This window comes from Pseudomonas sp. GW704-F2, from assembly GCF_059423025.1.
The window spans coordinates 115,343-165,077 of the sequence record NZ_JBWKXO010000012.1; the positions used below are offsets into that span (position 1 = coordinate 115,343).

General features: G+C 60.8%; 47 protein-coding genes and 1 pseudogene (1 of these 48 only partly in view). 20 read left to right on the forward strand and 28 right to left on the reverse strand.

The window, feature by feature from the left end:
• The 4 genes from AC07W0_RS12915 to AC07W0_RS12930 form a co-directional block, all read left to right on the forward strand.
• Positions 1-164 carry the end of a DsbA family oxidoreductase gene (locus tag AC07W0_RS12915; RefSeq protein WP_057004339.1) on the forward strand. The gene continues 490 nt to the left of window position 1, outside the view, so only the last 164 of its 654 coding nucleotides appear in the window; its start codon lies beyond the left edge, outside the window; it ends in the stop codon at positions 162-164.
• 123 nt (positions 165-287) lie between these two features.
• Positions 288-1,208 carry an arginase family protein gene (locus tag AC07W0_RS12920; protein WP_017844595.1) on the forward strand — a complete coding sequence of 307 codons (921 nt, stop codon included), beginning with the start codon at positions 288-290 and terminating at the stop codon, positions 1,206-1,208.
• Positions 1,205-1,585: a DMT family transporter gene (locus AC07W0_RS12925; protein ID WP_017844596.1), complete on the forward strand. Its 381-nt coding sequence runs from the start codon at positions 1,205-1,207 to the stop codon at positions 1,583-1,585. The genes AC07W0_RS12920 and AC07W0_RS12925 overlap by 4 nt, the downstream gene beginning before the upstream one ends.
• Positions 1,582-1,986 carry an EamA family transporter gene (locus AC07W0_RS12930; RefSeq protein WP_102617517.1) on the forward strand — a complete coding sequence of 135 codons (405 nt, stop codon included), beginning with the start codon at positions 1,582-1,584 and terminating at the stop codon, positions 1,984-1,986. The genes AC07W0_RS12925 and AC07W0_RS12930 overlap by 4 nt, the downstream gene beginning before the upstream one ends.
• Positions 1,987-2,118: 132 nt before the next feature.
• Here AC07W0_RS12930 and AC07W0_RS12935 read toward each other — a convergent pair whose 3' ends face one another.
• The gene (locus AC07W0_RS12935) at positions 2,119-2,889 is read right to left on the reverse strand and encodes a MipA/OmpV family protein (RefSeq protein WP_046485797.1); all 771 of its coding nucleotides are present in this window, start codon (positions 2,887-2,889) and stop codon (positions 2,119-2,121) included.
• Positions 2,890-3,118: 229 nt separating this feature from the next.
• On the opposite strand from AC07W0_RS12935, the gene AC07W0_RS12940 reads away from it, so the two are divergent.
• The 6 genes from AC07W0_RS12940 to AC07W0_RS12965 all read left to right on the forward strand — a co-directional run bounded on the left by AC07W0_RS12940 (position 3,119) and on the right by AC07W0_RS12965 (position 10,486).
• Positions 3,119-3,832 (forward strand): MtnX-like HAD-IB family phosphatase, encoded by a 714-nt coding sequence (locus tag AC07W0_RS12940; RefSeq protein WP_017844599.1) that lies wholly within the window; start codon positions 3,119-3,121, stop codon positions 3,830-3,832.
• Positions 3,825-5,219 carry an aspartate aminotransferase family protein gene (locus AC07W0_RS12945; protein ID WP_017844600.1) on the forward strand — a complete coding sequence of 465 codons (1,395 nt, stop codon included), beginning with the start codon at positions 3,825-3,827 and terminating at the stop codon, positions 5,217-5,219. The genes AC07W0_RS12940 and AC07W0_RS12945 overlap by 8 nt, the downstream gene beginning before the upstream one ends.
• Positions 5,216-6,127, forward strand: coding sequence for an alpha/beta hydrolase (locus tag AC07W0_RS12950; RefSeq protein WP_102617516.1), 912 nt, complete (start codon positions 5,216-5,218; stop codon positions 6,125-6,127). Before AC07W0_RS12945 ends, AC07W0_RS12950 begins: the two co-directional genes overlap by 4 nt.
• Positions 6,128-6,205: 78 nt before the next feature.
• Positions 6,206-7,330, forward strand: a complete 1,125-nt coding sequence (locus AC07W0_RS12955; RefSeq protein ID WP_017844602.1) for a GNAT family N-acetyltransferase — start codon at positions 6,206-6,208, stop codon at positions 7,328-7,330.
• Positions 7,330-9,099 (forward strand): sensor histidine kinase, encoded by a 1,770-nt coding sequence (locus AC07W0_RS12960; protein WP_102617515.1) that lies wholly within the window; start codon positions 7,330-7,332, stop codon positions 9,097-9,099. Before AC07W0_RS12955 ends, AC07W0_RS12960 begins: the two co-directional genes overlap by 1 nt.
• The gene (locus tag AC07W0_RS12965; protein ID WP_102617514.1) at positions 9,089-10,486 is read left to right on the forward strand and encodes a sigma-54-dependent transcriptional regulator; all 1,398 of its coding nucleotides are present in this window, start codon (positions 9,089-9,091) and stop codon (positions 10,484-10,486) included. Before AC07W0_RS12960 ends, AC07W0_RS12965 begins: the two co-directional genes overlap by 11 nt.
• Before the next feature lie 131 nt (positions 10,487-10,617).
• On the opposite strand, the gene AC07W0_RS12970 is transcribed toward AC07W0_RS12965, so the two are convergent.
• The 11 genes from AC07W0_RS12970 to AC07W0_RS13020 form a co-directional block, all read right to left on the reverse strand.
• Positions 10,618-10,947 carry a GlpM family protein gene (locus AC07W0_RS12970; protein ID WP_162231505.1) on the reverse strand — a complete coding sequence of 110 codons (330 nt, stop codon included), beginning with the start codon at positions 10,945-10,947 and terminating at the stop codon, positions 10,618-10,620.
• 19 nt (positions 10,948-10,966) lie between these two features.
• Complete coding sequence (gene aauR / locus AC07W0_RS12975) at positions 10,967-12,307, reverse strand: two-component response regulator AauR (RefSeq protein WP_017844606.1); 1,341 nt, start codon at positions 12,305-12,307, stop codon at positions 10,967-10,969.
• A complete protein-coding gene (gene aauS, locus AC07W0_RS12980) occupies positions 12,304-14,205 on the reverse strand; it encodes a two-component sensor histidine kinase AauS (protein WP_017844607.1) in 1,902 nt (633 codons plus the stop codon). Before aauS ends, aauR begins: the two co-directional genes overlap by 4 nt.
• Positions 14,206-14,364: 159 nt before the next feature.
• A complete protein-coding gene (locus AC07W0_RS12985) occupies positions 14,365-15,099 on the reverse strand; it encodes an amino acid ABC transporter ATP-binding protein (RefSeq protein WP_017844608.1) in 735 nt (244 codons plus the stop codon).
• Positions 15,096-15,767, reverse strand: coding sequence for an ABC transporter permease subunit (locus tag AC07W0_RS12990; RefSeq protein WP_017844609.1), 672 nt, complete (start codon positions 15,765-15,767; stop codon positions 15,096-15,098). Before AC07W0_RS12990 ends, AC07W0_RS12985 begins: the two co-directional genes overlap by 4 nt.
• Positions 15,767-16,513, reverse strand: a complete 747-nt coding sequence (locus AC07W0_RS12995; protein ID WP_017844610.1) for an amino acid ABC transporter permease — start codon at positions 16,511-16,513, stop codon at positions 15,767-15,769. The genes AC07W0_RS12990 and AC07W0_RS12995 overlap by 1 nt, the downstream gene beginning before the upstream one ends.
• A 194-nt stretch (positions 16,514-16,707) precedes the next feature.
• On the reverse strand, positions 16,708-17,634 hold the full coding sequence (locus AC07W0_RS13000; RefSeq protein WP_017844611.1) for a glutamate/aspartate ABC transporter substrate-binding protein: 927 nt from the start codon (positions 17,632-17,634) through the stop codon (positions 16,708-16,710).
• Between the two features lie 315 nt (positions 17,635-17,949).
• Positions 17,950-19,488, reverse strand: a complete 1,539-nt coding sequence (gene glpD, locus AC07W0_RS13005) for a glycerol-3-phosphate dehydrogenase (protein WP_046384546.1) — start codon at positions 19,486-19,488, stop codon at positions 17,950-17,952.
• A gap of 276 nt (positions 19,489-19,764) precedes the next feature.
• Entirely contained in the window at positions 19,765-20,520 is a 756-nt protein-coding gene (locus AC07W0_RS13010; protein WP_017844613.1) for a DeoR/GlpR family transcriptional regulator, read from the reverse strand.
• Positions 20,521-20,615: 95 nt separating this feature from the next.
• Positions 20,616-22,121, reverse strand: coding sequence for a glycerol kinase GlpK (glpK, locus tag AC07W0_RS13015; RefSeq protein WP_017844614.1), 1,506 nt, complete (start codon positions 22,119-22,121; stop codon positions 20,616-20,618).
• A gap of 79 nt (positions 22,122-22,200) precedes the next feature.
• Positions 22,201-23,055 carry an MIP/aquaporin family protein gene (locus AC07W0_RS13020; RefSeq protein ID WP_102617513.1) on the reverse strand — a complete coding sequence of 285 codons (855 nt, stop codon included), beginning with the start codon at positions 23,053-23,055 and terminating at the stop codon, positions 22,201-22,203.
• Between the two features lie 327 nt (positions 23,056-23,382).
• Between AC07W0_RS13020 and ybaK the strand changes: the two genes are divergently transcribed.
• Entirely contained in the window at positions 23,383-23,853 is a 471-nt protein-coding gene (gene ybaK / locus AC07W0_RS13025) for a Cys-tRNA(Pro) deacylase (RefSeq protein ID WP_017844616.1), read from the forward strand.
• A gap of 24 nt (positions 23,854-23,877) precedes the next feature.
• On the opposite strand, the gene AC07W0_RS13030 is transcribed toward ybaK, so the two are convergent.
• The gene (locus AC07W0_RS13030) at positions 23,878-24,987 is read right to left on the reverse strand and encodes an ABC transporter ATP-binding protein (RefSeq protein WP_017844617.1); all 1,110 of its coding nucleotides are present in this window, start codon (positions 24,985-24,987) and stop codon (positions 23,878-23,880) included.
• Positions 24,984-25,904, reverse strand: coding sequence for an ornithine carbamoyltransferase (argF, locus tag AC07W0_RS13035; RefSeq protein WP_026139754.1), 921 nt, complete (start codon positions 25,902-25,904; stop codon positions 24,984-24,986). The genes AC07W0_RS13030 and argF overlap by 4 nt, the downstream gene beginning before the upstream one ends.
• 433 nt (positions 25,905-26,337) lie before the next feature.
• On the opposite strand from argF, the gene AC07W0_RS13040 reads away from it, so the two are divergent.
• Together AC07W0_RS13040 and grxD are read left to right on the forward strand one after the other, a co-directional pair.
• Entirely contained in the window at positions 26,338-28,446 is a 2,109-nt protein-coding gene (locus AC07W0_RS13040; RefSeq protein WP_102617512.1) for a molybdopterin oxidoreductase family protein, read from the forward strand.
• 86 nt (positions 28,447-28,532) lie between these two features.
• The gene (gene grxD, locus AC07W0_RS13045) at positions 28,533-28,871 is read left to right on the forward strand and encodes a Grx4 family monothiol glutaredoxin (RefSeq protein WP_046384543.1); all 339 of its coding nucleotides are present in this window, start codon (positions 28,533-28,535) and stop codon (positions 28,869-28,871) included.
• A gap of 171 nt (positions 28,872-29,042) precedes the next feature.
• Here the strand turns inward: grxD and bfr are convergent, their stop codons facing one another.
• Complete coding sequence (gene bfr / locus AC07W0_RS13050; RefSeq protein WP_017844621.1) at positions 29,043-29,513, reverse strand: bacterioferritin; 471 nt, start codon at positions 29,511-29,513, stop codon at positions 29,043-29,045.
• 201 nt (positions 29,514-29,714) lie between these two features.
• Positions 29,715-29,933 (reverse strand): bacterioferritin-associated ferredoxin, encoded by a 219-nt coding sequence (locus tag AC07W0_RS13055; protein WP_026139755.1) that lies wholly within the window; start codon positions 29,931-29,933, stop codon positions 29,715-29,717.
• A gap of 245 nt (positions 29,934-30,178) precedes the next feature.
• Between AC07W0_RS13055 and AC07W0_RS13060 the strand changes: the two genes are divergently transcribed.
• The gene (locus AC07W0_RS13060) at positions 30,179-30,781 is read left to right on the forward strand and encodes a peroxiredoxin (RefSeq protein WP_017844622.1); all 603 of its coding nucleotides are present in this window, start codon (positions 30,179-30,181) and stop codon (positions 30,779-30,781) included.
• A gap of 62 nt (positions 30,782-30,843) precedes the next feature.
• Here AC07W0_RS13060 and rnt read toward each other — a convergent pair whose 3' ends face one another.
• Together rnt and pyrC are read right to left on the reverse strand one after the other, a co-directional pair.
• Positions 30,844-31,515 (reverse strand): ribonuclease T, encoded by a 672-nt coding sequence (rnt, locus tag AC07W0_RS13065; RefSeq protein WP_017844623.1) that lies wholly within the window; start codon positions 31,513-31,515, stop codon positions 30,844-30,846.
• Positions 31,512-32,558 (reverse strand): dihydroorotase, encoded by a 1,047-nt coding sequence (pyrC, locus tag AC07W0_RS13070; protein WP_017844624.1) that lies wholly within the window; start codon positions 32,556-32,558, stop codon positions 31,512-31,514. Before pyrC ends, rnt begins: the two co-directional genes overlap by 4 nt.
• A 156-nt stretch (positions 32,559-32,714) precedes the next feature.
• Between pyrC and AC07W0_RS13075 the strand changes: the two genes are divergently transcribed.
• The 3 genes from AC07W0_RS13075 (at position 32,715) to AC07W0_RS13085 (ending at position 36,216) form a co-directional block, all read left to right on the forward strand.
• Entirely contained in the window at positions 32,715-33,623 is a 909-nt protein-coding gene (locus AC07W0_RS13075) for a flagellar protein MotY (RefSeq protein WP_017844625.1), read from the forward strand.
• A 129-nt stretch (positions 33,624-33,752) separates the two neighbouring features.
• Positions 33,753-34,970, forward strand: a complete 1,218-nt coding sequence (locus AC07W0_RS13080) for an argininosuccinate synthase (protein ID WP_017844626.1) — start codon at positions 33,753-33,755, stop codon at positions 34,968-34,970.
• 613 nt (positions 34,971-35,583) lie between these two features.
• Positions 35,584-36,216, forward strand: coding sequence for a response regulator transcription factor (locus tag AC07W0_RS13085; RefSeq protein ID WP_017844627.1), 633 nt, complete (start codon positions 35,584-35,586; stop codon positions 36,214-36,216).
• Between the two features lie 87 nt (positions 36,217-36,303).
• Here AC07W0_RS13085 and AC07W0_RS13090 read toward each other — a convergent pair whose 3' ends face one another.
• From AC07W0_RS13090 to metG, 8 genes and pseudogenes are all read right to left on the reverse strand, one after another.
• Positions 36,304-36,483 carry a PA3496 family putative envelope integrity protein gene (locus AC07W0_RS13090; RefSeq protein ID WP_017844628.1) on the reverse strand — a complete coding sequence of 60 codons (180 nt, stop codon included), beginning with the start codon at positions 36,481-36,483 and terminating at the stop codon, positions 36,304-36,306.
• A 107-nt stretch (positions 36,484-36,590) separates the two neighbouring features.
• Positions 36,591-37,229, reverse strand: a complete 639-nt coding sequence (nth, locus tag AC07W0_RS13095; RefSeq protein WP_046384541.1) for an endonuclease III — start codon at positions 37,227-37,229, stop codon at positions 36,591-36,593.
• A gap of 25 nt (positions 37,230-37,254) precedes the next feature.
• A complete protein-coding gene (locus tag AC07W0_RS13100; RefSeq protein WP_102617511.1) occupies positions 37,255-37,749 on the reverse strand; it encodes an Rnf-Nqr domain containing protein in 495 nt (164 codons plus the stop codon).
• The gene (locus AC07W0_RS13105; RefSeq protein ID WP_102617510.1) at positions 37,746-38,324 is read right to left on the reverse strand and encodes an RnfABCDGE type electron transport complex subunit G; all 579 of its coding nucleotides are present in this window, start codon (positions 38,322-38,324) and stop codon (positions 37,746-37,748) included. Before AC07W0_RS13105 ends, AC07W0_RS13100 begins: the two co-directional genes overlap by 4 nt.
• Positions 38,321-39,280 (reverse strand): RnfABCDGE type electron transport complex subunit D, encoded by a 960-nt coding sequence (locus AC07W0_RS13110; protein WP_017844632.1) that lies wholly within the window; start codon positions 39,278-39,280, stop codon positions 38,321-38,323. Before AC07W0_RS13110 ends, AC07W0_RS13105 begins: the two co-directional genes overlap by 4 nt.
• A gap of 556 nt (positions 39,281-39,836) precedes the next feature.
• Positions 39,837-40,208 (reverse strand): annotated as a pseudogene (gene rsxB / locus AC07W0_RS13115) (electron transport complex subunit RsxB); the annotation flags it as partial.
• 17 nt (positions 40,209-40,225) lie between these two features.
• Positions 40,226-40,798 (reverse strand): Rnf-Nqr domain containing protein, encoded by a 573-nt coding sequence (locus AC07W0_RS13120; RefSeq protein ID WP_102617508.1) that lies wholly within the window; start codon positions 40,796-40,798, stop codon positions 40,226-40,228.
• Positions 40,799-40,901: 103 nt separating this feature from the next.
• On the reverse strand, positions 40,902-42,953 hold the full coding sequence (gene metG, locus AC07W0_RS13125; protein ID WP_017844635.1) for a methionine--tRNA ligase: 2,052 nt from the start codon (positions 42,951-42,953) through the stop codon (positions 40,902-40,904).
• 171 nt (positions 42,954-43,124) lie between these two features.
• Between metG and apbC the strand changes: the two genes are divergently transcribed.
• Positions 43,125-44,219: an iron-sulfur cluster carrier protein ApbC gene (gene apbC, locus AC07W0_RS13130; protein WP_017844637.1), complete on the forward strand. Its 1,095-nt coding sequence runs from the start codon at positions 43,125-43,127 to the stop codon at positions 44,217-44,219.
• A 498-nt stretch (positions 44,220-44,717) separates the two neighbouring features.
• Here apbC and fdxA read toward each other — a convergent pair whose 3' ends face one another.
• Entirely contained in the window at positions 44,718-45,041 is a 324-nt protein-coding gene (gene fdxA / locus AC07W0_RS13135) for a ferredoxin FdxA (RefSeq protein WP_003222178.1), read from the reverse strand.
• Between the two features lie 142 nt (positions 45,042-45,183).
• A complete protein-coding gene (gene mutS / locus AC07W0_RS13140) occupies positions 45,184-47,775 on the reverse strand; it encodes a DNA mismatch repair protein MutS (RefSeq protein ID WP_026139756.1) in 2,592 nt (863 codons plus the stop codon).
• A 197-nt stretch (positions 47,776-47,972) separates the two neighbouring features.
• Here mutS and AC07W0_RS13145 point away from each other — a divergent pair, with 197 nt between their 5' ends.
• Complete coding sequence (locus tag AC07W0_RS13145) at positions 47,973-48,707, forward strand: LexA family transcriptional regulator (RefSeq protein ID WP_102617507.1); 735 nt, start codon at positions 47,973-47,975, stop codon at positions 48,705-48,707.
• Between the two features lie 710 nt (positions 48,708-49,417).
• On the forward strand, positions 49,418-49,735 hold a 318-nt coding region (locus AC07W0_RS13150), incomplete at its 3' end, for a phage holin family protein (protein ID WP_102617506.1).

A 49,735-nucleotide genomic window follows, 5' to 3' on the forward strand; every position in this document is an offset into this window, starting at 1 on the left:
AATACGTCGCCGAGGTGCGCGAGCAGGAACAACTGTGGGTGTCCCGTGGCGTGACGTCGGTGCCGACCATCGTGTTCAACGGGCAGTACGCGGTCAGCGGTGGCCAGTCGGTCGAAACGTTTGTCGGGGCGATTCGCCAGATCATCCGCGAATCCCGATCCTGACGCTGGTCCCATGTGGGAGGGGCTCATTGTCCTCAAGAGAGTCCCTGGCCCGTCCCTTGCATTGACCCCCTAAAGCCCATCCGCAATCCGGTTGGGCGCTGCCATTGGGGGTGAAACATTACCTTGAATATTCTTGACCTCGACCACAGCCTTACGGGCCAGGCGCCGATTGCCCGGCGTTTGGCCAGTGGTCATGCCACCCGTCTCGACTTGCTGGACCTGGGCCCGAAACTGCGCCTGTGGTCCACCGAAAAAACCTGGAAGCGCTTCACCGAACGCCTGGCGGCACGGCCCCGGCCCACGGACGCGCGGCCGGAAATCCTGTTTGTCGGCTCCGGCGATTATCACCACCTGACGCCGGCATTTCTGGCCGACCTGAAAGAACCCATCAGCCTGATCCACTTCGACAACCACCCCGACTGGGTCCGCTTTGCACCCAAGCGCCACTGCGGGTCGTGGGTCAACCGCGCGCTGAAGATGCCGGCGATCAAGCGCATCGTCACCCTCGGCCCGTGCAGCGATGACCTGCATAACCCGCAGCTGCGCGGCGGCAACCTCGGCGCCCTCACGCGCGGGCAATTGCAGCTGTTCCCATGGCAGCACCCGCCGTCGAAAGTCTGGGGGCGGGTCGGCGATGGCGCCGGCCACCAGCAGCAGGAAAACTACCTGTACTGGCGCAACCTGGCGGAGCTGGACTGGGCCGCATTCCTTGAGCAAATGATCAGCAGCCTGCCCACCGAAGCCATCTGGATCACCATCGACAAAGACGTGCTGGCCAGCGAAGACGCGGCCACCAACTGGGACCAGGGCGGCATGCGCCTGAGCCATCTGCTCCAGGCCCTGCGGGCCCTGGCGGCGCGCAAACGGATCATCGGCATCGACGTGTGCGGCGAGTTCGCCAAGCCCGTGTTCAGTAACGCCTTCAAGCGTTGGGAGGCCAAGTCCGACCAGCCGCCGGCCGAGCGCTGGAGTGCCGAGGACCTGCAGCGCAATGCCGCGACCAACGAAGCCCTGATCAACCTGTTTGAGGAGCTGTTTCCGTGACTTTGACCGTGGTGTTGCTGGTGGCCTTTTCCATCGTGCTCGATGTGGTCGGCCAGTTGTTTTTCAAGATGGGCCTGGACCGTTTGCCGGAGTTGGAGGGCGGCTTTCGCCTGAACGCGTTCTGGGGCCAGGTGTTCAATGCGCCGTTGTTGTGGGCGGGGCTTGGGGCCTACGCCATCGAGTTTTTCGTCTGGCTTGAAGCCTTGTCCCGCGCGCCGTTGAGCCTGTTGTTTCCGGCGGCGGCGCTGGCTTATTGCGGGGTGGTGCTGGCGGGCAAGCTGGTGCTGGGGGAAACCGTCAGCCGCCGGCGCTGGATGGGCACGCTGGTGATTACTTTCGGCGTGATGTTAGTCGCGATTGCAGGGGGTCAGGCATGAGTACGCAAAATATCGATCAGGGCTGGTTGCACGAACGCCTCGGCACCGTGGTGCTGTGGGCGTTGCTGATTTGCACCGAGAGCGCCGGGCAGCTGTTTACCAAGGTCGCCGGGGACCAACTGGGGCAGATGGATTTCAACTGGCAGTGGTTGTCCGAAGTGGCGCGCAACCCAGGGATTCTGGCGGCGATCGCCAGTTACATCGGCGCGTTTTTCGTGTGGATGCTGATCCTGCGACGCAGCAGCCTGTCGCTGGCGTTTCCGCTGAGTTCGCTGGTGTTTGTGGTGGTGTTGCTCGGTTCGTGGCTGGGGCTGGGGGAACATATCAGCCTGCTGCACTGGGTGGGCGTTGGGGTGATTATCGTCGGGATCGCGTTGTTGGCCGAAGGCGAGGAAAACTGAAAGTATCGCGATGAAATACTGGCTCCATGTGGGAGGGGGCTTGCCCCCGATAGCGGTAGATCAGTCCCGTATGTATTGGCTGACCCTGCGCTATCGGGGGCAAGCCCCCTCCCACATTTTTATCGATGTGCATCAGTCGAACTTGTAGCTGATCGCCGTCTGCACCTGGCTCTGGTTCACTTCGCCGGCCTGCTTGACGATGCTGCTGTTCGCCGCCGAACCCACCAGGCGGACCCAGCTGGCACTGGTCAACAGCGACCATTTCGTCGCCAGGGGAAACTCGAAGCTCTGGGTGAACGTCACGTTCTGGAAGCCGCCGCTGGCGTTGTAGGGGCGGAAACCCGAGGCGGCGGCTTCGCTATCGCTCACGCCGAAAAACGTGTTGGTCTGGCGTCGGTCGGCAAAATGCGCCATCAGGTCGCTGCTGCCGATGATCCCGCCGACCAGCGGATAGCCCAGCTCGCCGCCGACCTTGCCGAGCACGCCGCCCTGACCCTGGGCGCCGCCCACGGCGCGACCCAGTTGGGCGTAGACGCGCCAGAAGTCGGCCGGCGCGTATTCCACGAACCCACCGACTTCGGCCATGCTCGACACTTCGCGCAACCCCGACAACGCGCCGTTGGACGTGCGGCGCGACAGGTAGTTGATGTACGGGCCGGCGCTGAAACCGTTGGTGTTCAGGGCGCTCCAGGACAGGCCGTCATCGGTGCTCAGGCTGACGTCGCCCCAGTCCAGGTCGAGGTATGGAACGGCCGCGGTTTCATAGCGGGTGCCGGTGGGTTCCTTGGGCTGGTAGCTGATACCCGCGCCTGCTTCACCGGTGATGCCTTCGGCCTGCGCGGCTTGTGAAACGCTCCACAGCCCCAGTAACCCGGCGAATACAGCGGAGGTGATCCTGAACATGGTCACTGTTCCTTGATTGAATATGCGCGCATGAACGCGCAAAGCGCAGCCTTGACGCAAGCACTCATCTTGTTTGTAGCAAGCTACAAAAATTGTAGCTCCTTCGACACAAAACCGTCTGACATCCGCGCAAACCCCCAGCGCCATTGGGTGCTGGCCAGTTGGCACAGTCCCTGCTCTATACCTTCTGCAAGCGCACAGAGCGCGCTCCTCCTCAAGGTAAACGCAGATGATCCACTGGCATATCGTGTGTGACTTCGACGGGACCATTACCCCCACCGATGTCATCGACAACGTCCTCCAACGCTTCGCCGGCCCCGAGTGGGAAACCATCGAGCAGGAATGGTTGGATGGGCATATCGGTTCCCGCGAATGCCTGAGCCGCCAACTCGCGCTGATCAAGGCCACCCCAAGTGAGCTGCTGGCGTATTTCGACAGCGTCGAGATCGACCCGGACTTCCCCGATTTCGTCGATCACGTCATCGGCCTGGGGGCCTCCATTGAAGTGGTCAGCGACGGCATCGAGCAAGGCATCGCGCGGATTCTGTCGCGCAACTACGTGAGCTTGCTGCCGATCCTCGCCAACCGCCTGCGCCAGGTCGACCAGAACAGCTGGCGCATCGACTTCCCGTATGCCAGCGATGCCTGCCGTGCCGCTTCCGGCAACTGCAAGTGCAAATCCACCCCGCGCAACAAGCGCGTGCTGGTGATCGGTGACGGCAAGTCCGACATGTGCGTGGCCTCCACTGCCGACTTCGTTTTCGCCAAGGGCAGCCTTGCCCGGTACTGCGAGGCCAACAACATTCCCCATGCGCGCTTCGACACCTTCGCCGAAGTGAGCGCATTGCTGGCCAAGCTGCCACAGGGTATCGCCGCCAACGCCACGACCTTTGCCCCTACTGACCTCTCTATTGAAAATCAGGAACTCTTCCACCATGTCTGATATCCGCATCGCGAGCGCCGAAGACCAGATTCTTCTGGATAAAGAAGCCAAATACTGCTCTTACGGCGACACCGTTCACTACATCGAGCCACCGCGCATTTTCAGCCGTTGCGAAGGCTCCTACGTGTGGGACACCGAAGATCAGGCCTACCTCGACCTGCAAATGTGGTACTCGGCGGTCAACTTCGGCTATGCCAACCCGCGCTTGAACAATGCGCTGAAACAGCAGATCGACACCCTGCCGCAAATCGCCAGCCAGTACCTGCACAAAGGCAAGATCGAGCTGTCGGAAATGATCGCGGTCGACGCCAAGAAGAAGTTCGGCCTCGACGGTCGCGTCCACTTCAACGTCGGCGGTTCGCAGTCCATCGAAGACTCCCTGAAAGTGGTGCGTAACGCTACCAACGGCAAGAGCCTGATGTTCGCCTTCGAAGGCGGCTACCACGGCCGCACCCTCGGCGCGTCGTCGATCACCTCCAGCTACCGCTACCGTCGTCGCTATGGCCACTTCGGCGAGCGTGCGCAGTTCATCCCGTTCCCGTACCACTTCCGCGGCCCTAAAGGCATGACCAAGGAAGAATACGGCAGCCACTGCGTGCAGCAATTCGCCCGCCTGTTCGAGACCGAATACAACGGCGTGTGGGACCCGAAAGTCGGCCAGAGTGAATACGCCGCGTTCTACGTCGAGCCGATCCAGGGCACCGGCGGCTACGTGATCCCGCCGATGAACTTCTACCGCGAGCTCAAGCAGGTGCTGGACCAGCACGGCATCCTGATGGTGTCCGACGAAATCCAGATGGGCTTCTACCGCACCGGCAAGTTGTGGTCGATCGAACACTTCGACGTACAACCCGACGTGATCGTGTTCGGCAAGGCGCTGACCAACGGCCTCAACCCGCTGGGCGGCATCTGGGCCCGTGAAGAACTGATCAACCCGAAGATCTTCCCGCCAGGTTCGACCCACTCCACCTTCGCTTCCAACCCGTTGGGCACGGCGGTAGGCCTGGAAATGTTCAAGATGACCAACGAAGTCGATTACGGCGCGATGGTCATGGCCAAGGGCAAGTTCTTCCTGGAAGGCTTGCAGGACTTGCAGAAACGCTTCCCGATCATCGGCGACGTCGACGGCCTGGGCCTGGCCCTGCGCTGCGAAATCTGCGGCCCGGATGGTTTCACGCCGGACAAGGCGACCCTGGACTACATGGTCGAAGAAGGCATGAAAGGCGACATGGTGGTGGACGGACGCAAACTCGGCCTGATCCTCGACGTGGGCGGCTACTACAAGAACGTGATCACCCTGGCACCGTCCCTGGAAATCAGCTACCCGGAAATCGAACTGGGCCTGAAGCTGCTCGAGCAACTGCTGGTGCGAGCGACTAAACGGTGAGCAACGTCGGGATCGACCTCGGTGAGGGTGATGCCGGCTTCGTTCTCGGTGAAGGGCCGGTCGGCATCCTGTTGATCCACGGCCTGACAGGCACGCCGACGGAACTGCGCCAGGTCGCCAAGGGCCTGGCCAAGGTGGGTAATTGCACGGTGTACGTGCCCACCCTGGCCGGGCACTGCGGCGACAACAGAGACCTGCAGGCCACCGGCTGGTTGGACTGGTACGAAGGGTTGCGCCGAACCTTCGCCCAGGTCCGCCAGCGCCATGAACAGGTGTTTGTCGGCGGTCTGTCGATGGGCGCGGTGATGTCGATGTACCTGGCCTCGGAGCATCCGGGCCAGGTCGCCGGGCTGCTGATGTATTCGACCACCTTGAAGTACGACGGCTGGGGCATCAACAAGCTGGCGTTCCTTACGCCGTTGCTGATGAAAATTCCGTTCGGCGTGCATATCTGTCGCTTCGAAGAGAAGCCGCCCTACGGCATCAAGAACGAACGCCTACGGGCGATCGTCGAGCGGCAGATGAAGGAAGGGGAGAGCAGCGAGGCGGGCCTGCTGACCATGGAGGGCATTACGGTGCGCGAGTTGCACCGGATGAACGCCGTGGTCAAAAAGCGCATGCCTCAGGTCAAGGTGCCGGCCCTGGTGCTGCATTCGATCGAGGATGACATCACCAGCCGCTGGAACGCCGATTACGTGGAACGTCACCTCGGCGGGCCGGTGACCAAGATCCTGCTGGACAACTGCTACCACATGATCACCGTCGACCTGCAATACCGCCGGGTGATCGAGTTGAGTGCGGAGTTTGTCGAGCTGCACACCGCTTCCGTGGACGCCGGTGCGTTGTGGCGAGGGCGCTTGCCCGCGTCAGGCAGCGAAGCGAGCCTGGAACCTGCCACCTCGTTCTAGTTGTAAGGACCGCGTGTCATTGAGGGGGCTGCTGCGCAGTCCAGCGGGAGTACGCTCCCTCGCTACAAAGGATTCGATGTGATAACCACCCAAGCCTTCCCGACCATCCGGGCCATCCGGCGCAGTGCCTGGAACGACTGTTTTCCCGGCGCGCTGGAGGACTGGGACTACTACGTTGCCGTGGAAAACGCCGCGATCGACGATTTTCAATGGCGCTACCTGGCGGTATTTGAAGACGGCGCGCTGGTGGCCGTGGCGGCCGCGTTCATCACCCATTACCGCCTCGATACCACGGTGTCGGGCGTCGGCAAGCGCTTGACCTCGCGGCTGGAGCGGCTGTGGCCGGGTGTTTTGCAAGTGGGGCTGTACGCCATCGGTTCGCCGGTGGCCGAGCGTTGTGACGCTGGGTTTGCCAGTGGCGTGCCTGAGGTTCGGCGCGCGCTGTTACTCAAGCACCTGCTGCTGGCGGCGCGCCAGGACGCCGATGAGTTTGGCATCGGCCTGGTGGCGGTCAAGGATGCCCCGACGCAGGACCCGCACTGGGCCGACAGTTGCCGCGCGGCTGGCTTTCAAAGCATGCCGAGCTTGCCCACCGGCTTATTGCCGCTGCCTTACGGCTCGGTGGACGCTTACCTGGGCTCGCTGGGCAAATCCACGCGCAAGGACTTGCGGCGCAAACTGCGCGCGCCAGGCCCAAGGGTGGAGTGGCGGCGCAACATCGACGATGTGCTGCCCGAGGTCATGCGCCTGTACGAAGCCACGCTGACCCGTGCCGAGCTGCAGTTCGAACGCTTGCCCGCGAGTTATTTCACCGGCGTGCTCGAACGCCTTGAACAACGCGCGGTCTGTGTTCTTTACTGGGTCGACGAGCACTTGGTGGCGTTCAACCTGATGCTGGTGGACGAGCATCGGCTGGTCGACAAGTTCTTCGGGCACGACGTGGAGTTTACCCGTGACTACAACCTCTACTTCCGTAGTTGGTTGACCAATGTCGACTACTGTATCCAACACAATATTGCGTTGTATGAGTGTGGCCAGGCCGGATATGCCAGTAAGCTGCGGCTGGGGTGCGAGTTCCAGGGCAACAGCCTGTTCTTCCGCCACCGTAACCGGCTGGTCAACGGCCTGCTCAGACTCGTGAAAATGTTTCTTCGACCGGATCGTTCCGACCCTGCCATGGCTGCTGCGATAAGCGAAACCTGATGATCACCAAGACCCGCCAGAAAGCCCGCCCCTTTGCTATTTCGCGCTGGAGCGTCCAGCGCAAGTTGGTGCTGGCGTTCTGGCTGGTCAGTGTGATTCCGACCATGATCGCGGCCGAGCTGGCCGCCACCACGCTGTCGCAGATTTTCGACAGCAACGTGCGGATCTGGCTGCAGGAATCGACCAAGATCGTCAAGGACGAGATCGGCGACATCCTGCATGACAACGCGCGCATGGCGAAATTGTTCCTGCGCTACACCAGCCCGCCCTCCAGCCGGGAGGCGGCCAAGCACGACAGGCTCGCCGCCGATATCGCCGAAGCCACGGACATCGACGTGGTGGCCCTGATTCGCAGCAGTGACCACCGGGTGGTGTTCAGCACCGCGGCCAATGACATCGTCAAGCAGATCAACCTGACCAGCAACGCCGCATTGCAGACCGTGCAAGTGGCGGGGGTGAATACCGGCATCGTGGTCTCGACTTTCGAGACCAGCCAGGACGGCGTTGACTACGTGCTGCTGGTGGCCACCTACCTGGACAGCAGTTTCCTCACCAGCGTAGCCGACGTACATTCCCTCGACCTGCGCCTGTACCTGGCCAACCCCGGCGGTTTCTCGGAAATTTTCTCGACCCAGCGCTTCATGGATCACCCCTCGCACATCCCGAAAGGCGTCGAAGCCGAGATGCGCAGCAGCAAGCAACCCAGCGAACAGTTCACCAACAAATACAGCGGTTTGTACTGGCCGATCTTCAACGATGCCGGCGAGCTGCAAGGCGTGATCTTCAGCGGCCTGCTGCGCCATACCAGCCTGGTCGGGCTGGTGAACCAGAGCAACCTGTTCGTGCTGATTTTCCTGCTCAGCTCGGCACTGTCCCTGGCGGCGGGGCTGCTGGTGTCGCGGCGCTTGACCCAACCGTTGCGCGATCTGTCCCAGGGCGTGAGCGCCGTGATCTCGGGCAATTATGCCCACCGTGTGGTGGTCAGCGGCGGCGATGAGCTGGCGCAATTGAGCAGCACCTTCAACCATATGACCGAACGGCTGGGGGAGTTGCATCACCTCGAAGCCCAACTGCGTCGGCGCGACCGTCTGCATGCCCTGGGCGAAGTCGCCATGGGCCTGGCCCACGAAATCCGTAACCCGCTGGGGATCATCAAGACCGCCACGCAACTGCTGCACCGTCGCACCGACTTGCCGGAAGCCGACAAGCGCCACCTGGAATATGTGATCAGCGAAGTCAGCCGGATCAACGACCTGATCACCGAGTTTCTCGATTTCGCCAAACCCAACGCGCCGCTGCGCGTATTGCAACCGGCGCGCGCGCTGGTGGAGGAGATCCTCGGCTTCTGCAGCCCGGAACTGGCCAGCCACAAAATCGACGCCCACATCGACGACCAGGCGCCCGGCGCGACCATCTATGCCGACGCCAAGCAGCTCAAACAGGCCTGCCTCAACCTGATTCTCAACGCTATCGATGCAATGCCCGAAGGTGGCCGCCTGACCCTGGGCATTCGTTCGATGGGCGACAACACGGTCATCAGCGTCGCCGACACCGGCCAGGGTATCCCGGCGGATATGATCGAGCGCATCTTCACCCCGTTCGTCACCACCAAGGCTTCCGGCACCGGCCTGGGCCTGGCCAAAGTCTATTCGATCATGGAAAGTCACGACGGCAGCATCGAATGCATCAGCGAGAATGATGCCGGCGCTACGTTCAGCCTGTACATTCCGGCAACCGGCGAAGACGACGAGGACACTCATGACGCATAACATATTGGTGGTCGACGACGAGCCCAAGCTCTGTGACCTGTTGTCGTCGGCCCTCAGCCAGAATGGCATCCAGGTGTTCACGGCGGGTAACGGCCTGCACGCGCTCAAAGTGCTGGAGCAGGAAGACATCGACCTGGTGATCAGCGACTGGCGCATGCCGGGCATGGACGGTCCGGCGCTGCTGGCCGAGATCAAGGCGCGCTATTCCCAGGTGCCGGTGATCGTGATGACCGCCTACAGCACGGTGAAAAACGCCGTACAGTCGATGCGCAACGGTGCGTATGACTACATTGCCAAGCCGTTCGATATCGACGAGCTGGACATCACCGTGGCCAAGGCCCTGCAGTTTCGCGACATCATGCGCGACAACGCCCGCATGCGCGCCGAGCTGGACGAGCAGGCGCAGTTCGACAGCCTGGTGGGCGACAGCCCGGCGTTTCGCAAGGTGTTGCAGGCAGTGGATTCGGTGCGCGACAGCAGCGCAACGATCCTGCTGACCGGCGAAAGCGGCACCGGCAAGGAAATGGTCGCCCGCGCCATCCACAAGCACGGCAGCCGGGCCGACAAACCGTTCGTCGCGGTCAATTGCGCGGCGATTCCCGAAGGGCTGCTGGAAAGCGAAATGTTCGGCCATCGCAAGGGCGCCTTCACCGGTGCCGTGGCCGACCGGGTCGGGCGTTTTATGCAGGCCGACAAGGGCACGCTGTTTCTCGACGAAGTGGGCGACATGCCGCTGGCGCTGCAGGCCAAGATTCTGCGCGCCTTGCAGGAGCGGGTGATCGAGCCGGTGGGCGACCCCCGCGAGCGCAAGGTGGACGTGCGCGTGATCGCCGCCACCAACAAGAACCTGTTGGAGGCGGTGGCCAACAAGGAGTTTCGCGAGGACTTGTATTACCGCCTCAACGTGTTCCCGATCCCGCTGCCGCCCTTGCGCGAGCGCGTGGAAGACATCGCGCCCCTGGCCCGGCACTTCGCCCAGACCTTGAGCGTCACCGCTGGTAAACGCATCACCGGTTTCAGCCCCGAGGCCTTGCAGGCCATGACGGCGTATCACTGGCCGGGCAATATCCGCGAGCTGCAGAACTGCGTGGAACGCGCGACGATCGTGGCGTCATCGCCGGTGATTGAAGATATCGACTTGCCGGGTTATCTGTTCGCGTCCAAGCCCAGCGAGGGCGGCGTGACGGCGACCCTCAGCGACGGACCGGGCATTCCCCAGGACCTGGATGCGGCGCTGGCGGAGGTGGAGAAAGCCTACATCCAGGCGGCATTGCACGAGAGCAATGGCGTACAGGCGGCCGCAGCGGCGAAGATCGGGATTTCCGAGCGCAGCTTCTGGTATCGCCTGAAGAAGCTGGGGATTCAGGTCGACAAAATAGTCCGCTGAGTTGCCTGGCACAGCACTGTTCTAAATGTGGGAGGGGGCTTGCCCCCGATAGCAGTGGGTCAGACAGCCTATGTGTCTCTGATCCACCGCCATCGGGGGCAAGCCCCCTCCCACGTTTGGATTGTGGTGTGTCAGGTCTGCAGGCGTACCCAGACGCTGACCAGAACAGTCGCTGCCATCAACCACGCTAGCGCTGCTACGGCTAAAGAGGCTTCCAGGCGCAGGCGATCGACCAGCACGTAGAGCGTCGCCAAATACACAAAGTACGGAATGATCGACCACATCCCGAACAGGATGGTGGTCTTCAAATCGTCCACCGAACGGCCTTTGCCGACGATGTAATGGGCGATCAGCGCAAAGGTCGGGAACAGCGGCACCAACCCGGCGATGTAGTAATTCCGGGTCTTGGCCAACGCGGCCAGTATCAGCACCACCGCCGCGCCCAGGGCGGCCTTCAATATCAGATCCACGCGCGGTTCCTCAGTGGCTCAAACCGTATTTCTTGACCTTGTCGAACAGGGTGGTCTTGGCCATTCCCAGTTCCTGGCTGGCCTGGGTCAGGTTGCCGCCGCTGCGTTGCAGCGCGTCGTTGAGCAGGTTGCGTTCGAAGGCTTCCACCGCTTCGGTGAAGGCCAGGCCCTGGCTGCCGCTGCTGGCGCCGCTTTTCTTGAAGGCGGGCAGGCCCAGGGCGAAGCGCTCGGCGACGTTGCGCAGCTCACGCACGTTGCCCGGCCAGTCGTGGCTCATCAGGTTGGACAGGGTCTGGTTGTCGAGGTCCGGCACGCTGCGGTCGAAGCGCAGGGATGATTGCTGCAGGAAGTGTTCGAACAGTTGCAGGATGTCTTCGCGGCGTTCGCGCAAAGGCGGCAGTTCCAGGGTCACGACGTTGAGGCGGTAGTACAGGTCGCTACGGAACTGGCTGGCGCGGCTCAATTCGTCGAGGTCGGACTTGGTGGCAGCGATCACCCGGCAATCCACCGCCACGCTCTGGTTCGAACCCAGGCGTTCGAGGGTGCGTTCCTGCAACACGCGCAGCAGCTTGATCTGCAGGTTGATCGGCATGCTTTCCACTTCATCGAGAAACAGCGTGCCTTCGTGGGCGTGCTCGATCTTGCCGATCCGACGTTTGCCGGCGCCGGTAAAGGCGTTGGCTTCGTGGCCGAAAATCTCGCTTTCGAACAGGTTCTCCGGCAGGCCGCCGCAGTTCAGCGCGACGAATGGGTGGGCGTGGCGTCGGCTGAAATCATGCAGGCACCGCGCGACCAGTTCCTTGCCGGTGCCGGTCTCGCCTTCAATCAGCACGTTGGCCGAGGTATCCGCGACGTTGGCGATCAATTCGCGCAGGTTCTGCATTGCCGGCGAGCGGCCGATGATGCGTCCTTCCAGGGAGTCGCGCTCGGCCAACTGGCGGCGCAACGCCCAGACTTCCCGCGCCAGCCCGCGCTGTTCCAGGGCGCGGCGCGCGACGTCGACCAGGCGTTCGGGAGAGAAGGGTTTTTCCATGAAGTCATAGGCGCCGTTGCGCATGGCGCCGACCGCCATGGAAATATCGCCGTGCCCGGTAATCAATACCACCGGCAGGCTTTTATCCAGGGCCTTGAGGCGGGTGAGCAGTTCCAGGCCGTCGATACCCGGCAGGCGGATATCGCTGATGACGATGCCGGCAAAGTTCTCGCCGATGCGCTTGAGCGCCTCTTCGGCACTGCCCACGCCGACGCTGGGGATGTCTTCCAGTGCCAGGGCTTGCTGGCAGCCGAGCAGCACGTGGGGGTCGTCTTCGACGATCAGGACGGTGAGGTCAGGGTTTTTTTCTACGTTCATGACGACTCGGCTGTTTGAGCGCCCACCAGCGGCAGGCTCAGGACAAAGGCAGTACCACCACCGACGGGATGCTCCACGGCGAGGTTGCCGCCGGTGGCCGCGGCCAGGCTGGCGGACAACGTAAGGCCAAGGCCCAGGCCTTGCTCGCCGGGTTTGGTGGTGAAGAACGGTTCGAACAGATGCTTGCGCGCCTCGGGGTCGATGCCATGGCCGTTGTCGCGCACCTGCAGGCGGTATTTGCCGTCGGCTTCATGGCCTTCCAGCCACAGCTCCGGCGCCGGTTGTGCTTGCATGGCATCGAGGGCGTTGCCGATCAGGTTGACCAGGATCTGCTCCAGGCGCGTCTGGTCGATCTGCAATTGGGCCGGGGCAAAGTCGCGGTGCAGCGTCAGCGGCAGGCTGTCGAGACGCGCGCCGAGCACTTGGAACGCGGCATCCACGGCCTTGCCCAGGTTGGCTTCGCCCTGGTCGTCGCCGCGCCGCGCGAAGGAGCGCAGGCTGGCGGTGATGCGGCCCATGCGGTCGATCAATTCGTTGATGGTCTTGAGGTTGGCGCTGGCGGTATCCAGCGCGCCGCGTTCGAGGAAGCGCACGGTATTGCCGGACAACGTGCGCAACGCGGCGAGGGGCTGGTTCAATTCGTGGGCGATGCTGGTGGACATCTGGCCGATGGCCGCCAGCTTGCCCGCCTGCACCAGCTCATCCTGGGCGCGGCGCAGGGTTTCCTCGGCCTGGCGGCGTTCGCGAATCTGCCCCTTGAGGCGCTCGTTGCTCGCGCGCAGGTCGGCGGTGCGTTCGGCAATCCGGCGTTCCAGCTGGCTGTTGGCTTCCTGCAAGGCTTCCCGGGCGGCGAGGCGGGTGGCGATGACTTTGCGTCGTTCGTTCCAGGCAATCAGCAGGAGCGCCACCAGGCCAAAGGCGACGGCCACCAGGATGCCCTGGTTGATCGCCGCACGGCGCAGGTCGTTGAGCGGGGTGAGCAGGGTGAAATTCCACGGCGTGTCGCTCAGCGGCCGGGTCTGGGCCAGGTAGCTGACTTCGTGTTCGTCGGCCACCACTTCGCTGTTGGCCGGAAAGGTCAGTTTTTCTGTGCCTTCGTTGAGGCGCTCGCGGGCCAGGGGCTCCAGCTCGTTCAGCGTCGCCCAGTAATATTGCAGGCTGTGCGCCAGGCGGTCCTTGGTCTCATCGCTCAGGGGGCGCACGGCCTTGAGGCGGCGGGCCGGGTCGCTGGAGAGGATGATGATGCCATTCTCGTCGCTGACAAACGCTTCGAGACGCGCGCGTTTCCAGCGTTCCTCCAGCGCTTCGAGGCGGACCTTGACCACGGCGACGCCGATGATCTTGCCGTGCTCTTCCAGGCCGTGGGCCAGGTAGTAGCCGGGTTCGCCATTGGTGCTACCGATGCCATAGAAACGCCCGGGCTGGCCGCGCACGGCGTTCTGGAAATAGGCGCGGAAGGACAGGTCTTCACCCTGGTAGCTGTCGGCATCGCGCCAGTTGCTGGTGGCCAGTACGCGGCCGGTGGTGTCCATCACATAGATGGCCCGACTGCGGCTGCGCCGGTTCAGACCTTCGAGGTAGTCGTTGACGGTCTTGCGGGTGTCCTGGTTCGGCTCGGCCAGCAGCGTGGACACGCTGGATTCGAGTTCCAGGAGGCTGGGCAGGTACGTGTATTTGCTCAGTTCGCTTTCGACGGTGCGGGCATGCAGCTCCAGCTGGCGTTCGCCGGTATCGCTGAGGGTGCGGATGCCATAGTACTCACTGATCCAGAAGCCGATATAACCCAGGCCGATCATCAGGGCGATGATCAACGGCGGCAGGAACAGTTGGCGGATCAGACGAGGCTTCACGGCAAGTGATGGCGGCGCGGCGCGATAGAGGTTGGGGTCGCATTTCATCACAGATGCCTTGGGTCAGCTACCGCTCACCCCTTCCTGTAGGAGCGAGCTTGCTCGCGAAAAAACCAAGGGCACCGCGTTCATCCAGGATGTGCGCGTCATCGTTGCCGTTTTTCGCGAGCAAGCTCGCTCCTACAGGAGGAGCAAGCTGTGGCTTTTTTAGTGCTGCAGGATTTTCTCGAGGAAGTGCTGCGCGCGTTCGGAGCGGGCGCTGATGTCGCCGAAGAACTCTTCTTTCGGGCAGTCTTCGATGATCTTGCCGGCGTCCATGAAGATCACGCGGTCGGCCACTTTGCGGGCGAAGCCCATTTCGTGGGTCACACACATCATGGTCATGCCTTCCTGGGCCAGTTGCACCATCACGTCCAGCACTTCGTTGACCATTTCCGGGTCGAGGGCCGAGGTCGGTTCGTCGAACAGCATGACGATCGGGTCCATGGCGAGGGCGCGGGCAATCGCCACACGTTGCTGCTGGCCACCGGAAAGCTGGCCAGGGTGCTTGTGGGCGTGCGCCGACAGGCCGACGCGATCAAGCAGTTGCAGGCCCTTCTTGGTGGCTTCTTCCTTGCTGCGGCCAAGCACCTTGATCTGCGCGATGGTCAGGTTTTCGGTGATGGTCAGGTGCGGGAACAGCTCGAAGTGCTGGAACACCATGCCGACGCGCGAGCGCAGTTTCGGCAGGTTGGTCTTCGGGTCGGCGATGGACGTGCCGTCGACGATCACGTCGCCTTTCTGGAACGGTTCCAGCGCGTTGACGCACTTGATCAGGGTGGATTTACCCGAGCCGGACGGCCCGCACACCACGATCACTTCGCCTTTTTTAACCTCGGTGCTGCAATCGGTCAGCACCTGGAAGTCGCCATACCACTTGTTGACGTTTTTGATAGAGATCATACGGCAAACCTTTTTTGCAGACGCTTGACCAGCAGCGAGGCGGAAAAGCTGATGATGAAGTAGACGACACCGGCGAAGATCAGGAACTCATTGGAGCGGCCGATGATGTCGCCGTTGGAACGGGCGGAGTTGAGGAAATCCACCAGGCCCACGGTGTAGACCAGCGAGGTGTCCTGGAACAGGATGATGCTCTGTTGCAGCAGCAACGGGGTCATCTTGCGGAACGCCTGGGGCAGGATGATCAGGCGCATGGTCTGACCGTAAGTCATGCCCATGGCCTGCGCGGCCGCCATCTGGCCCTTGGGGATCGATTGCACGCCGGCCCGCACGATTTCACAGAAGTACGCGGCCTCGAACATCATGAAGGCCACGACGCAGGAGGCGAATGCACCGATCGGCGTGTCTTCGCCGGTGATCCAGCGCAGCACGAAGGGCACCGCCAGGTAGAACCAGGTGATGACCAGCAGCAACGGGATCGAGCGGAAATAGTTCACGTAGGCGCCGGCCAGGCGTGACAGCAACTTGCTGGACGACAGGCGCATCAACGCCAGGATCGTGCCGAGGACAATACCGCCGACCACGCCCATGACCATCAACTGCAAGGTCATGACCATGCCGTTCCACAGGCCGGGGATGGCGGGGATGATGCCGCTGAAATCGAATTCCATTATTTACCCCCCACGGAGATCAGGCCGGGCACTGCGACTTTCTTCTCGACCAGGCGCATCAGCAACATCAGGCTCATGTTCAGGGTGAAGTAGATCAGCGTGGCCAGGGTGAAGGCTTCAAACAGGTTGGCTGAGAATTCGGCGGTCTGCTTGGTTTGTGCCAGCAATTCCATCAGGCCGATCAAGGACGCCACGGAGGAGTTCTTGAACACGTTGAGGAATTCCGAGGTGAGCGGCGGAATGATGATCCGGTAAGCCTGCGGCAGCAGCACGTTCCAGTAGATCTGCGGCAGCTTGAAACCCATGGCGCGGGCGGCGGCTTCCTGGCCACGCGGCAGCGCCTGGATGCCGGTGCGTACCTGCTCGCAGACACGGGCGGCGGTGAACAGGCCCAGGCACACCACAACGCTCAGGTAGGCCGAGGTGGTCGGGTTCAGGTCTTGCTTGTACCAGTCCTGCAGGTTTTGCGGCAGCAGGTCGGGTATCAGGAAGTACCAGATGAACAGCTGCACCAGCAGCGGCACGTTGCGAAACAGTTCCACGTAGCAGGTGGCGATGCCCGATACGATACGGTTTGGCACGGTACGCATGACCCCCAGCATGGAGCCCAGCAGCAAGGCGATGATCCATGCCACGACGGCGATGGCAATGGTCCAGCCCAGGCCGGCGATGTACCAGTCGAGATAAGTCTCGCTGCCAACGCCAGTGGACTTGAAGAACACGCCCCAGTCCCAGTTGTAATTCATTAGGGTCTCCCCTCGAGATCGATCGATGTACAAGCACCCGCTTGGGGAAAATCCGTTCCCGCCTGACGGTGAACGCCAGGCACACACGATCGGCTCGAAAACCGCCCGGTCGAGTGTTCCAAAATATAGCCAGCAGGTAGTAACAGACGCCTGAGGGAGGAGTGGCTCCCTCAGGAGATAAGGTTAGCCAGAAATCAGATTTTTACGTCAGGCGCAGGCTTATCGCTCGGATTGGCGATCAGTTCCTTGACCTTGTCGCTCATCGGGAAGTTCAGGTTCAGGCCTTTTGGTGGGATCGGGCTTTCGAACCACTTGCTATAAATCTTGTTGATTTCACCGGATTTGTAGAGCGCGACGATGGCGTCATCCACGGCTTTCTTGAACGCAGGATCTTCTTTGCGAACCATGCAGGCATAGGCTTCGAAGGACTGCGGAGTACCAGTGATAACCCAGTCATTCGGCTTCTTGGCCTTGGCTTCTTCACCGGCCAGCAGGGCGTCGTCCATCATGAAGGCAACGGCGCGGCCGCTTTCCAGCATCTGGAAGGACTCGCCGTGGTCTTTGGCGGAGATGACGTTCATGCCCATCTGCTTGTCGGCGTTCATCGCCTTGATGATGCGCTCGGACGTGGTGCCGGCGGTGGTCACGACGTTTTTGCCTTTGAGGTCGGCGAAGTCGCTATAGGACGGCTTGCCATCCTTGTCTTTCTTGACCAGCAGGCGGGTGCCGATTTCGAAGATATTGGTGGTGAACGCCACTTGCTGGGCGCGCTCGGCGTTGTTGGTGGTGGAACCGCACTCGATGTCCACGGTGCCGTTCTGCACCAGCGGGATACGGGTCTGGGAAGTGACCAGGTTGTACTTGGCCTGCAGTTGGGGCTTGTTCAGGTCTTTTTTCAGGGCTTCGACGATAGCCAGCTGAATGTCGTGGGAGTAGCCCACCGGTTTACCCGAACCATCCGCGATGTAGGAAAACGGAATGGAGCTGTCGCGGTGCCCAAGGGTGATGGTGCCCGAGTCGTTGATTTTTTTCAGCGTGCCGGTGAGTTCGGCGGCGAAAACTGGAGTGCTGATCAGAGCGGCAGCGATAGCTGCGCCCAAAATATGGGGAACGATGCGCATCAATACTTCCTCGACATTTGTTTTTTTTATGAAGCCGGTTAAGCGGCTCTCTTATACAGCGAATGCCCGTGACGGCTCCTGAGGCATCTCAGGCAATCGTCCTGAAGTGTAGAGCATGAGTCGTGCCAGTCCACGAGTAAAAGGTTAACTATATGATTTATATAGGAATTAACTTTTTATGAGCGAGGATTTATAACGGCCAGGTCCGGCAAACCGAATCGCGCAGGGGAATGGTGTTCGGAAAACCGAATGGCTGAACCGATATGAAAAAGCCCCTGGGCCTTGCGGCGCAGGGGCTTTTGTACGAGCAGTCTGTCAGGCCGCCTGGATCTTGCTGCGGTTATGCTCAACCTTGGACAGATAACGCCGCACATTGGCCTGTTCTTCCGGGGTGGTGAACAGGCCAAGCTTGGTACGGCGCCACAGCACGTCCTCGGGTTGGGTCGCCCATTCTTCGGCGCACAGGTAGTCGACTTCGCGGGTATACAGGCCGCCACCGAGGTGGTCGCCGAGGTCGGCCAGCGATTGCACGCCTTCGAGCAGGCGCCAGGTGCGGCTGCCGTAGGTGGTGGACCAGCGCCGCGCGATCTCGCTTGGCACCCAGTCGAACTGGGTACGGATGGCCGCAGCGAGGGCTTCCGGCGTGCTCATGTCTTCGCCGCCCGGCAGGCTGGCGGTGGCGGTCCAGCTTGGGCGCATCTGTGTGAAATAGGGCGCCAGGTGAGCCATCGCCGACTCGGCGAGTTTGCGGTAGGTGGTCAGTTTGCCGCCGAACACCGACAGGATCGGCGCCTCGCCAGCGCCGCCGGAGAGCGACAGGGTGTAGTCGCGGGTGATGGCCGACGGGTTGTCCGACTCATCGTTGCACAGCGGGCGCACGCCGGAGTAGGTGTGGACGATGTCGTCGCGGCTCAGTTGCTTCTTGAAGTGAGCGTTGACCACCTTGAGCATGTAGTCGGTTTCACCTTCGGTGATCGCCACTTTCGCCGGATCGCCGGTGTATTCGCGGTCGGTGGTGCCGATGATAGTCAGGTGGTCCAGGTATGGAATCGTGAACACGATGCGCTGGTCTTCGTTCTGCAGGATGTGCGCGTGGGCGCCTTCGTACAGTTTCGGCACGATCAGGTGGCTGCCCTGGATCAGACGGATGCCGTAGGGCGAATCCAGCTTCAAGTCTTCCTTGATGAATTTGGCGACCCACGGCCCGGCGGCATTCACCAGCGCCTTGGCGCGGATCGAGAACAGGCTGCCGTCGGTGCGTTCCATGTTCATTTCCCACAGGCCCTTGCTGCGGTACGCGCTGACGCAGCGGGTTTGGGTGTGGATGTGTGCGCCTTTTTCACGCGCGGCCATGGCGTTGAGCACCACCAGGCGGGCGTCATCGACCCAGCAGTCGGAATATTCGAAGCCTTTGGTGATTTCGCTTTTCAGCGGGCTGTCGGGACCGAACTTGAGGCTTTTCGAACCGGCGAGCTTTTCGCGCTTGCCCAGGTGGTCATACAGGAACAGGCCGGCGCGGATCATCCACGCCGGACGCAGGTGCGGGCGGTGCGGCAACACAAAGCGCATCTGCTTGACGATGTGCGGGGCCTTGGCCAGCAGGACTTCGCGTTCGGCCAGGGCTTCGCGCACCAGGCGGAATTCGTAGTGTTCGAGGTAACGCAGGCCGCCGTGGATCAGCTTGCTGCTGGCAGAGGACGTGTGGCTGGCCAGGTCGTCCTTTTCGCAAAGGAATACCGACAACCCGCGCCCGGCTGCGTCTGCTGCAATGCCGACGCCATTGATCCCGCCACCGATTACGGCAACGTCATAGACTTCGGCAAGCGGTGGAGCAGGCAAGGTGGAAGGGTTCATCGGCTGGCCTCGCGATCTTTTCGTATTGGAAATCGAACATTAATGTTCATTTCCGAAAATGGTAGCTGATAAACGCGCCCACAGCCACCCGACTTCGATTGAAAAAACTCATCGAAGGGCGAGAAAAGGAAAATTTGTGAACATGTGCCTGGGGAAGGCTCAAGGAAATGGGGGCTGGATCAATCGCTATCGGGGGCAAGCCCCCTCCCACATTTGAATGGGTTCACACATCAAAGTGTGGGAGGGGGCTTGCCCCCGATAGCGTCAGTGCAGACGCTAGACGACTTCCAGCCGAACCTTATGCTGGTTCAACAACTGCACCAGCGCCGGCACCGGCTGCTGGTCAGTCACCAGGCAGTCCACCAGGCTGATCGGGCCCAGGCGAATCATGGCATTGCGCCCGAATTTGCTCGAGTCAGCCGCCAGGATCACCTTGCGCGCATTGGCGATGATCGCCTGGGAAACCCGCACTTCCTGGTAGTCGAAGTCGAGCAGGCTGCCGTCTTCATCGATACCGCTGATGCCGACCAGGGCGAAATCGACCTTGAACTGGTTGATAAAGTCGACGCTGGCCTGGCCCACCACGCCGCCGTCACGTCGCACACTCCCGCCAGTCAGCAGTACGTCGAAGTCGTCCTTGGCGCTGAGCATGGTGGCGACGTTGAGGTTGTTGGTGATGATTTTCAGGTGATTGTGGTTGAGCAACGCACGGGCGATGGATTCGGTGGTGGTGCCGATGTTGATGAAGAGCGAGGCATGGTCGGGGATTTGTGCGGCGATCGCTTCGCCGATGCGCTGTTTCTCGTCGCGCATCTGGTCGGCCCGCATGGCGTATGCGGTGTTTTCGACGCTGGAATCATAGGCTGCGCCGCCGTGGTAGCGGCGCAACAGGTTGGCGTCCGCCAGCTGGTTGATATCGCGGCGGATGGTTTGCGGGGTGACAACGAACAACTGCGCCATTTCCTCGATACTGACGTAGCCGCGTTCGCGGACCAGTTCGAGGATTTGTTGCTGGCGGGGAGGCAGATTCATTGGGCGTCCTTTGGGCTGCCATACAAAAGTGGCCCATGATGACGCAGGAATCTGCTCCCTGCCAGTTACAACCCTAAGTGGTTCCGGTGAAGGGCTTATTCAGCGCCTTCGTGAGGTTCCCAATCACGGGTGCGGCTCACCGCTTTTTGCCAGCCGGCGTAGAGTTTCTCCTTGGCCGCTTCTTCGAGCTGGGGTTCGAATTCGCGCTCGATCACCGCTTTGCCGCGCAATTCCTCCAGACTGCCCCAGAAGCCGCAGGCCAGGCCCGCCAGGTAGGCGGCGCCGAGTGCCGTGGTTTCGCGCATTTGCGGGCGTTCGACCTGGGTGCCGAGGATATCGGCCTGGAACTGCATCAGGAAGTTGTTGGCCACCGCGCCGCCGTCCACGCGCAGGGATTTAAGGCGTTCGCCGGAGTCCTGCTGCATCGCGTCCAATACGTCGCGCGTCTGGTAGGCAATCGACTCCAGAGCTGCACGAATAATGTGATCCACGCGCACGCCACGGGTCAGGCCGAACAACGCGCCACGGGCATACGGGTCCCAATACGGCGCGCCCAGGCCGGTGAACGCGGGCACCAGGTACACGCCGTTGCTGTCCTTGACCTTGCCGGCGAAGTATTCGGTGTCGTGGGCGTCGTTGATGATTTTCAGCTCGTCGCGCAGCCACTGTACGGTGGAGCCACCGTTGAACACGGCGCCTTCCAGGGCGTAGGCCACTTCGCCACGCGGGCCGCAGGCGATGGTGGTGAGCATGCCGTGCTTGGATTTCACCGCTTTGTCGCCGGTGTTCATCAGCAGGAAGCAACCGGTGCCATAGGTGTTCTTGGCTTGGCCCGGTTCCACGCACATCTGGCCGAACAGCGCGGCCTGCTGGTCACCGGCGATGCCGCCGATGGCAATGCCACTCTTGGTGCGGCCGTAGATTTCCGACGATGATTTCACTTCCGGCAGCATTTCCCGCGGCACATCGAGGATGTCCAACATCTTCGCGTCCCACTCCAGGGTGTGGATGTTGAAGAGCATGGTGCGCGAGGCGTTGGTGTAGTCGGTGACGTGGGTCTTGCCGCCGGTGAATTTCCAGATCAGCCAGCTGTCGATGGTGCCGAACAGCAGCTCGCCGTTGCGCGCACGTTCGCGGCTGCCTTCGACGTTATCGAGAATCCACTTGAGCTTGGTGCCGGAGAAGTACGGGTCGGTGACCAGGCCGGTGGTATCGCTGATGTATTGCTCGTGGCCATCACGCTTGAGCTGCTGGCAGATCTCGGTGCTGCGGCGGCACTGCCAAACGATAGCGTTGTAGATCGGGCGGCCGGTGACTTTGTCCCAGACCACGGTGGTTTCGCGCTGGTTGGTGATGCCGATGGCGGCGACCTGGTCATGGTGCAGGCCGGCCTGGGCCAGGGCTTCGACCATTACCGCGCTCTGGGTCGCGAAGATTTCCATCGGGTCATGTTCGACCCAGCCCGCTTGCGGGTAATGCTGGGCGAATTCACGCTGGGCGGTGCAGACCACGTTGGCGTCACGATCGAAGATGATCGCCCGGGAACTGGTGGTGCCCTGATCGAGGGCAATGATGTAGTTCTTATTCTGAATGTCGGTCATGTCGATTGCCTTGGACGAGAAATAAGGAAGTGGGTAAACCGCCTGGGCCACGAAGGGGCAGGGTGGACCAGGCTGGCTATCAGGAAATACGGGTGTTGCCGTTGACGGCGCTGTCTTCGGTTTCGGCGACAGCGGGCGCGGCGCTTGGCAGGTGACGGGCAATCAGCCCGCGATACGCTGCAGCCCCCAGGCATGCACCGACAATCGGTGCGAAAATCGGCACCAGGAAGTAGGGAATATCACGCCCGCCAGTAAAGGCTATTTCACCCCAACCGGCGAAAAAGGTCATCAGCTTGGGCCCGAAATCCCGTGCCGGGTTCATCGCAAAGCCGGTCAGCGGGCCCATCGCGCTGCCAATCACCGCGATCAGCAAGCCGATCAGCAGCGGGGCCAACGGGCCGCGTGGCAGGCCGTTGTTATCGTCGGTCAGGGCCATGATCACGCCCATCAGGATCGCGGTGATGACCATTTCCACCAGGAAGGCCTGGGCCGTGCTCAGCAGTGCATGGGGATAAGTCGAGAATACCGAGGCCAATTCCAGGCTGGCCTGGGTGCCGCGCACCAGATGGTGGGTTTGTTCGTAATCGAAAAACAGGTTGCTGTAGAGCGTGTACACCAGGGCCGCGGAGCAGAAGGCGCCGGCGACTTGGGCGAGGATATAGAAGGGCAGTTTGCGCTTGTCGAAATCGGCAAAGAGACACAGGGCGATGCTGACCGCCGGGTTCAGATGTGCCCCGGAGATGCCCGCGCTCAGGTAGATCGCCATGCTCACGCCGATCCCCCAGATGATACTGATTTCCCATAAGCCAAAGCTGGCACCCGCGACCTTGAGCGCAGCGACACAACCGGTACCGAAGAAGATCAGAAGCGCAGTCCCCAGGAATTCGGCCATGCATTGGCTCGAAAGTGAAGGCTGTTGAAGTGCAGTTGTCATGGAAAACCTCAATTTGTTGTTCTTGTCTGGCGTCTGGCCTCAACGGGCCTTGCGCGATTTTCACCGTGTCGAGGATCCCCATCCCGGGCACGGTTTACTGCTGGAATGCTGCGGATGTATTCCTACAGTATTCGGAAACGAAAAAATATAGACAAGAATGACTGCTGTCAAAGGTCGAAAGTGAACTATCAGTCATTTTCGAACTATAGGTTTGATGAATAATCACGCTCGCCACAGTAAGTATTGCCATGAGTGAGGGGCGTACTAGAGCGTTTTGTGTGGGCTTGGCCTAGAATTGGCCATCCGTTTGCCACGCCTGGAGCGTCCATGACCCCTGCATTGGATTTGTTGAAAAAAGTTCGCGCCGAACATCGCATTCACAGTTATGAACACGATCCCAAAGCTGCATCGTATGGCCTGGAGGCCGCGGAAAAGTTGGGTCTGGACCCGGCGCAGGTGTTCAAGACCTTGCTGGCGAGCAGCGAGAAGGGTGAATTATTGGTGGCGGTGGTGCCGGTCGTCGGAAGTCTGGACTTGAAAGCCCTGGCGCACGCCGCCGGGGTGAAAAAAGTCGAGATGGCCGACCCGGCGGCGGCGCAGCGTTCCACTGGCTATCTGCTGGGTGGGATCAGCCCGCTGGGACAGAAAAAGCGTTTGCGCACCTTTATTGATATTACCGCGCAGCCGTTCCCGACGATTTTTGTCAGCGCCGGGAGACGGGGGCTGGAAGTGGAGTTGTCCGCAGCGGTTCTGGCCGAGCATACCCAGGCCACGTTCGCGCCGATCGGCCGGGCCTGAGCTCGAAGGCTGGAGCGGGGTTCTTCAGTTGGCCGGGCTGTAGCGCCGCACACCCGAATCGGTGTGCGGAATCTGCGCCGCCGTGCTGCCGGAAGCCCGGAACAGCACCAGGTGTTCGACGGCGACGCGGATCCCCACGTCTGCACCGACCTGATGGTCGGCGTGGCTGGGGAAGATCGACTCCAACTGGGCACCCGTCGGCAGTTGCAGGCGGTACAAGGTCGAGGCGCCGAGGAACGTCTTGCCGACGATCCGCGCTTTCAACGCGCTGTCCGGTGCGTAGACGATGTCGTCCGGGCGCAGCAATACATCCACGGCGCCACCTGACGGCCAGCTATACGCGCGGTTGCCGCGCAGGTCGCCGAGCTCGGTGCTGACCGATTCCGGCGTACACAATTGGCCACGGATGAAATAGCCCTGGCCGACAAAGCTTGCGACGTAGGGTGTGAGCGGTTCGTGATAGAGGTTGTAGGGCGTATCCCACTGCTCCAGGCGACCTTCCTTGAACACGCCGACGTGGTCACTCACGGCAAATGCTTCTTCCTGGTCATGGGTCACCAGGATCGCACTGGTGCCACGTGCCTTGAGAATCTCGCGCACCTCATGGCTGAGCTTGCGTCGCAGCTCGCCATCGAGGTTGGAGAAGGGTTCGTCGAGCAGCAACAATTGCGGCTCCGGCGCCAAGGCGCGGGCGAGGGCCACGCGTTGTTGCTGACCACCGGACAGCTCGTGGGGAAAACGCTTGCCCAGGTTCTTCAGGTTGACCAGCTCCAGCAATTCGGCGACCACGCGGTCTTTCTGCGGGTGCTTGCGAATGCCAAAGGCGATGTTGTCGGCCACGCTCAGGTGGGGAAACAGCGCGTAGTCCTGGAACACCATGCCGATGCGACGTTTCTCCGGCGCCAGGGTGAACCCTGCACTGGAGATGACTTCGCCGGCCAGGCTGATTTCGCCTTCGTGTACCGGTTCGAACCCTGCGATCGCACGCAGGGTGGTGGTCTTGCCGCACCCCGAGGAGCCGAGCAGGCAACCGATGTCGCCGGCGTTGAGGTGCAGGTTCAGGTTCTGTACCACCCGCTGATCTTGATAGCCGCATGCCAGATTGCGCAGGTTCAGCAGTAATGGCTTGCTCATGCGTGGTGGTACGCCGGTTCGACCAGAAATTCGAGCAGGGCCTTTTGTGCATGCAGACGGTTTTCTGCCTGGTCCCAGGCGACCGAACGCGGGTCGTCGAGCAGATCGAGGCTGATTTCTTCGCCACGGTGGGCAGGCAGGCAGTGCATGAACAGCACGTCCGGCGCGGCCAGGTCGAGCAGGGCGCGGGTGACCTGGAACGGTGCAAACAGCTTCAGGCGCTTGGCGGTTTCGTCTTCCTGGCCCATGGAGGTCCAGACATCGGTGCTTACCAGGTGCGCGCCGACTACCGCGTCTTTTGGATCACGCAGGATCTGCACGCGACCATCGGCTTTGGCCAGGAATTCGGCGGACGGCTCGAAGCCTTCCGGGCAGGCGATGCGCAGGTGGAAGTCGAACTGGATCGCCGCTTCTATATAACTGTTGCACATGTTGTTGCCGTCGCCGATCCAGGCCACGGTCTTGCCCTGGATCGAGCCACGGTGCTCGAGGAAGGTTTGCATGTCGGCCAGCAACTGGCACGGGTGCAGGTCATCGGACAGGCCGTTGATCACCGGTACCCGGGAGTTCGCGGAAAATTCGGTCAGGGTGCTGTGGGCAAAGGTCCGGATCATCACCGCATCGAGCATGCGCGACATGACAATCGCGCAATCGCTGATTGGCTCGCCACGGCCCAACTGGGTGTCACGCGGCGACAGGAAGATGGCCTGGCCACCCAACTGGATCATGCCGGCCTCGAAGGACAAGCGGGTGCGGGTCGACGATTTCTCGAAAATCATCCCGAGTACGCGGTTTTTCAAAGGCTCGAACAGTACGCCGCGGTTACGCAGGTCTTTAAGCTCAATGCCTCGACGGATCACGCTGACCAGCTCTTCGGGCGTGCAATCCATCAGGGAGAGAAAGTGCCTTGCGCTCATCATTAACTACCTTTTTGCAACAGACCGCAGATACTCAAAGCCTTGTTTATTGTGAAAACGGGCGAGACCTGCGGCGAAAGCCGCACGGGGCGACGAAATAGGGGAAGGCGCGATCTTATAATTAAATGTCGCGTCTTACCAATAGGGCTACGGTGTTTAGGGGGGTTCAGACAGGCGCGAGAGCGCTTTTGAAGACGATTTCCTGACAGCAGCAGGTCATTTGTACACTGGCCCTGCGACCTTTTGCAATCCGCGAGGGCGGGGCCAGGCCAGGCTGCGTCGGTTTCAGGGGCACTTCGGCAGGTTTTGAAACATTTTCTCACGCTTGCCTATGGCCTGGCCTGATGCCCTTCGATTCACGCGACGAACGTTGCTGGTGCCCGCCGCAGTCGCGGCCCATAGTCAGGCCAAAGCCCTAATAAAGAGACTGGCCATGACCAAGACTCTCCACCACCGTGCCTGCCATCTGTGCGAAGCCATCTGTGGCCTGACCCTGGAAACCACCCAAGCCGAAGACGGCAGCCTGGCGATCACGTCGATCAAGGGCGACCCACTGGACACCTTCAGTCGCGGGCATATCTGCCCCAAGGCAGTGGCGCTGCAGGATATCCAGAATGACCCGGACCGCCTGCACCAACCCATGTTGCGGGTGGGTAGCGAATGGCAACCGATTGCGTGGGAAGACGCCTTCGCGCTGGTGGCCGAAAAACTGGCGGGCATCCAGGCTCGCTACGGACAGAATTCAGTGGCGGTGTACCAGGGCAATCCCAGCGTGCATAACTACGGGCTGATGACCCACAGCAATTACTTCCTTGGCCTGCTCAAAACACGCAACCGGTTTTCCGCGACGTCGGTCGACCAGTTGCCTCATCACCTCAGCAGCCACCTGATGTACGGCCATGGCCTGTTGTTGCCGATTCCGGATATTGACCACACCGACTTCATGCTGATCCTCGGCGGCAACCCGCTGGCGTCCAACGGCAGCATCATGACCGTGCCCGACGTGGAGAAGCGCCTCAAGGCCATCCAGGCCCGGGGCGGCAAAGTGGTGGTGGTCGACCCGCGGCGCAGCGAGACGGCGGCGATTGCCGATCAGCACCTGTTTGTACGGCCCGGTGGCGACGCCGCGTTGCTGTTCGGACTGCTCAACACGTTGTTTGCCGAAAACCTGACCCGTGCCAGTCACTTGCCAGTCGACGGCCTGGACGACGTGCGCCGCGCAATCGCCGGGTTTACCGCCGAGGCCATGAGCCGCCAGTGCGCGCTGCCTGCCGAGCAGATCCGCCAGCTGGCGCGGGATTTTGCCGCGGCGGACAGGGCCGTGTGTTACGGGCGCATGGGCGTTTCGACCCAGGCATTCGGCACGCTGTGCCATTGGCTGGTGCAATTGATCAATCTGGTCACCGGTAACCTGGATCGTCCAGGCGGCGCCTTGTGTACCACGCCAGCGGTGGACCTGGTGGCCTCCACCTCCGGCGGGCATTTCAATCGGTGGCAGAGCCGTGTGTCGGGGCGTCCGGAGTACGGTGGTGAGTTGCCGGTGTCGGCGTTGGCGGAAGAAATGCTCACCGAAGGTGAAGGACAGATCCGCGCCCTGGTCACCGTGGCCGGCAATCCGGTGCTATCGACGCCGAATGGTCGCCAGTTGGAGCAGGCCCTGGATGGGCTGGAATTCATGGTCAGCGTCGATCTCTACATCAACGAGACGACGCGTTATGCCGACCTGATCCTGCCGTCCACCTCGGCGCTGGAAAACGATCACTACGACACCACCTTCAATATGTTCGCGGTGCGCAATGTCAGCCGTTTCAATCGTGCGATCCTGCCCAAGCCTGACGGCGCGCTGCACGACTGGGAGATCTTCGTCGGCCTGGCCAAGGCGTTTGCCGCGCACACCGGGGTTGCGCTCAAGCCGACCCTGCCACCGGCGCAGATGATCGACTTCGGCCTGCGCGCCGGCGTGTATGGCGATGCTTCCAGCCACCAATTGTCGGTGGCAATGCTCGCCGAACACCCCCACGGCGTGGACCTGGGGCCCCTGACGCCCAATCTCGCCGCGCGCCTGAAAACCGCGAATGGCCGGGTACAGGCCGCGCCGGCCGTGATTCTGGCGGACCTCGCGCGCTTCGCGGCGCAACCGCTGCCACCGGCGGATGAATTGCTGTTGATCGGCCGCCGCCATGTGCGCAGCAACAATTCCTGGATGCATAACTATCACCGCCTGGTGAAGGGCAAGCCCCGGCACCAACTGCTCATGCATCCGGAGGATCTGGCCCGCCGCCAATTGAGTGACGGGCAGCGGGTGAAGGTCAGTTCGCGCATCGGCATGATCGAGGTCGAGGTCGCGGCCAGCCTGGACATGATGCCTGGCGTGGTCAGCCTGCCGCATGGTTGGGGCCACGGGCGTCCGGGCGTGCAGATGACGATCGCCAGCCGTCAACCGGGTGCCAGCGCGAACGACCTGACCGACGAGCGGCAGTTGGATGAATTATCGGGCAATGCCGCGCTGAACGGCGTGCCGGTCCACGTAGCTGCGGCATAAGGTCTCCGAGCACCACGCTGGGATTTTGCGTTACAATGCGCCACCGTGCCGACCTGTGAGTCGCAAAGTTCCAGCCGAGGTGTTCCATGGATATCATCGAAACGATCAAAGAGCAGATTGCCAACAACACCATTCTGCTTTACATGAAGGGCTCTCCCAATGCCCCGCAGTGCGGCTTCTCCGCGAAAGCGTCCCAAGCCATCATGAAATGTGGCGAGAAATTCGCTTATGTGGATATCCTTCAAAACCCGGAAATTCGCGCGAACCTGCCGAAGTACGCTAACTGGCCGACTTTCCCGCAACTGTGGGTAGCCGGTGAGCTGGTCGGCGGCAGCGACATCATCAGTGAAATGTTCGAGAACGGTGAGTTGCAGACGTTGGTCAAAGACGCAGCGGCAAAAGCGGCAGCCCAGACTGAAGCTTGATTGGCCTGCAACAAAAAGCCCCGCTTCTCATACGAGAGCGGGGCTTTTTTGTGCTTCATCTGTAGGAGCGAGCTTGCTCGCGAAGAACGTCAACGATAACGCGGGCCCCCTGATGGAATGCGGGGCCCTTGAGTTTTTCGCGAGCAAACTCGCGCCTACCGTGAATAAGGGTTATTCACCCATCTGCGATTGCAGGTAGTTCTCCAGGCTGACCTTGTCGATCAGGCCCAGTTGGGTTTCCAGCCAGTCGATATGTTCTTCCTGGTCTTCCAGGATATCTTCCAGCAGTTCGCGGCTGCCGAAGTCCTTGGTCACTTCGCAGTGAGCGATGGCGGCCTTGAGCTCGCTGTGGCTCTTGCGTTCGAAGCCCAGGTCGCTGCTGATCATTTCGTGGGTGTGCTCGCCGATGTTCAGCTTGCCCAGGTCCTGTACGTTCGGCAGGCCTTCCAGGAACAGGATGCGCTTGATCAGGGCATCGGCGTCCTTCATGGCTTTGATCGATTCCTTGTACTCACGCTTGCCCAGCTTTTCCAGGCCCCAATCGTCATACATGCGCGCATGCAGAAAGTACTGATTGATCGCGACCAGTTCATTGCCAAGGATTTTGTTGAGTTGCTGGATGACTGAGATGTCGCCTTTCATGATTGGGGTCCTGCCCTTTATTCGCGGTATATAAGCAGGAGTCTGCGTGGCGAGCCCCTGAGTGTCAAACCTAAGTTATTGAATAATAAATGAAAATTAATCTGAATAAGAATGTTTATGTTCCGCGTCTTGGCCCTAACTAATTGAATTGCGGGCATAAAAAAGCCGGACACTAAGTCCGGCTCTTTAAAATACGTTGATTCAGGCGTGTGTAAATTCTGCTGAATAGGGCAGCGCGACCTGGGCTGTTTGCAGCTGCGTCAGGGTTTCCCGTACCACTTGCTTGGCGAGGCAAGCACATTTGCCACATTGGCTGGCAACGCCGGTCGTTTCACGCACTTCCTTGTAGCTGCAGCAACCTTCGTAGATTGCTTCGCGGATTTGTCCGTCGGTGACGCCAGTGCAGAGGCAGACATACATAAGGGAGAACCATCGCGGGTTTAAGGCTTAAGTGCGATGGATCTTAATGTTAACGAGAATGATTGTCAAAGTAGTTTTGCCGTGCTGGGCCGCGACTTTGCCTGTGCGCTGACGAACGGTTTTTTCAGTGTATGATGGTCGGTCTTCACGAAGCGTGACTGCGTCACAGGCTTGTCGCTTATGCGCGGCAGACTCAAGGCCGGTCCTTTTACTTCAATCGTCACCCCTGCATCAGGAGATATCCAATGAGCGTACTCGTCGGCAAACAAGCCCCGGATTTCGACGTACCTGCCGTTCTCGGCACTGGCGAAATCGTTGACAGCTTCAAGCTGTCTGAAGCCATCAAAGGCAAATACGGCCTGGTGTTCTTCTACCCGCTGGACTTCACTTTCGTCTGCCCTTCGGAGCTGATCGCTCTGGACCACCGCATGGACGATTTCAAGGCGCGTAACGTTGAAGTGGTCGCGGTTTCCATCGACTCCCATTTCACCCACAACGCCTGGCGCAACACTGCCATCAACGATGGCGGCATCGGCAAAGTCAAATACACCATGGCTGCCGACATGAAGCACGACATCGCCAAGGCCTACGACGTTGAGTCCGAAGGCGGCGTGGCGTTCCGTGGCGCGTTCCTGATCGATGACAAGGGCGTTGTGCGCTCGCAGATCATCAACGACCTGCCGCTGGGCCGTAACATGGAAGAGCTGATCCGTCTGGTCGACGCGCTGCAATTCCACGAAGAGCACGGCGAAGTCTGCCCTGCCAACTGGAAAAAAGGCGACAAAGGCATGAACGCTTCGCCAGAAGGCGTTGCAGCCTACCTGACCGAGAACGCCGGCAAGCTGTAAGCCACGTTTGCGGTAAAAAAACCGGCCTGAGAAGGCCGGTTTTTTATGCGCGGGATTCCACTTCAGTCGTTGAAGTCTTCCCAGCCGCCCATCTGTTTCCAACGGTTGACGATGCCGCAGAACAGCTCGGCGGTCTTTTCGGTGTCATAGCGCGCCGAGTGGGCTTCGCGACCGTCAAAGTCGATACCGGCGGCCTGGCAGGCTTTGGCCAATACGGTCTGGCCATAAGCCAGGCCGGCGAGCGTAGCGGTGTCGAAGCTGGAGAACGGGTGGAACGGGTTGCGCTTCATGTCCAGCCGCGCCACGGCGGCATTCAGGAAGCCCAGGTCGAAGCTGCTGTTGTGCCCCACCAGGATCGCGCGTTTGCAGCCATTGGCCTTCAACGCCTTGCGCACGCCACGGAAGATATCGGTCAGCGCAGCTTCTTCACTCACCGCCATGCGCAGTGGGTGATCGAGCTTGATCCCGGTGAATTCCAGGGCCGCGGCTTCGATATTGGCGCCTTCGAACGGCTCGACGCGGAAGAAGTGGGTGTGTTCCGCGAACACAAAACCCTGTTCGTCCATGCCGATGGTGGTCGCGGCGATTTCCAGCAGCGCGTCGGTGGCGCAGTTGAAGCCACCGGTTTCTACGTCGATGACGACCGGCAGATAGCCGCGAAACCGCTCGGCCATCGGGTGACGGGAACCGCCACCGCTGTGCTCGTGTTCGTCATCGTAATGGTCTTCACTCACTTGCTTTCCTCCAGCAGGCGCCAGCGCAGTGTTTCACCGGCGCGCAGCGGGATAACAGTCAGCTCGCCAAACGGCAGGCTGACGGGGGCAGTCCAGTCTTCACGGACCAGGGTGATGCGGTCGGTATTCGCCGGCAGCCCGTAGAAACGCGGGCCGTTGAGGCTGGCGAAGCCTTCGAGTTTGTCCAGGGCGTTGCGTTGGTCGAACGCTTCGGCGTACAGCTCGATCGCCGCATAGGCGGTGTAGCAACCGGCACAACCGCAGGCCGCTTCCTTGGCATGCTGGGCGTGGGGCGCCGAGTCGGTGCCGAGGAAGAACTTCGGGTTGCCGCTGGTCGCAGCGTCCAGCAGGGCCACCTGATGGGTGTTGCGCTTGAGAATCGGCAGGCAATAGAAGTGCGGCCGAATCCCGCCCACCAGCATGTGGTTGCGGTTGTAGAGCAGGTGATGGGCGGTGATGGTCGCGCCAACGTTGGCCGAGGCCTCGGTGACGAACTGCACCGCATCGGCCGTGGTGATGTGTTCGAACACCACCTTGAGGGTCGGAAACAGCTCGACCACCCGGCGCATATGCTCGTCGATGAAGATCTTCTCGCGATCGAACACGTCGACATCGCCGCGGGTGACTTCACCGTGGATCAACAGCGGCATGCCGACTTCGGCCATCGCTTCGATCGCTGGCAGGATCTTGTCGATGCTGGTCACGCCGGAGTCGGAGTTGGTGGTTGCGCCCGCCGGATACAGCTTGGCGGCGTGTACGAAACCGCTGGCCTTGGCCTCGCGGATTTCGTCGGGCTGGGTGCGGTCGGTCAGGTAGAGCACCATCAGCGGTTCGAAGCGGCTGCCGGCCGGCCGTACAGCGAGGATGCGCTGGCGATAGGCGTCGGCCTGCGCGGCATTACGCACCGGAGGTACCAGGTTAGGCATGATGATGGCGCGGCCAAACGTGCGCGCAACATCGGCCACGGTGTGGGGCAACGCAGCACCATCGCGAAGATGAATATGCCAGTCGTCGGGACGCAGCAGGGTCAGGCGGTCGGACATTGGGGATTCCAGGCGGGTCAATCTGGTGGGAATGCTACCGGAAAAGACTCTTGCAGGCACTCGCTATCAAGTTTTGCAGGATGCATCCGATAGCCTTTGGTATGCCTTAACGATGTATGACGCTTTGAAGTGTTGTAGAAACCAGTGGAGCCTCCCGTGCGCCAGCATTATCTAGCCCTGCTCAGTGTGTTCGCCAGCCTGCCTGCGATGGCCCTCACGTTCCAGACACGTCTGGAGAATATTGAGTGGAAGGTGGAGGGCGACAAATTCGAGTGCCGCTTGACCCAGCCGATCACCGATTTCGGCTCGGGTGAGTTCGTGCGCCGGGCCGGCGAGCAGGCGACATTCCGTCTGAAAGCCTTTAACGGCTTGCTCGGCGCAGGATCGGCGACCCTGCTGGCGGCGGCTGCGCCATGGCAACCGGGCCGCGGCGATATCAACCTCGGCGCCGTGCGTGCCGGCAGTGGCGAGGTCTTGTTCAACAGTTCCCAGGCCCAGGCCGGGCGCCTGTTCAATGGCCTGCTCGAGGGGCGCAGCCCGACCGTGCGGCATTACGGGCGTGAAGGCGGCTATTCGGAAATTCGTCTGTTGCCGGTGAAATTCAACAAAGCCTACAACGACTATCAACTGTGTACCGCCAAGCTGCTGCCGATGAATTACGATCAGGTCAAGCAGACCGAAGTCGGCTTCCCCGGTGGCGGTATCGAGCTGGACGCAGCGGCCAAGCGCAAGCTGGCGGTGATCGTCGAATTCATGAAGGCCGATCCGACGGTCAACCATATCGAATTGAACGGTCACTCCGACAACAGCGGCAATCGCCTGACCAATCGCGATGTCTCGCGCCGTCGCGCATTGGCGGTGATGGACTACTTCAAGGCCAACGGGGTGCCGGAATCGCAGATCACCATGCGTTTCCACGGCGAAAGCTACCCCTTGGCGCCCAATACCAATGCCGCCAACCGCGCGCGCAATCGGCGCGTCAATATCCAGCTCGAACGCGTGGCCGCCCCCGAGAAACCGGCGGCGCAAGCCAAGGGCCCGAGCAACCCCGCCGCTACGTCATAAGGTGCGACCATTGGTCGCCCGCTCGACATAATCTGTCGCTTTATCTTCATTTGCTGTCGCGCCCCTGTAATTTCGCGGTTTTGATCGGTAGAATCGTTGCCTTTCCGTAAAACCCCGTGGAGTGATGGCATGGCCGACGTAAACAAGGTCGTTCTCGCGTATTCCGGCGGCCTGGACACTTCGGTGATCCTCAAGTGGCTGCAGGATACTTATAACTGTGAAGTGGTGACCTTCACCGCTGACCTGGGTCAGGGCGAAGAGGTCGAACCTGCACGCGCCAAGGCGCAAGCCATGGGCGTCAAAGAGATCTACATTGACGACCTGCGCGAAGAGTTCGTCCGCGATTTCGTTTTCCCGATGTTTCGCGCCAACACCGTCTACGAAGGCGAGTACCTGCTGGGTACCTCCATCGCACGTCCGCTGATCGCCAAGCGCCTGATCGAAATCGCCAACGAAACCGGCGCTGACGCCATTTCCCATGGCGCCACCGGCAAAGGCAACGACCAGGTGCGTTTCGAACTGGGCGCCTATGCCCTCAAGCCGGGCGTGAAAGTGATTGCCCCTTGGCGTGAATGGGACTTGCTGTCCCGTGAAAAGCTGATGGATTACGCTGAAAAGCATGGCATCCCGATCGAGCGTCACGGCAAGAAGAAGTCCCCGTACTCAATGGACGCCAACCTGCTGCACATCTCCTATGAAGGCGGCGTGCTGGAAGACACCTGGACTGAGCACGAAGAAGACATGTGGCGTTGGACCGTCTCTCCGGAGAACGCTCCTGACAAGCCGCAGTACCTGGAACTGACCTACCGCAACGGCGACATCGTCGCGCTGGACGGCGTCGAGATGACCCCGGCCACCGTACTGGCGACCCTGAACCGTATCGGCGGCGAACACGGTATCGGCCGTCTCGACATCGTCGAGAACCGTTACGTGGGCATGAAGTCCCGTGGCTGCTACGAAACCCCAGGCGGCACCATCATGCTGCGCGCCCACCGCGCGATCGAGTCGATCACCCTGGACCGCGAAGTGGCTCACCTCAAAGACGAGTTGATGCCCAAGTACGCTAGCCTGATCTACACCGGCTACTGGTGGAGCCCTGAGCGTCTGATGCTGCAACAGATGATCGACGCTTCCCAGGCTCACGTGAACGGCGTTGTGCGCCTGAAGCTGTACAAGGGCAACGTGATCGTCACCGGTCGCAAGTCCGATGAGTCGCTGTTCGACGCCAACATCGCCACCTTCGAAGAAGATGGCGGCGCCTACAACCAGGCGGACGCAGCAGGCTTCATCAAGTTGAATGCACTGCGCATGCGTATTGCGGCCAACAAGGGTCGCAAGTTGTTCTGAGTGTTCCCGTCGAAATGAAAAGTGGCCCCTTGTTCAGGGGCCATTTTTTTTTGCCTGTAAAAAAGGCGCGGCGATCCTGATGTTTAAAGTTGTTTAGGTTTGTTTAAAGTCTATCGAGGTTCGTCGTTTCAGAAAGTTTGATGCCTGGCCCGCCGAGGAATGAATTATTTACACCTGAGTAGGAACTATGTCTTACAGAAAATTCACTCACAAAAGTGCGGCGTAGATGTAAGTCGCGGAAAGTTCTGTAGGAAATTTATGGTGTAAATAAATATGTTGAATGGAACTGAAATCATCAGGCTTTTTTTACCTGTCGGCCCATGCGGTCGCGACATGCAAGGGGCATTTCCTGAAACGGGTGTGCGCTGCGTTTACGGTTGCCCCCCTATTCACCGGATATTTCTCTCAAAATATGTGCGAGCCCGGAAAGGTCTGAAAGGCTCCATAAAACTCGAAACATCTGAGTTGGTGTTTTTTTGTAGGTTAATTCCTATCTCGTTGTGGGTTGGGTCTCTGCTTGCTGTTGCTTGGGGTGGAACGCTATGCCAACTAGGAAACGACTAGGCTATTGTGCTTGCTCTGAATAATTCGAACAGCGAAATTGGACTTTCTCATGAATAAAGTGCTGATCGTGGATGATCATCCCGTCATTCGTCTTGCTGTGCGCATGCTAATGGAGCGTCATGGTTATGAGGTCGTTGCCGAGACCGATAACGGTGTCGATGCGTTGCAACTTGCACGGGAACATATGCCGGACATTGTCATACTGGATATTGGAATTCCCAAACTCGATGGCCTGGAAGTTATCTGCCGGCTGTCGTCCACCAAACAGGCCACACCGTTCAAGGTGCTGGTCCTGACTTCCCAGGCGCCGGGCCATTTCTCCATGCGCTGCATGCAGGCGGGGGCGGCCGGGTACGTGTGCAAGCAGCAGGACCTGACGGAATTGCTGAGTGCCATCAAGGCGGTGCTGTCCGGCTACAGCTACTTTCCCAACCAGGCGCTGAATTCGGTGCGTTCCACCATGGGCAACGCCAGCGAGGCCGACATGGTCGAGCGCCTTTCGGGACGCGAGATGATGGTGTTGCAGCAACTGGCGCGCGGCAAAACCAACAAGGAGATCGCTGACGGTATGTTCCTCAGCAACAAAACCGTCAGCACCTATAAGACACGCTTGCTGCTCAAGCTCAATGCCCGCTCACTGGTCGATCTGATCGAGTTGGCTCAACGCAATGGCCTGGTCTAGAGGAGGGCGCCACCCCATGGCTGGATAGCCAGGCGAATCGGCAGAAAAAAGCCTCCGTGAGGGAGGCTTCCGGCCGTTCTCGGCTGATCAGAGGTCGAAATCGTAATCGGCCAGCTGTTTTTGCAAGCGTCGCTCTTCCAGAAGGTTGTCGATGGTGCGGCGTTTGCTTAGATTGGTCTTGGCCACCTCTACAGGTGCTTCCTGCCCATCGTCATCCGACTCGACAAGGTCATCGTCCACTTCCAGTTGTTCTTTGCCAGTGCTCATAACGTTAACTCCGGGCTAAGACTGCCGTTGGCGCTCCTTATAACGATATTCCATGAGCGGGTAAAAAAGATTTTTTCAATCGATAGACCGAAAAAACCTATGATCCCTCAATCGTCCGAGGTCTTGTCCTTGTATTCGCACAGGTCTTCGATGCGACAGCTGCCGCAGCGCGGCTTGCGGGCCTGGCAAACGTAGCGCCCGTGAAGGATCAGCCAGTGGTGCGAATCGAGCAGATACGGCTTGGGGACAAACTTCATCAGTTGTTTTTCCACTTCCACCACATTCTTGCCGCGGGCAATGCCGGTGCGGTTGCTCACCCGGAAAATGTGGGTGTCCACGGCCATGGTCAGTTGCCGGAACGCCGTATTGAGCACAACGTTTGCCGTTTTGCGGCCCACGCCCGGCAAAGCCTCCAGCGCTTCGCGGGTTTGCGGCACTTCACCGCCATGCCGCTCCACCAGTAGGCGGCAGGTCTCGATGACATTTTTCGCCTTGCTGTTGTACAAGCCGATGGTCTTGATGTATTCGGACAAACCTTCCACGCCCAAGGCATGGATCGCTGCCGGCGTGTTCGCCACGGGATACAGTTTGGCCGTGGCCTTGTTGACGCCGACGTCTGTGGATTGGGCCGAGAGAATCACCGCAATCAGCAACTCAAACGGCGTGGAGTAGGCCAGTTCGGTTTTGGGTTCCGGATTGTCTTCGTGGAGCCTGCGGAAAATTTCCAGGCGTTTTGCGGCGTTCATGGGGCAGGCGATTCCTTGCTGGCGGTCAGCGTGATTGTGAAAAATGGGCCCAGGCTTGCAACCCAGCGAGCAATAACCCGAGCAGGATAAACCCGGCCGGCATCAATGTGGTGGCGGCACTGGCGCGTAACAACCCCATGACGAGCATGAGCGCGGCGAACAGGCCGACCAACCGTAGCTGCGCCTTGCACTGGCCCGCCTCAAAGAAACCATGGTGTTCCAGGACAACGCATTGCACGCTGATCAGCGCGAGGTAGATGCCCAACTGCTGATACAGCGGCAGCGCAAATGCCTGCAACAGTAGCTGCACACAACTGACCAGTGTCGCGGCGACCATCAAGCTGGCACCCAGCCGCAGGGACGCGCTCAGGCGCGAGCGCACCGCGCGCATGACCAGGCCGTAGAGCGTCACGGTCAGTGCCGACAACGCCAGGAAACTCAGGGCTTTGGGCAGGGTGTCAGTCACCACGAGCAACGGTGCGAGCATCGCTGCATTGGCCAGGCCAACGGCTCTAGTCATGGGCGTGGCTCCAGCAGGGATGAGCGGTGCTCGTCGAAATAGAGCAAAGCGTCATGGGTGGCGCTGATCACCGCTCGAGAGGTGAGGGTGGCACCGGCTATTTGATCGACGGTCGAGTCTTGCATGTCCGTGCGCGAACGCCCCTTGAATGAAGCCAGCCAAGGGTTGCCGGGCTGGCTGATAAGCCCGCCCAGGCTTGGGGTTTCCGATTGCGCCAGGGTCTTGATGCCCAGCAGCTTGCCGTCGCGGTCAATGGCGATCAGCAGTTCGATCGGGCCGGCATAGCCGCTGGTGCTCAACCGCAGCAGCACCGCGCTGGGTTGGCCCGACAGGCTCACCCGATAGCCACCCAGCAGTTGGCTCTCCTCCAGCGGCTGCACAGCGATCGGCAGCGGTTGCTCCAGCGGCTGATTGTCATAACGGTCGGCGGGTAGCAGGTCGAGCAGCGCCCGGCGCTGCAGGGCCAGGGCCTGGCGCGCGGCGTGATCGGCAGTCAGGTGCTGAAGGGTCAGGATCAGCGTGCCGCCGCCGATAGCGATCAGCAACGCCAGCAGTACGCCTCTGCGCGACTTCATAGGCTGACCGCCGGCTGTTTCGCGGCCACCAGGCGTTCCAGCGCCGGCACGGCCAGGTTCATCAGCAGCACCGCAAAGGCTACACCGTCCGGGTAACCGCCCCACGTGCGAATCAGATACGTCAGCAGGCCAACGCCCGCCCCGAACAGCAGCCGGGCCCTGGGGCTTTTCGGGCCGGAGACCGGCTCGGTGACGATAAAAAATGCGCCGAGAAGCGTGGCGCCCGTCAGCAGATGAAACAGCGGCGAGCCGTGGGAGTCAGAGCCCGAGCCATTCCAGCACAGCAGGCTGATCACAAACAGGCTACCCAACATGCCCAAGGGCGCGTGCCAACTGAATACCCGCTGGCGCAACAGCCACAGCCCGCCGGCCAGAAACGCCAGGTTCACCCACTCGCTGCCCTTGCCGCCGACATGCCCGAATGCCGGGTTGCGCGCGAACAGTTCATCAATGGTCAGGCTTTTGTTCAGTCGCAGGGCGTCCAGTGCCGTGGCCTGGGCCCAGGCATCGGGCGCGTCGCGGTGCAGGCCGAATACCTGTTGTGCGCCGGCCAGCAGGTCCATGCCGTGGGTGGTCGGCCAGTGCGTCATGAGTTGCGGAAAGGCCACCAGCATCGACGCATACCCGACCATCGCCGGGTTGAAGGGGTTGCGCTGGCCGCCGTACAGGTGCTTGCCCAGCAGCAGCCCACTGGCCACGGCCGCCACGCACAGCCACCAGGGGCAATAGGGCGGCAGTGCCAGGGCGAGCAGGGTCGCGCTGACCAGGCTGCTCAGATCGCCGCCACGCGGCCCCCGCAGGCGCTGCACGCCCGCATCGACCAGCAGTGCGCAGCCCGTCGCCAGCAACAGATTGATCAACACGCCCCAACCGAACAGCCAGAACATTGCCAGCCCACCCGGCAGTGTCGCCAGCAACACCCGTTGCAGGGCCTGTTGAGGCTCAAGCGTGGCCATGGGCATCCACCTGGCGCTGTGCTGCGTCGAGATTGGCGTGTGCCTCGGCCAGTTGCTGTGGGTCGGCGTTCCGATCCTGGGCTTTCTTCAATTCGGCGCGCCGCATTGCCAGTTGGATCTTGGCGCGCTTGAGATCGGCGGTGTTGGCGGGGGCTGGCGTTGCAGGCGCGGGGTTCACCTCCAGAGCGGCCAATGCCTGCTCCGCGGCTTCGAACTGTTGTTGCAGCACGATCAGTTGCGACTGCTGTTCAAAGGTGGGCGGATGCCCGAATGCCTTCAAGGATTTATGCAACTGCGCACGGCTCATCGCCACGTTGATCTTGGCTTTCTTGATCGCGGCGTCCTGGGCTGCCTGCGCCGCGTCGATCGGCACGGCGGCCAACGGCGCGGCCCGCTTGGCGCGGGCCAGGCGTTCGGCCTGCTTGTGTTCTTCTTCCCGTTGCAGGCGCGCGTTGCGTTGCTCAAAGCGTCGTCGTGCGCGGTCTCGCTTCAAGCCGCGCGCGCGGCGCTCGTGGTCGTTGGTCGCCAGGCCGCCGACAATCGGCAGTACCGCCACTAGCGGGCGCATCTCGATGCAATCGACCGGGCAGGGCGCGACGCATAGGTCGCAACCGGTGCATTCGTCGATGATCACGGTGTGCATCCATTTGGCCGCGCCGACAATCGCATCCACCGGGCAGGCCTGGATACATTTGGTACAGCCGATGCATTCGGCCTCACGGATGTAGGCAATCTGTGGTGGCGCTTCGCCGCGGCTGGTGTCCAGTGCCAGTACCGGCACGTTCAGCAACTGCGCGAGCGCGCCGATCGTTTCCTGCCCGCCGGGCGGGCATTTATTGATGGCTTCGCCTTGGGCGATCCCTTCGGCGTAGGGCTTGCAGCCCGGGTGCCCGCACTTGCCGCATTGGGTTTGCGGGAGCAGCGCGTCGATACGTTGAATCAGGCTCATGCTTTGATCATTGCGTTGAAACCCAGAAAAGCCACCGCCATCAGCCCGGCGCTGATCAGTTCGACCGGCAGGCCGCGGAAGGGCAGCGGGATGTCGTTGTCGGCGATGCGCTGGCGCAAGTCGCTGAACAGGCTCAGCACCAGCCAGAAGCCGAGCCCGGCGCCCACGCTCAGTGCCGCCATGTGCGCCAGCCCCTCATCGTCTTCAATGCCCAGCAACACCACGCCCAGTACCCCGGCGTTGCCCAGCAGCAGCGGCCATAACCCTTCCGTCGGCAGCGTCGGGCGCAGGCGCGTGAGCGCGCCGAGCACGGGGCGGATCAGCAGCGCGGTCAGCGGTAAAAACACCCACAGCCGCAGGGCAGTCAACCCCAACGGTTGCAGCACGTAGTGATCCAGCAAATAGGCGAGCACGCCGCTCACTGCCATCAACACGGTGGTGGCAATCCCCAATGCATGCACCCGCGAGCGTGAATGCGCGGCCAATATCGGCTCGACGGCCAACGGCATCTGCAACACGAGGTTGTTGATCAGGGCGGCGCTGACAAGGGTGAGGAGCATATCGGTCATGGGCATGCCGGTTAAGCGAACAGGGCCTGATTATCCGGCAAGCGAGAAGGGGGTACTAGCTGAAAAGCCCTGTCGCCGCGACGACAGGGCTGTTTTGCAGGGCTTACTTGATGCGTTGACCCGGCTTGGCGCCGCTGTCAGGGCTCAGCAGGTAGATTTCTTCGCCGCCGGGGCCGGCCGCCATCACCATGCCTTCGGAAATACCGAACTTCATTTTCCGCGGCTTGAGGTTGGCGATCATCATGGTCAGGCGACCATTGAGCTTGGACGGGTCCGGATAAGCGCTCTTGATCCCGGAGAACACGTTGCGTTGCTCGTCGCCGATATCGAGGGTCAGGCGTAGCAGCTTGTCGGCACCTTCCACGGCTTCGGCCTTGAGAATCAGCGCAACCCGCAGGTCAACGGCGGCAAAGGCGTCGAACTCGATCTCCGGGGACAGCGGGTCCTTGACCAGTTCACCGTTGCCAGCCGGGTTCGATTCGCCGGTGTCGGTCGGGCTGGCGACCAGGTCTTCTTTCGACGCGTCGCTCATGGCCTGGACTTTTACCGGGTCGATACGGGTCATCAATGGTTTGAACTCGTTCAATTGATGGTTGCTGAGCAAGCTGGCGTGGTCGTTCCAGGTCAGCGGCGCGACGTTGAGGAACGCCTCGGCATCCGCGGCCAGCAACGGCAGCACCGGCTTGAGGAAGATCACCAACTGGCGGAACAGGTTGACGCCGGTGGCGCAGATGGCCTGGACTTCCGCCTGCTTGCCTTCCTGCTTGTTCAGCGACCACGGTGCCTTGTCGGCGATCCACGCGTTGGCGCGGTCGGCCAGGCCCATGATCTCGCGCATGGCGCGGGCAAAGTCGCGGGCTTCATAGGCATCGGCGATGCTTGGCGCGGCGGCCAGGAACGCGTCGGTCAGTTCCGGCGCGGCATTCTCGGCCACCAGCACACCGGCATTGCCCTTGTGGATGAAACCGGCGCAACGGCTGGCGATGTTGACGACTTTGCCGACGAGGTCCGAGTTGACCTTCTGTACGAAGTCTTCCAGGTTCAGGTCGAGGTCGTCGACGCCACGGCCCAGCTTGGACGCGTAGTAGTAGCGCAGGTATTCCGGCGACAGGTGATCCAGGTAGGTGCGCGCCTTGATAAAGGTGCCACGGGACTTGGACATCTTCTGGCCGTTGACGGTCAGGTAGCCGTGTACGTTGATGCCGGTCGGCTTGCGGTAGCCCGCACCTTCGAGCATCGCCGGCCAGAACAGGGCGTGGAAGTTGACGATGTCCTTGCCGATGAAATGGTACAGCTCGGCGGTGGAGTCCTTGCCCCAGAACGCATCGAAGTCCAGCTCCGGCGTGCGCTTGCACAGGTTCTTGAAGCTGGCCATGTAGCCGATCGGGGCGTCCAGCCACACGTAGAAATACTTGCCCGGCTCGCCCGGGATCTCAAAGCCGAAGTACGGCGCATCGCGGGAAATGTCCCACTGTTGCAGCCCGGCATCCAGCCATTCGGCGATCTTGTTGGCGACGGCGTCCTGCAGGGTGCCGCTGCGCGTCCAGGTTTGCAGCATCTGCTGGAAATCCGGGAGCTTGAAGAAGAAGTGCTGGGAATCCTTGAGCACCGGGGTGGCGCCGGAGATCGCCGACTTGGGGTTCTTCAGGTCGGTGGGGGCGTAGGTGGCACCGCATTTTTCGCAGTTGTCGCCGTACTGGTCCTCGGTGCCGCATTTCGGGCAGGTGCCCTTGATGAAGCGGTCGGCCAGGAACATTTTCTTTTCCGGGTCGAAATACTGCGTGATCGAACGCGTGGCAATGTGCCCGGCGTCCTTCAACCGCAGGTAGATCTGGCTCGACAGCTCGCGGTTTTCGTCGGCGTGGGTCGAATGGAAGTTGTCGAAGTCGACCAGGAACTCGGCAAAGTCGGCGCTGTGTTCAGCCTGCACATTGGCGATCAGTTGTTCCGGGGTAATGCCTTCCTTTTCGGCGCGCAACATGATGGCCGAACCGTGGGCGTCGTCCGCGCAGACATAGATGCATTGATTGCCGCGATGCTTCTGGAAGCGCACCCACATGTCGGTCTGGATGTACTCAAGCATATGGCCAAGATGGATGGAACCATTGGCATAGGGCAGGGCGCTGGTGACGAGGATCTTGCGTGGCTCGGACATGGGGCTCGGCTACTCGATGAAACGGAGGTCGGCCACTATAAAGCGCCGGCAAATATATTTCACCCCGTGGCGCTGTTTCAGCATCTTCCCAACCTGCGAAAGCATGCCGTTAAGCTGCTGGAACGGTTAGGATAGCCGCCTGTTTCAGTCAGTCTTTTTCGGGAGTAGCCCATGAGCGCCGTTAATCGCGCAGCGGTGGAAGCCGTTCTTCGCCAGTACACCGACCCCTATTTGAACCAGGATCCGGTCAGTGCCGGTTGTGTCCGCGCCATCGAGATCCAGGGTGACCAGGTGTCGGTCCGGATGGAACTGGGCTATGCCGCCGGTCTGTTCAAGAGCGGCTGGGCGCAGATGCTGCAAATGGCCATCGAAGGCCTCGAGGGCGTGCGTTCCGCCAAGGTCGACATTCAGTGCGTGATCGCGCCGCACAAGGCCCAGGCGCAGATCCCCGGCCTGGCCAACGTGAAGAATGTGGTGGCCGTGGCCTCCGGCAAGGGCGGCGTGGGTAAATCCACCACGGCGGCCAACCTGGCGCTGGCGCTGGCGCGCGAAGGCGCCCGCGTGGGGATTCTCGACGCGGATATCTACGGCCCGAGCCAGGGCGTGATGTTCGGCATTGCCGAGGGCACCCGCCCGAAAATCAAGGACCAGAAGTGGTTCGTGCCCATCGAGTCGCTGGGCGTGGAAGTGATGTCCATGGCGTTCCTGACCGACGACAACACGCCGATGGTGTGGCGCGGGCCGATGGTTTCCGGCGCCTTGCTGCAACTGGTGACCCAGACCGCCTGGGGCGATTTGGACTACCTGGTGATCGACATGCCGCCAGGCACCGGCGACATCCAGCTGACCCTGGCGCAAAAAGTCCCGGTGGCCGGTGCGGTGATCGTGACCACGCCGCAGGACCTGGCGTTGCTGGACGCGAAGAAAGGCGTGGAAATGTTCCGCAAGGTCAACATCCCGGTGCTGGGCGTCGTGGAAAACATGGCGGTTCACATCTGCTCCAACTGTGGCCATGCCGAGCATTTGTTTGGTGAGGGGGGCGGCGAGAAGTTGGCGACCCAGTACGGCGTCGAACTGCTGGCCTCGCTGCCGCTGGCGATGGTGATTCGCGAACAGGCCGATGGTGGCAAACCGACAGTGGCAGCCGAGCCTGATGGCCAGATCGCCATGGTTTATCAGGAACTGGCGCGTCACGTGGGCGCGCGGATTGTCCTGCAAGAAGCGGCTTCACCGGCCATGCCGACGATTACAGTCAGCGACGACTGAGTCATTCGTAGGAAACAAGCCCCGCTATTGTCGGGGCTTTTTCTTGTCCGCCGAACGGCCAGGTATCGCTTGCCAGGCTCTTACGCAGTTGCTCGTGTAAGCATTTGCTTACTCTCGCGTAAGTGTTTGGTTTTTTTTGCGCTTCCGGAAATCTCAAATTGTCTGGCCATATTTCTAATCAATTGAAATATAACAATTATTTATTGGCTCGCGAGAGCGAAAGCTCGGCAGGCGACGGGTTGGGTTGCGTTGTACTTCCCTGGGAACTGGTTACTATCAGTCCTGTGTCCACGGATTGACACAGCCATCAAGGAACGATGGTTTGAAGGAACGTCGCAGGATGCGATTCATCAGGATGATGAAAAAGGAATACAGGGACTAGGGAAAAAATGTGGGCGGGTCATACCGCCCCTTTTTTCGCCTGCAGAAAAGTGAAATGCCTGCCCCTGAACGCAAAAAAGGCCCGCAAGGGGCCTTTTTTGTTGGGCTGCGGCGCTGTCAGCGCTCGAGATCCTTGATCTTGCCTTTTACGCCATCCCACTCTTCCGCATCCGGCAGCGACTCTTTCTTCTCCGTGATGTTCGGCCAGATTTCCGCCAGTTCGACGTTCAACTGGATAAATTCCTGCATATCTTCCGGGACCTCGTCCTCGGAGAAAATAGCGACGGCCGGGCATTCAGGTTCACACAGGGCGCAGTCAATGCACTCATCCGGGTGGATCACCAGGAAATTCGGGCCTTCGTAGAAGCAGTCCACCGGACAGACTTCTACGCAGTCGGTGTATTTGCACTTGATGCAGTTGTCGGTGACGACGAAGGTCATTTCTAATTTTCTCCTCAGGCGGCGGCAGCGAAACCCCTTATGGTGGGGCCCGCGAGGTTTGAGAGCGATAATCTGCGAGCCAGGCTAAAAGCCCGCAGCATCCCAAACCGCGCGAGATAATATCAGCTTGCAAGCGTCTGCGTTAGATCTGTGTCTTCAGTGTATAGAGCATTTCCAGCGCTTTTCGCGGTGTCAAGTCGTCCAGGTCAAGTTTTGCCAATTCATCCAGCACCGGATGGGGCAGGCTGGCGAACATATCGCTCTGGTGTGGCGCGTTGGATTTGCTGTTGCTCTTCTTCGGGCTGGCGACCACGGTGTCGTGGGGCAGGGCGGTGGCTTCCAGGCGGCTGAGGTGCTCGCGGGCGCGGGTGATCACGTCGTTCGGCACACCGGCCAACTGCGCCACGGCCAGGCCGTAACTCTGGCTGGCCGGCCCTGGCAGCACATGGTGCAGGAACACGATACGTTCGTTGTGCTCGGTGGCATTGAGATGCACGTTGGCCACCAGCGGCTCGCTTTCCGGCAGCACGGTCAGTTCGAAGTAGTGGGTGGCGAACAGCGTATAGGCGCGCAGGTGCGCCAGGCGCTCGGCCGCCGCCCAGGCCAGGGACAGGCCGTCGAACGTGCTGGTGCCGCGACCGACTTCGTCCATCAGCACCAGGCTGCGCTCGGTGGCGTTGTGCAGGATGTTCGCGGTTTCGCTCATCTCCACCATAAAGGTCGAGCGGCCGCCGGCGAGGTCATCGCTGGAACCGATCCGCGTGAAGATGCGGTCCACCAGGGACAGCTCGCAACTGGCCGCTGGCACAAAGCTGCCGATATGCGCGAGCAACACGATCAATGCGGTCTGGCGCATATAGGTGGATTTACCGCCCATATTCGGACCGGTGATCACCAGCATGCGGGTTTCGTCATCCAGCGACAGATCGTTAGCGACAAACGGCGTGGTCAATACCTGCTCCACCACCGGGTGGCGCCCCTGCACGATACGCATGCAGGGTTCGCTGACAAACCGCGGGCAGTTCAAGTCAAGGTTCAGCGCACGCTCGGCCAGGTTGCTCAGCACATCCAGCTCGGCCAGGGCGGCGGCGGTGTCTTGCAGCGGTGCGAGGCGGCTGATCAAGTCTTCGAGCAGTGCTTCATACAGCATCTTTTCTCGCGCCAAGGCACGGCTCTTGGCCGACAGCGCTTTATCTTCGAACGCTTTCAGCTCGGGGGTGATGAAGCGTTCGGCACCTTTAAGGGTTTGACGACGTTGATAGTCGATGGGCGCCTGCTCGGCCTGCTTGCTCGGCAACTCGATGAAGTAGCCATGCACACGGTTGTAGCCGACCTTCAGGTTGGCCAGGCCGGTGCGGGCTTTTTCGCGGGCTTCCAGGTCGATCAGGAACTGCCCGGCGTTTTCGCTCAGGGACTGCAGTTCATCCAGTTCGCTGTCGTAACCGGTCTTGAGCACGCCGCCGTCGCGGATGATCGCCGGCGGGTTGTCGATAATGGCTTTTTCCAGCAGGGCCGCGAGGTCCGGGTAGGTGCCGGTGGTGACGGCCAGCTGTTGCAGGTGCGGCGTGTCCAGTTCGGTCATCGCCGCTTGCAACTGCGGCAGGGCGCCGAGGGCATCGCGCAGGCGCGCCAGGTCGCGCGGGCGTGCGTTGCGCAGGCCGATCCGCGCGAGGATGCGCTCGATATCGCCGATTTCTTTCAACTGCGGCTGCAGCTTCTCGAAGCGATAGCCGTCGAGCAGGCAGGTAATCGACGTCTGCCGCGCTTGCAGCACCGTCAGGTCGCGCAGCGGACGGTTCAGCCAGCGCGTCAGCAAGCGGCTGCCCATGGCGGTCTGGCAACGGTCGACCACCGATTGCAGCGTGTTGTCGCGCCCGCCCGCCAGGTTGGTGTCCAGCTCCAGGTTGCGACGGCTGGCGCCGTCGAGTACCACGGTATCGTCCAGGCGCTCATGGCGCAGGCTGCGCAAGTGCGGCAGGGCGGTGCGCTGGGTTTCCTTGGCGTAGCTGAGCAAGCAACCGGCGGCGCCGATGGCCAGGGTCAGGGTTTCGCAACCGAAGCCCTTGAGGTCCTGCACGGCGAACTGCTGGCACAGACTTTTCAGCGCCGAATCACGCTCGAAATCCCACGGCGCGCGACGCTTGGTCCCACGACGACGTTCCGCCGGCAGGTCCTTTGGCCAATCATCCGGGATCATCAGCTCCACCGGATTGATACGCTCCAGCTCCGCCAGCAGGTTCTCCCAGCCTTTGGTCTCCATCACGCTGAAGTTGCCACTGGTGATATCCAGCACCGCCAGGCCGAACAAGCGCTCGTCGCCGAGCACCGCAGCGATCAGGTTATCGCGACGCTCATCGAGCAGCGCCTCATCACTCACCGTCCCCGGCGTAATAATACGCACCACCTGACGCTCAACCGGCCCTTTGCTGGTGGCCGGGTCGCCGATCTGCTCGCAGATCACCACCGACTCGCCCAGCTTCACCAGCTTGACGAGGTAGCCTTCCAACGAATGGTAAGGAATCCCACACATCGGAATCGACTGCCCCGCCGACTGCCCACGCGCGGTCAGGGTGATGTCCAGCAACTTGGCGGCTTTCTTCGCGTCTTCGTAGAAGATCTCGTAGAAATCGCCCATGCGATAGAACATCAACTGATCAGGGTGCTGGTTTTTCAGGCGCCAGTACTGCTGCATCATTGGGGTGTGGGAGGACAGATCGGAAGTGGTTTTACTCATCAGATAATTAGCGAATTCGTTAAAAGGAGTGGCAAAGGGGGCACTTGGCCCGGCTGATTTTGCGATGGCGGCAAGGTTAACACGCGAGGTCGACCCTTCGCAGGCCTGCTCAAAAGACACGGTAAGTGCATAAAAAATGCATGGTCAATGCAAATTAGCATTTGCCAAGCTTCAAATCTGTCGTCACTATCCGCTTTATGCAAAAACGCAACGTTTCTATCGTCTTAAGAGAACTGCTGGACCGCGACCGGATCTCCCCCACGGAGCTTCACCGGCGTACCGGCGTGCCTCAATCCACGCTGTCCCGGATCCTCAGCGGCAAGATCGTTGACCCTTCGGACAAGCACATTTCGCGCATTGCCGAGTACTTCCGCGTCAGCACCGACCAACTGCGCGGGCGCGCGGCGGTGGGCCTTTCTCGGGATGAAGGGCGCGACCCGATGCATTCGGAACTCAAGGACATAAGCCTGTGGGATGACGACACCCCCGTGAATGACGACGAGGTGTCGATCCCCTTTCTGCGTGAGGTTGAATTGGCTGCTGGATCAGGAAGATTCGTCATCGAGGAAAGCGAGAAGGCCAGCCTGCGGTTCGGCAAGCGCAGCCTGCGGCATAACGGTGTGCAGTTCGACCAGGCCAAGTGTGTGACGGTGCGCGGCAACAGCATGTTACCGGTGCTGCGTGATGGCGCGACGGTGGGGGTGAATGCGGGCAAGAGTGCGATTGGCGACATCGTCGATGGCGACTTGTACGCCATCAATCACAATGGTCAGTTGCGGGTCAAACAGCTCTATCGCCTGCCTTCCGGGATTCGCCTGCGCAGTTTCAACCGTGATGAGCACCCGGACGAAGACTACAGCTTCCAGGACATCCAGGATGAACAGATCAGCATCCTCGGTCATGTCTTCTGGTGGGGCATGTACGCCCGTTAACCTTTTTGCGTAAGACGAAGCCCGCCAATCAGCGGGCTTTTTTTCGTCTGTAGAAAGGCATCAAACCCTTTGTCAGCAAGGCTTCCAATGCATTAGTGCATTTGTTCGGCAAAAATAAATGCATTTGTGCATTGACTGTATATGCATACATGCATATTCTTTGTCTCAAGCCGGCCAACAAGGCTCGGTGGAGGTGGCAAGGATGCTGCCAGGAACGACAAGGAAGGCACGCAACATCGGCACGGACGCCATCGAAGCGATGGCAGGGATGCCAGGTAACACCGGCAAGGATGCCGACGCTCTTTAGTTTCACCGTTTTACAAGAACAGGCAGCGATGAACCGGCCTTGACGGTTCAGAGGGTTGGCAACTGACCCGGGTGTGCAGCGTAAAGCACCAGAAGCAGTTATCCGGCAGACAGGGATCGTGGTCGGAAAAACATTGAGGAAAGATCCGTACCGCGCCAGTAGCGCCGAAAGATCGAGTACCCAGCCTCACCCATACTGACCCTTTTGAAGGCGTCTTTTGTCGCCATGCGGCGTTGCCGCTCAACAACAGCCACTCCTCACAAGAGGATCGTATGGGTGAGGCTGGGCACAGGACCGCATTACTGAAAAGCCCGGGCAACCGGGCTTTTTGGAATGCCTACCTATAAATGGATTTACCCAAACGCCGGCATTTTTCCGGCATTGCTCAGCCAGGAGGCGTGACATGACAAACGAGCAGCAAGCGTTAGCGGAAATGCCTATCTGGCTGGTGATCGTACTGGCGCTGATCGGCGGAGTTTCTGGCGAAATGTGGCGAGCCGACAAGGAGGGCGCCCGTGGTTGGTCGCTGATCCGGCGCCTGGCACTGCGGTCTGGGGCGTGCATGGTCTGCGGGGTCTCGGCGTTGATGCTGTTGTACGCCGCCGGCATGTCGATCTGGACCGCCGGCGCCCTCGGCTGCCTGACAGCCATGGCCGGTGCAGACGTCGCCATTGGCCTTTATGAACGTTGGGCGGCCAAGCGCATTGGCGTCGACGAGGCC

Bases quoted from the DNA above. Each gene is read 5' to 3' on its own strand.
- AC07W0_RS13020 (WP_102617513.1), bottom strand. From the start codon at position 23,055: ATGACAACTGCACTTCAACAGCCTTCACTTTCGAGCCAATGCATGGCC.
- metG (WP_017844635.1), bottom strand. From the start codon at position 42,953: ATGTCCGAGCCACGCAAGATCCTCGTCACCAGCGCCCTGCCCTATGCC.
- AC07W0_RS13100 (WP_102617511.1), bottom strand. From the start codon at position 37,749: ATGACTAGAGCCGTTGGCCTGGCCAATGCAGCGATGCTCGCACCGTTG.
- AC07W0_RS12995 (WP_017844610.1), bottom strand. From the start codon at position 16,513: ATGAATTACAACTGGGACTGGGGCGTGTTCTTCAAGTCCACTGGCGTT.
- AC07W0_RS13000 (WP_017844611.1), bottom strand. From the start codon at position 17,634: ATGCGCATCGTTCCCCATATTTTGGGCGCAGCTATCGCTGCCGCTCTG.
- AC07W0_RS13085 (WP_017844627.1), top strand. From the start codon at position 35,584: ATGAATAAAGTGCTGATCGTGGATGATCATCCCGTCATTCGTCTTGCT.
- AC07W0_RS13010 (WP_017844613.1), bottom strand. From the start codon at position 20,520: ATGAATCTGCCTCCCCGCCAGCAACAAATCCTCGAACTGGTCCGCGAA.
- AC07W0_RS13060 (WP_017844622.1), top strand. From the start codon at position 30,179: ATGAGCGTACTCGTCGGCAAACAAGCCCCGGATTTCGACGTACCTGCC.
- pyrC (WP_017844624.1), bottom strand. From the start codon at position 32,558: ATGTCCGACCGCCTGACCCTGCTGCGTCCCGACGACTGGCATATTCAT.
- AC07W0_RS12945 (WP_017844600.1), top strand. From the start codon at position 3,825: ATGTCTGATATCCGCATCGCGAGCGCCGAAGACCAGATTCTTCTGGAT.
- AC07W0_RS13105 (WP_102617510.1), bottom strand. From the start codon at position 38,324: ATGAAGTCGCGCAGAGGCGTACTGCTGGCGTTGCTGATCGCTATCGGC.
- AC07W0_RS13090 (WP_017844628.1), bottom strand. From the start codon at position 36,483: ATGAGCACTGGCAAAGAACAACTGGAAGTGGACGATGACCTTGTCGAG.
- AC07W0_RS13080 (WP_017844626.1), top strand. From the start codon at position 33,753: ATGGCCGACGTAAACAAGGTCGTTCTCGCGTATTCCGGCGGCCTGGAC.
- AC07W0_RS12960 (WP_102617515.1), top strand. From the start codon at position 7,330: ATGATCACCAAGACCCGCCAGAAAGCCCGCCCCTTTGCTATTTCGCGC.
- nth (WP_046384541.1), bottom strand. From the start codon at position 37,229: ATGAACGCCGCAAAACGCCTGGAAATTTTCCGCAGGCTCCACGAAGAC.
- glpK (WP_017844614.1), bottom strand. From the start codon at position 22,121: ATGACCGACATTCAGAATAAGAACTACATCATTGCCCTCGATCAGGGC.
- mutS (WP_026139756.1), bottom strand. From the start codon at position 47,775: ATGAGTAAAACCACTTCCGATCTGTCCTCCCACACCCCAATGATGCAG.
- aauR (WP_017844606.1), bottom strand. From the start codon at position 12,307: ATGAACGTAGAAAAAAACCCTGACCTCACCGTCCTGATCGTCGAAGAC.
- AC07W0_RS13030 (WP_017844617.1), bottom strand. From the start codon at position 24,987: ATGAGCAAGCCATTACTGCTGAACCTGCGCAATCTGGCATGCGGCTAT.
- AC07W0_RS13145 (WP_102617507.1), top strand. From the start codon at position 47,973: ATGCAAAAACGCAACGTTTCTATCGTCTTAAGAGAACTGCTGGACCGC.
- apbC (WP_017844637.1), top strand. From the start codon at position 43,125: ATGAGCGCCGTTAATCGCGCAGCGGTGGAAGCCGTTCTTCGCCAGTAC.
- fdxA (WP_003222178.1), bottom strand. From the start codon at position 45,041: ATGACCTTCGTCGTCACCGACAACTGCATCAAGTGCAAATACACCGAC.
- AC07W0_RS13055 (WP_026139755.1), bottom strand. From the start codon at position 29,933: ATGTATGTCTGCCTCTGCACTGGCGTCACCGACGGACAAATCCGCGAA.
- AC07W0_RS12990 (WP_017844609.1), bottom strand. From the start codon at position 15,767: ATGGAATTCGATTTCAGCGGCATCATCCCCGCCATCCCCGGCCTGTGG.
- AC07W0_RS13040 (WP_102617512.1), top strand. From the start codon at position 26,338: ATGACCAAGACTCTCCACCACCGTGCCTGCCATCTGTGCGAAGCCATC.
- AC07W0_RS13120 (WP_102617508.1), bottom strand. From the start codon at position 40,798: ATGACCGATATGCTCCTCACCCTTGTCAGCGCCGCCCTGATCAACAAC.
- glpD (WP_046384546.1), bottom strand. From the start codon at position 19,488: ATGAACCCTTCCACCTTGCCTGCTCCACCGCTTGCCGAAGTCTATGAC.
- AC07W0_RS12985 (WP_017844608.1), bottom strand. From the start codon at position 15,099: ATGATCTCTATCAAAAACGTCAACAAGTGGTATGGCGACTTCCAGGTG.
- AC07W0_RS12935 (WP_046485797.1), bottom strand. From the start codon at position 2,889: ATGTTCAGGATCACCTCCGCTGTATTCGCCGGGTTACTGGGGCTGTGG.
- AC07W0_RS12940 (WP_017844599.1), top strand. From the start codon at position 3,119: ATGATCCACTGGCATATCGTGTGTGACTTCGACGGGACCATTACCCCC.
- AC07W0_RS13110 (WP_017844632.1), bottom strand. From the start codon at position 39,280: ATGGCCACGCTTGAGCCTCAACAGGCCCTGCAACGGGTGTTGCTGGCG.
- AC07W0_RS12965 (WP_102617514.1), top strand. From the start codon at position 9,089: ATGACGCATAACATATTGGTGGTCGACGACGAGCCCAAGCTCTGTGAC.
- argF (WP_026139754.1), bottom strand. From the start codon at position 25,904: ATGAGCGCAAGGCACTTTCTCTCCCTGATGGATTGCACGCCCGAAGAG.
- ybaK (WP_017844616.1), top strand. From the start codon at position 23,383: ATGACCCCTGCATTGGATTTGTTGAAAAAAGTTCGCGCCGAACATCGC.
- aauS (WP_017844607.1), bottom strand. From the start codon at position 14,205: ATGAAATGCGACCCCAACCTCTATCGCGCCGCGCCGCCATCACTTGCC.
- AC07W0_RS12930 (WP_102617517.1), top strand. From the start codon at position 1,582: ATGAGTACGCAAAATATCGATCAGGGCTGGTTGCACGAACGCCTCGGC.
- grxD (WP_046384543.1), top strand. From the start codon at position 28,533: ATGGATATCATCGAAACGATCAAAGAGCAGATTGCCAACAACACCATT.
- bfr (WP_017844621.1), bottom strand. From the start codon at position 29,513: ATGAAAGGCGACATCTCAGTCATCCAGCAACTCAACAAAATCCTTGGC.